We start from the raw sequence: 54,561 nt of genomic DNA, 5'->3' as shown, positions 1-54,561 counted from the left end.
GACAAGTATTTGCCAGGAGCATGAAGTGACGTCGCCAATGTCCGAATAGTCCGCAGAGCGGACATACTTCGCGATTTTGCGGACGTCTGCCTCGAGCCCATTTTGTCCGATGCCGCGCGGCGCATGAATGTTCGGTACTACATATTTAATCGATGGTCAGGCGATAAATCCCAGCTCTTTGTCGGTGGCTGTCGCTACATATTTTTCCCTTGAGGGCATGGGTCTCGATTGCCAAGGCGGTTCGAAGGTGAAACTTGAAACTCTGCAACCGTCAGGTACGGCGCCGTTTCCAGCCCCGAGCGCGTAATAGGATTTCAAATCGGCTGAGTAGCCAAGCATTGCAAACACCATGGACGAATCTTTAAAACCGGCTCCCAACTTCGAGGCGAAGGCCACGGTCGAAGGAAGAACCAGTCTGTCGGGCACGTCCAGTTTGGCTACGTAAGACACCGCGGACATCACCGTCGATGTTGCCCGCTCTATTCGATTTCTATGATGAGGGATCTTATGCCGGTCTGAATGTCGTTCCATTGAGGTGATGGAGGTGTCCTCCCCGCGCGAGCACGATATGGTTCGTTGTTATAGAACGTTGCCCGGTGTTCACGATCAGCATAGTTGTCGAGGTTGTTCGGCATCCAGTTCGTATAATTCAATGGTTCACCCGTCACCCATCTCCACCCGCCTGCCGGTTCTCGGGAACCGGGGGGCTGGTACAAACCGATATGTGGGCCCACTGCCTCCGATAGCCGTGTCCCTACGTTGGTTTGCCTCCAGAATCGGTCATCCTCGGAGATCAGATTGAAGACGAAGCTGTTTTCCGCCGGCGAGGTCAGAGTCACTAAGTGGCCGCCCGCTGCTTCGGACAGGGCGAGCGCATCGTCCCAGCTTATGTTCTCCCAGATCAGGGCGGCGATATAGACCCGTCCATCGAAAAAACCGTAGACGAGGTCTTTGCCGCTCAGTACGCGGACAGCGGCGAGCAGGCGTTCATCGGTCTCGATAAGCGCAAGCTGTTGCAGGTCATATTTGCGCGCGTCTTTGGACGCATAAATGACCCGATCACTCTCTTCAGGGGCTGTCAAGGGGACCCCCAGGGCCTCGGCCGTGCCGCGCGTAACTACTCCGGTCGACGGAAGTTTGGCTGCCGCCTGAAAATCCGCGATCGCCCGCCGCGTCTGCTGGCCGATCACGCCATCCTCCGATCCGGCGTTGTAACCGCGCTCATTCAGCGCCGCCTGCACAATTCGCGCATCCTCGGTCGAGAGCCCCAGAGTGCGCTCGGCCGAGGCTGCTGCCTCGCGCGAGACCGTCACCCGGCCACTATCGGTAACCTCGCTTCCTGGTGCCTGGGCTAGCAACTGGGCCGTCAGTTCTTCGCGCGCCGCCAGCGCCAATTCGCTCAACGATCCTTTCGGGAAGCGCTTCAGGTAAATGTCCCAAGCCCTTTCGGTATTGATAGCCATCGCGGCCTCGAATATCGCCTCCTCCTGCGCCGACGCGATCACCGCGCCCTGACCGTCTTCGCCGAGGTTGAGATAGACCTCCAACGCCAGGTCGTTCGTGACCGTCGGCACTTGGTTGTTCTCAGTGTCGGCCTTGACGTCGCGGATCACACGCTTCATCAATGTCAGGATCTCCACGTTCTCAGTGGGAAGGTGCCGGGCCAAAGCTTCTGTAAATGGTGAGTTGCCCGAGGTGCCGTCATATGCCACTTGTCCGGGCGAAGCTGCGAACATCAGCATCGAGCCCTGGAAGCGGCCTGTCATCGGCGCCAGACCGCGCGTCGTGAGAGCCCGCGTCGGCGAGTAATTCTTTGTGTAAAAGTCGGTTGCGAGTGGGTTGTCGCGACAGGCGTCTATGAAGACGAGCGCAGCTCTGCTTTTTTCTTCAAGCATCTTGACGATCCGGTCTAACGGCAGCGCTTCGCTCTGCACGTCGAAGGCGCTTTGCAGAGCAGCGTCGGTGCCCAAAAGGTAGTTTCGCCCCTCGAACTGCATCCCGTGTCCAGCGTAGTAGAAGAGCGTTAGTTCGGCGCCTTCGGTCTCGTTGAGGAAAGCCGAGAATTCTGCGGCCAGCTCAGACCTTTTGAGGTCAGTCGCGAGTGTGACCTCAAAACCCAACCTGCCCAACGTCTCCGCAACGAGGCGAGCATCGCTCACCGGGTTCGCAAGTGGGAGCGCGTTGGCGTAGTCCGCGTTGCCGACGACAAATGCCGTCCGCTTCTCAGCAAGAGCGGGAAGTGCCCCAAATACCAGAACACAAACAAGAACAAATTTATGAAGCACCGCTACCTCACTTCTATCTGATTGTTGCCACCTGTCTCGGAGCGCTAACCAAGAAAGAACGATACCCCAAGCGTCGGATCTCTATCCGCTGAGAACTTATCATTTCCAAAAGAAGCATGGTTAACCAAACGGCCCCAGTTGACAGGGAGGACATACAAAATCTCGCGCGCTCGCAACTCAACACGAGCACTAACTCTTCTAATAAACCCAATTACATTGATTCTGTCATGTGGGTCAGCGAAGCGGGTCACACAACCAATCTGTCGGCATAGAATTCGTCAGATTTGACAGAGACTAGCTTCTAGCGGACCATGTTCTTGTGAGCGCATGCATTTCGCGCCGCATTTTTTGTTGGAGTTACTATGAGCGTTCTTTACGGTATTTTGTTTTCTCTTTTCACTGCAGCGGTGGTCATCGCGGGCGACCTGCTCATAAAGGTTGCTGCAGATGGCGCGCGGGCGATTACGTCACCACCTATGATTGCGGGCATCCTACTTTATGCCTTTTCAGCCATCCTTTGGTATTTTGCGATGCGCCATGTGTCTCTTGGGCAAGCGGCTGTGGCTTACTCGATGTTGTCGTTGATAGTTCTTTGCGGCCTGGGCTGGGCTTTCTTCGGCGAAACAATCGGATATCGCGAAGTTGCGGGCATAGGATGCGCCTGTCTTGCAATGCTCCTGATGATGCGGGTTGCGTGAAAACGCCTTCGAATTCGCACCAAAGTTTGAGACCGCCATAGAGGCCATGATGGAAATGCACCAAGCAATCGGGTCGGTGCATTTCGCAATCAAATGTGCCTAAGACGGGTTATCCCTCGGTTTCAAAGTCAACGTGGATATGATTGCCGTCAAAGTCGCTCAGATTGACCTGAACAAGCGCTATTCCCGGTACTGGATCAATTGTGTGGGCAATGCCAAGCTTTCTGAGTTTGCTAACAAATTCGTCCAGGCCCGTTGCTTTGAAAGCAAAGTGTTCCAGAGAAGGGTTCCCACCTGCAACAGGATCCTCACTCACCCCAACCAAATGCACGAACGCAGTGTCATTCAAATACAGCCAGGCGCCGGGGAAGTTGAAATCCGGTCGTTTCCCCGGATAGAGACCTAACACTTGTCCATACCAATCAACCATCTCTTCAAGGTTGGCTGTGCGTACATTTACGTGGTCGAAAGCTGTCAGTGTCATTATTAGTTCCTAGAAAGTCGCTCGAACAAAATATACATGAAACCCCTTTCAGGATTTAGCCAATACCAAACAACACAATTGGCAGTGGCATTTTCGCCAATGAATTGTGTGCCTTGGATTGGATGAAAAGCGCTGCGAAACAGCCAGGAATATCGGTTTCGTCAAACAAACACGAACAGCCTACACTCATTGGAACTAGATGACACCTAGGTTTCGGAGCACTATTCAGACGACCAATACTGCGAAGAATACGGACAGGCGTATAACATGATCAGGAGAACCGCCATTACTCGTATTGTACAATCAGAGACAGAAAGTCTTCGTCGCTTGTTACAACTGTGTGGTGACCCTTTCCGTGCTTGTCTTCCATATGCCAAACGTCGCCTGGACCAATATCCTTGAAGTCGCCATCGCTCGCGGTCACTCGTACCGCACCAGAAAGACAAATGAGCTTTTGAGCGACGGGTGTAGGATGAACTGGTTCATCCCAGCCTTTCTTGAGCCTCAAAAACATGGTTTGCGTAACCGCCTCGGGCTTTGAAATTTCGATTGCTTTCGCAGGAGGCGCGAATGTTTGCTCTTCAAGTTCAACTTCAATTTCTTCCCAATGGCTTTCGCCTTGGGCGTCTGAGTACAACTTTTTGAATTTCACTTTTTTGCCCTTCTTATTTGAACAGCCCAAGTCAACATAAGACATTGTGACGAAAAGCAGCAAAACTCAAATTGGGCTCGGAAGCAGACATCGAAACAGTCTAATCGAATAACTGCTTTGTGACATGGCCAGTCGGTTCCCTATCAATAGATTAACTTCTTTAGTTCCTTGTCGGCGCGGATATCGGCTTCGGCCTGTTCAGTGTTTTTTTGGGGTTCCTGCTGTGAACGTTCCAATGTGGCGGCAATCTGAATCTTCACCCTTTCGAAAGATGTCAAAGCGACCCGCTTGAAGTTTCCAGCGCCTAAGAAAGTGCCATTTTTGTAGAATTGAGACATGCTTGCCTTCCTTTTAATCTGAGCAATAGGTTTTCTTTATTCGCGTCTGGGATGTTGGGGGTGTCTCAAATGAGACTGCCTTAAATTGCCTCGCTCACTCTGCCCCGCTTCGGCGGGGCCTTTTCTACGTGGTTCCTTGGTGAAGCGGTTTGCTTCTCCTTGGCATGCCCTTAAGGGATTGATGTCATTCGGGTGCGTGGGCTACCCAATGCTGCCCGTTAGTTGCTTGAGGGCGCGAGCCATGCGAGTTTGCTCATTCACAGCCCTGCGACTATCTTCGGCCTCCCGGCTTCGCATCCCGTGCTTATAGGCAGGGTTAGCGTTCCCTGACCCATGCCCCCCGCCTGCGCCGTGCATTCGACACACCATCCAGCCACGTACAGCAGGGTTATTGCACGGAAGACCGGTGCGCTTGGACTTCGCCGTACATCGGGGGGCCCCATGCGCCCTTTGCATAGGGTTGGTGTCAACTTTCATTTCTTACCTCCCCCTGTTTCAACGTTGCCGACGATTGCCTGACCGCCTTCTTTGACCTCGACGCGTTCGACACGGACGGTTTGATCTGCCTTGGATCTATATCGTTTCAAGGTTTCAACCTGGCTCGTGAAGGTCCGAGCAAGTTTATTGAGCGCTCGTTCCGCCGAATCTTGCTGTTGCAAGGTTTCGACGTGATTGAGCCTGCGTGCCATCATCATCGTCGCCTGATGGATCGCGCCCATTTGTATTGCCAGCATAGCTTCGATCTCGTCCTGTGGCTTAACCCCAGCTACAACGGACATCACAAAGTTGGATGCGGTTTCAGAGACAGAGCTTCCTTGCTTTCCAAGGACTGCAACTTGATCCATAATGCCTTCGAAGAACCGATAATCGACAGTTCCCAATTCGTGCATCGCCAAAGCGCAGGCCGACGTAGGGTTCTTTTCCTTGTGACCAACAGTCAGGCTTCTCGTTTCTTCATCGAAGTCTAACTCGATGTCCGGAGCTCGGACGTGCGATCTCTTTCGTTCCTTCAAATCTGCAATCGCGTTGGTCTCCAACTCTGTGAGCTCGGAGCCCTTTGTCTCCAGATCTTTGCCAGTGTCTTTCTCTGTCTTGATCATGTCCGCCTCGCGTAACAGGGAGTGGTTAGTATTAGTGTTCCGTTTCAGAACCGACGGACCGGCGAGAAACCGGCCTGATCCGCCGACCAATGCGGATGAAGGCCGGACCGCACATGCGGTGACGCCATTGAGCCAGCTTCTCGCGGTTTCCTAGCAATTGCATTTCAGGGTCTTCTGGAAAATAGACCCGGTCGTCATTGAAGACGTTTGCCATCGTTGAAATCCTCTTGGATCAGTTGCGATGGCTCCCAATTATGGGCAGCTTTCCCGAAGTGTCACCAGACGTTTTCTTGCGCTTAAGCGGCTTCCCGAAGTGAGAAAATGCTTAAGCGTTTTTCCTGAACACCGCTTCATACCTTGATTTGAAAGGCTCTTCTGAACGCAACGCCGTTCCATAGTTCGCATGAGTTTTTCGCGATTTTGGGAAGTCCAGTTGATTCTCAACTGACTTTTCCAAGGCTTGCTCGATTATTCGTTCTTCGCTGATCAAACCAACCGCGCCAGATAGTTGCTCGATTTCTTGCATCAGCAGTTCCAAGTTCTGAAGTCTGCGATCTCGGGATGCACGTGCCCCGGCTTCACCAGCCTTTTTTCGGGTGTTTGCCGCCAGAAATGCTGCAGCTTCAGTGCCTCCTGAGATAGCCTCAATTTCCTTGGTTACATAGCCCGCTGTAAAGTCGTCGTTTGTCACGAACTGCGACAAGAATAGTTTCGCTGATAGACTAGCCAGAGACGAGTCAGGGAAGTGATTTAGACAAAACTCAAACTGTGCAACTGCTGACCAATTTTCACCGAAGGTATTTCTCATCCAAGCAACATGATCGTCGCCCAACCAATCGAGGACACTTGGTAGAGTACTGTAGTCCTTTTTTGATATGACCCCCGCTTCGGCTAGCGCTTCGTAACAAACAAAATGAACTGCGTCGTGATCGAAAGATCCAAACATATATGACAGCATAGCGGCGGGGTCTAAGCCTCCAGTTCCAACTATTTCTTTAATTCTCTTAGGAAAGCCAAAGTGGTCTCCGTAGGTCATCCCAACCGGCATAGAAGCTACAGCAGCCTCCGCTGCTTCCTCTGTTGCGAAATAGCTTAAACCCACGACCTCTTTGTCTAGTCCTGTCCTAGACGTTATCCAAACTTTCCAAACGGTGTCTCCGTCCCTTGTTTCGCTGAAATCATCGGTAAAGGTGTTTCGAAGAGAGACTAGAGACGGCCCTGGGACCGCACCCACCACGACGGGGGATGCCTTGTGGCGTATAACCTCTGTAAACCGATTAGGTTTTGTCCATTTGTTATGCGTCATCAAATCATATCCATCTAAATTGCTAACTCGAAACAGACTTGCACCACCGCTCGATCAAATCGCGGCGGCGTTCCAACAAATCCGACCGCGCATAGGCGCGCTCCACGTCAGACCCAACCTGATGGGCCAAGGCCGCCTCTGCCAGCTCGCGCGGTGCCCTTGCAGCCTCCGCCGCCCAATCCCGAAACGAACTGCGAAAGCCATGCACGGTGACGCCATCCTGCCGCATCCGGCGCAGCAACATTAGCATGGACATGTTTGACAGGGGCTGATGCCGCTTTTGCCCCTCGAACACATAGTCAGAGGCCAGCGCACGCAGCGGTTCCAGAATGGCCAGCATTTCGTCGGTGAGAGGCACGCGATGGACCTGCCCGCCTTTCATGCGCTCCGCAGGTATGGTCCACAGGCGCGCATCGACATCGACCTCTGGCCATTTCATCTCCAACACTTCCGAGGTTCGGCAGGCGGTCAAAATGGTGAACTGCAGCGCCTTGGCGGCCATGGCCGAGCGGGTCTGCAAATCGGCATAAAACGCAGGCAACTCTTGCCACGGCATCGCGTCATGGTGCTGAACCTTCGCTTTGACGGTGGGCAGCACCTTGCCTTCGCGGATCGCGGTCACCGGGTTCTCGCCCGAACGAAAACCCTTGGATTTTGCCACATCGAGCACCGTCTTGATCCGCTGAGACAGTCGCTTTGCGGTCTCGTGTTTCTCGGTCCAGATTGGCGACAGGCACATCAGCACTTCGGGCTGATCAATGCTGTCTACGGGCATACGGCCGATCTTGGGGAACGCATAGTCGCGCAAGGTGTTGAGCCACTGCTGTCCATGCTTGGCATTCTTCCATGTGGGCAGGCGTTCAATGTGGACCTGTCGACTAAGTTCTTCGAACGTCGGTATTTCTCGATGTGCGTTGAAACGCGGGTTCAACCCGGCTTTCGCCATTCGCCGGTATTCGAGGGCTCTTTCCCGCGCCTGGTTCAATGTGACCACATCCGCGCCACCCAAACCGAAATCCGTGCGCAGCGGTGCGCCCTTGCGGTTCTTCTGTCCCTTGACTGTTACGCGCACGATCCAGCGCCGTGCACCTGATGGATCAACAACAAGGTACAAGCCAGAACCGTCGCCATGCCGACCTGGGCCGAGATTCTCTACCAGTTTCTTTGTCAGCTTCCCGCTGAGCGCAGCCATGAAAATACCACAAAATATACCACTCAATGAAAGTATACTGGTGTGATCGGGTAAAATCCAACGAAACCCGCCAACGCGGCTACGGCCATAAAACACTGAGGTTTAAGCAAGCTAGTGTGTCGAACCAAAATTTTGGAAAATCACCAAGTGGCGGACCGAGGAGGATTCGAACCCCCGACCCCTTGATTCGTAGTCAAGTACTCTATCCAGCTGAGCTATCGGTCCGCGTTGGTGAGGCGCTATGTAGACCCGGGATTTGATACGTGCAAGTCGATTCTTCAAAAATTGCTCAAAAAGTCCCGTCGCTCTTTGGAAGCTTGATTTCGAAGGTGGTTCCCTCAGACCCCGTCTGTTTCAGGAACAGCTCTCCACCGTGACCGCGCACCAGTTCCTGCGAGATCGCAAGACCAAGACCTGAGCCGCCCTTGCGCACGCTGCCCTGGAATGCCGTAAACAGATTTTCCTGTGCTTTGGGTGGCAGCCCCGGACCTGTATCGCTGATTTCGATGCACCAGCAATTATCAGTCTCAACGGCGCTGATGGTAACTGTGCCTGGCTTGTTCGAAGCAACCAACGCCTGACGGGCATTGCGGACCAGGTTCAAGATCACGCGGTAGAGCTGTTCGGGATCAGCACGGACCACCAGATCACCCGGCACTTGGCTCTCGATCTCAACCTCGGTACCGTCGATGGCCATTTGTTCACTGGCAACCACATCTCCGGTGATAGTTTGCAACTCGATCATGGTCAGGGTTGGTGCCGGTTCTTCGGCACGACCAAAGGCGAGTGTGCTTTCGCACAAGGACACGGCGCGGGTGATCGAGTTGACCAACTTGGGCGCCAGGCGCGCCACCAGCGGATCGTCGCTGGACTCTATTCGGTCTGTAAAGAGCTGCGCGGAGGTCAGGATATTGCGCAGATCGTGGCTGACCTTGGCCACTGCCCCGCCCAGTTGAGCCAGGCGCTCGCGCTGTTTCAGGGCCTGTGTCAGATCCGTTTGCAAGGTCTTCAGCGCCTCTTCGGCTTCGCGCAGTTCAGACACTTTCGAGTTGGGAGAAATGATGCCTCGGGCATCTTCGGGCGCGCTGGCATAGCGCTGCATATACCCGACCACCCCTTTGATGGGTCGTACAAGAAGGATACGAACTGCGAGAAATAACAATGAGGCGGTGATAATCGAGATGACAAAGGACAGCCCCAAAATGCGCAACCCGTAATCTGTCATCGCCATCCGCAGCGGATCGGTTTCCATCGTCACTTCGATCAGCAGGCCGGCATCTTTCACCGGTGCACCGATGACGCGAATGACTTCGTTGCCCGGGGTGAATAGTCGGCTTGTCGCGTCGCGGATCAATACCCAAGGGCTGGCATCGCGTAGGTCATAGGTGTCGGCAACCTGATCCGGGATTGGCGACGACAACATCAGTTGCCGCACCTCGTCCCGGCGGAGCACGACGTTGAAGACGCCCGCGTTCGCCAGCAGTTCCGCTTCGAGGTCATCGGCCAGCATGTCATCGGCCAGCAGCGCTAGCGAGGCGATTTGGGCCCGTTCCAGCCGGTTAAGCAGAAAGTCTTCGCGGAATCGCGCAATTGAAGGCACGAAGATCATGATCTCGGCCAACATGACGAAGACCGTAGTCAGTATCAGGAACCGGCCGGACAGCGAGTTCATTTGCGCTCCTTCATTGGGTCACGGTATCCAGCGTTGGACGAACCTAACCACGCGTTTTACCGTCTCATTTTCGAACAGCCTCGGCGAGAAATAGGCACCCGCTACGCGTTTGTTAAGCTCGCCTATCGTCGGATAAGGCGAAACCATCGCCGCAACCTGCCCCATTTTCAGGCGGTTCGCCAAGGCCAAAGACCACAGATTGATCAATTCACCAGCCTGATGCCCAACGATTGTCGCGCCAACCGGACGACCTTTGACAACCATGACCTTGATGAACCCGGTAGTCTTTCGCTCGGCGATGGCCCGATCGTTGTGGTGATAGTCAAACCGGGCAATCTCGACCGCATCCCCATGCGTTTCGCGCGCCTGAGCTTCGGTCAGTCCGACTTGCGCCAGTTCAGGGGCCGTATAGGTGGCCCAAGGAATATGTGCGGTTTTCGCCTTGGACGGCATACCGAACAGAGCGGATCGGATTATGATCCCCGCATGATACCCTGCGACGTGCGTGAATTGCAGGCCTCCGGCCACGTCACCAATCGCATAGACCTTGCGATTGGTCGTGCGGAGCGCATCGTCTACCTTGATTCCGGTACGTGTGGTTTCGATTCCAGCGGCTTCGAGTTTCAAGCGGTCGGTATTCGACTTGCGACCAACCGCCAGCAACAAATGCGAACCCGCATAGATCTGGCCGTTCTCAGTAACAACTTCCACCGCCCCAGCTTGGCCACGGATCTGCGCCACCATCTGGTTTTCTTCAATAGCCACGCCTTCGCTGCGCAACGCGTCCAGCACTATGGCGGCAGCCTCAGGGTCATCCTTGCCCAGCGCCTTTTGGCCCTCGATGACTGTCACTTTGCAGCCAAGGCGAATGTGGGCCTGCGCCATCTCCATACCGATGGGGCCGCCGCCGATGATCAACAGATGCTCGGGCTTTTCGCGCAGCTCAAATATGTCCTCGTTGGTATAGAACCGCACCTGGTCCAAGCCGGGCATGGGCGGCACCAGAGGAGAAGATCCGGTGGAAATCACAATGCGGCGCGCGGTGATACGTGTATCACCGGCCTCGACCTGTGTCGGGGAGACAAAGCTGCCATATTCGCGGATCACCTTAACGCCGAACCCTTCGAACCGTTCCTGGCTGTCCATAGGCTCGATCTGAGAAATCACGTCATGCACATGGTCCTTCGCCGCGGCATAGTCGATCTGAGGCGTCACACTGGCGATTCCCAAAGGAGCCGAATGTGCCTGCCCATAGGCTGCTTTGGCGCTGGCGATCAGAGCTTTAGACGGGACACAGCCAAAGTTAAGGCAATCGCCACCCATCTTGTGACCTTCAAGCAGGACGACATCCGCGCCCATCTGGCTGGCACCGGCAGCAACAGACAGCCCTCCTGACCCGGCTCCGATCACCAGGATATCTGTTTTCAAATCTTTCATGGATCAGACGTCCTTTTGTCGGCGCAGATATTTGATGGCGATCGGCAAAGCAGCCAATACACACAAACCGATAATCGGACCAATCACAAACGGTTCCCAGAGAAGCGACAAATCAGGCGTATCTCCGCGGTCGAAGACACCGCCAAGCCCTACGCCGATCCAAGTATAGACGATTCCACCGGGGATGATGCCCAGCGCAGTGGTGATCAGGAAATTGCGGAACTTCACTCCGACAAGGGCCGGGACCAGATTGGCGACAAAGAACGGTACGACCGGGACGAGACGCAGCAGGAACAGAACCGAGACTTCGTTCTCGCGCAGACCGTCTTTCAGCTTGCCGACGGTCCCTTCTGATGTCTCCAGCTTGGCGGTCAACGTCTCTCCCAGCCCCCAACGCGCCGCCAAGAATATCGCAGAGGCACCGATAGTGGCCGCCACAACGTTGAACACTGTGCCGAACATCAGGCCGAACAGGAACCCCCCCGTCATCGATGCAACGGCTGCCCCGGGCAGAGAAAAGGCGACGATCACGATGTAGATGCCCACAAAGGCTGCAGCCATGGCCCAGTAATTCGCGTCGCGCCACGCCAACAGCGCCTCGCGATTGTCGCGCAGGGTCTCAAACGACAGGTAATCACCTAGGGTAAAGAACCCCGCCAAGGCGACCGCCAGGATCACCAATAATGGAATATGACGTCCAATCCCGCTGCGGGTTGGCTGAGTAGTTTCGCTCATCTAACAGTCCACAATGTCTGCTTCATCTTGCACCCAAGATGAGTTACATCATGCCGGTACAACAGGTCCCTCACGTTGCCTTGATGATTATCGCACAGAATGTGAGGGTTTCGGGTCTCAAAGCGGGATTTTGAAATCTTTTTTCTGTTTCGGTTACAGAATTGTTGCAAAACGGGCGAATTCGGCGGCCATAGGGTTTGACTTACCCTGCGCTTGTCAGTAGAGGACGGGCTTCGAACACCACGGGCAGGCGAATCCGCGCCGCACCCGACCGCATAGATTGGAGACGGAGCGATGAAACGCACCTATCAGCCTTCGAACCTGGTTCGCAAACGCCGCCACGGTTTCCGCGCGCGCATGGCCACCAAGGCCGGCCGCAAGATCCTGAACGCGCGCCGCGCTCGCGGCCGCAAGTCGCTGAGCGCGTAAACCGCTCACTTCACAGGTTATGAACATGACGCCGCCGGAGGCCCCTGAGGATGGTACGAACCAGCCCGGGGATACGCCCCCGGCGGCGTCCGTTTGCGCGGCTGAATCATTGACCGTTCTGAAAAATCGCTCTGATTTTCTGAAAGCTGCGCGGGCAAAACGACAAGGCACCTCTTCGATGATGGTGCAGGCGCGCAAACGCGCGTCAGACGAAGCCGAAGGCATTCGCGTAGGTTTCACCTGTTCCAAGAAGGTCGGCAATGCCGTTGCCCGTAACCGCGCCAAACGTCGTCTGCGCGAGGCGGCTCGGGCCGTGTTGCCTGTCCACGGCAAAGACGGCTGGGATTATGTTTTGATCGGTCGTGCTCAGGTCACCGCCGCGCGCCCATTCGAGGCTTTGCAGGACGACCTGCGCTACGCCTTACGCAAGCTGCATGGGGGCGGCCAGTGACGCTGTTTGCACGCCTTCTGGCTCTGCCCATTCATGCCTATCGCCTGATCTTCAGCCCCTGGGTAGGCTTCAATTGCCGCTATCAGCCCACGTGCTCTGCCTACGCGTTGGAGGCGTTGGAAAAGAATGGTGCCATCAAGGGCGCATGGCTGGCTGCGCGCCGCATCGGTCGTTGCCACCCTTGGGGTGGGGACGGGTATGATCCTGTTCCCAAAGACGACTAACCCCTGCCCTTGCCCGGTGCGTCCATCTGCGATAGGCCCAGCCCATGTTTGACAATGCTGACGATATCCATCCGCTCTTCGCGGGCGCGCCCTCGACCACCGAGTTCAAGAAACTGCGCAAACGCATTGTGCGCCAGACGCGCGAGGCGATCGAGCAGTATGGGATGATAAAACCGTCCGCGCATGACAAAGACGCCAAACCGCCGAAATGGCTGGTTTGTCTATCGGGTGGGAAAGACAGCTACACCCTGTTGGCGGTGCTCTACGAGTTGAAATGGCGCGGTTTGCTGCCGGTGGACCTGTTGGCCTGCAATCTGGATCAGGGACAGCCCGGCTTTCCGGCGACGGTTCTGCCTGACTTCCTTCAACGCATGCAGGTGCCACACCGGATCGAGTATCAAGACACGTATTCCGTGGTTGTCGACAAAGTCCCGCAAGGCCGAACCTATTGCGCGCTGTGTTCGCGCCTGCGTCGCGGCAACCTGTACAGGATTGCCCGCGAAGAAGGATGTACCGCCGTTGTCCTGGGGCATCATCGCGATGACATCCTCGAGACCTTTTTCATGAACCTGTTTCACGGAGGTCGGCTGGCCACGATGCCGCCCAAACTGGTGAATGAGGAAGGCGATCTGTTTGTTTTCCGCCCACTCGCGCATGTGGCCGAGGCTGATTGTGAAAAATTTGCCAAAGCGATGAATTACCCGATCATCCCATGCGACCTGTGTGGCAGCCAGGACGGGTTGCAGCGCCAACAAGTCAAACAGATTCTCGATCAGTGGGAAAAGAACAGCCCCGGTCGTCGTCAAGTTATGTTCCGAGCGTTAACAAATGCCCGGCCCTCACATCTGTTAGACCCAAAACTGTTCGATTTCGAAAGCCTTTCGTTAAAGTCCGAAGAAAACGACGAAAATTCAGAAGAAATTCCGCGCCTGCGTTAACGACTGACTCAGATTGGCTTTCTAACTTCGGTTTGTGCGATCCCGCAAAAGACGAAGGCCGAGAGAAGAATGCCGAAACGAGTTCCTGTTGAACGTCTAGTTGAAACGCTGCGCGCTGTTATGACAGGGCCACCTGCGCTGGCCTTTGTTCCGGCGATCTGCCTGGCAGCTTTCTGGCTTGGCGGTGAAATGGCGCTGCTGCTGGTCGCATTGGGTGCTCCATGCGTTTTTGTTGCGTTTGGGTCTTTGAAAGAACACTCCATCACCACGACCGCAAAAGGTGCAAAACCCAGTGGTGCAGTGACGAATGATGTCTTCTTTCAAGAGTTGCAGGCGCTTCACGAAGCAACGCGCAAGACCGGGCATTCGGCGGCGTGCATCGCTGTGGCGCTGGACGGTTACGAGGACATTTTGGATCTACACGGCCAGACAGCAGCAGATTTTGTCTCGCTACAGTTTGGCGACCGCATCCACTCGGTCATTCGCAATCAGGATTTTGTCACGCAGGTCCAGCAGAACAAGTTTCTTATCGGGCTGCAGCCTTCGCCACATCTGGATCTTGAGGCCTGTATCCAGATGTCCGGGCGCATCCAAAGCACAATCGAAGAGCCGGTATTGATCAACGGGGCAAGCGTTTATTTGTCGTGTTCCATCGGGTTTTGTCTCGACACCACTCTGTTCGACGGCGAAGCAGAGGCATGGGTTGAGGCTGCCAATGCTGCGTTGAGCGAGGCGCAGCGCAACGGGCCTTCGACCATTAGAGCCTATTCTGCGGATACGCGTCGACGCTCTCTGGTGCGGGCCAATCTGCGCAAGGAATTCGAAGCTGCGCTTGACAACGGACAGATCCGCCCGTGGTTTCAGCCTCAGGTTTCCACAGAAACCGGAGATATTTCAGGATTCGAAGCGCTGGCCCGGTGGGAACACCCAGAAAAGGGCATTATGGGTCCGCAAGTATTTCTGCCCTTTGCCGAGCAAGCTGCACTGATGGAGCGGCTGGGGCAGGTCATGCGCCACCATGCCTTTGCAGCCATGCAAACCTGGGCGCAGGCCGGTTTTGTTGTACCCCGCGTCGCTGTAAACTTCTCGTCCGATGAATTGCGTGACCCTGGTCTGGTTGATCGGCTGAAATGGGAACTGGACCAATTCGACCTGACACCCGACAGGCTGGTGGTCGAAGTGCTGGAAACCGTGTTCTCGCGGCGGCCCGATGACGTCATTACACGCAATGTAACCAGTATGGCCAACTTGGGGTGCTGTATCGATCTTGGTGACTTTGGCACCGGTCATGCGTCCATCGCATCCATCAAACGCTTTGATGTGTCCCGTATCAAAATTGACCGATCTTTTGTCGCCAAGGTTGACCAGGACCCCGGCCAGCAACAATTGGTCAGTGCCATCCTGACCATGGCAGAGCGTCTGAACCTTGAAACACTGGCCGAAGGTGTCGAAACCCCGGGCGAACATGCTCTGATGGCGCAATTGGGCAGTGATCATGTCCAGGGCTTTGGCATCGGCAAACCGATGCCGATCGAAAAGACCCTGGATTGGATCAAAAACCATCGGGCGCGCATGAAAGACGCGCCAAAAATCGGACGGAAAACCGGCTGAGCCGGAAAATCCGTCTGACAGATCCAACCTTCCATGCAAATATGGGCCGATTCCACTTGACCTTTGGGGCTGCACTCTGTTGAACCCTCCGGTGTCTTTCACTGCTCAAGGTGGCTGTCCCAGATGGACGAACAGAATAAGAATCTCATCCTCGCAACCGCGCTCAGCTTTCTGGTGATCCTCGTGTGGTTCGTTCTGTTCCCTCCACCGGAACCGGCAACGACGACCGAGCAAACGGAAATCAGCGCCGTTGACGACACCGGGGTTCAAACGCCCAGCGCAAGCGACACCGTGGCCGAGGCCACAGCCGCGCCGGAAGAAACACTGCCAGAAGAGCAGGCCCCCCGCGTCGAAATTGACACGCCGCGTTTGAAAGGCAGCCTTTCGCTGTCCGGTGGACGCATCGATGAGCTGTTTCTGAAAGACTACAAGGTCTCGATCGAAGAGGGTGCACCAATCGTTGAGCTGCTGTCTCCGGTCGGCTCTGACTCGGCCTATTACGCGCTTTACGGCTGGGCCCCGGGCGCGGGTCTGACAGGCACAGATGTACCAGGCCCCAACACGCTCTGGACGCTGGAACAGGGCGACGCTCTGGGTGTCGACAGCCCGATCACGCTTGTCTGGGCCAACGGCAATGGCCTGACCTTCCGCCGCACCATCTCGGTAGACGAAAACTATATGTTCTCGGTCACGCAATCGGTCGAAAACGCCACCGAAGCCGAGGTAGGCATGGCCCCCTACGGCATTCTGGCGCGCCACGGCATTGGCGAAGATGGCGATCTGCCCGGCCTCAAGAACTTCTTCATCCTGCATGAAGGCGTCATGGTCATGGCTGACGGGGTTCTGGATGAGATCGACTATGGTGATGTCCGCGATTTCGACATCGACCCCAATGAGCGCGCGCAGGCCGAAGTTTACCAGGTCAAAGAAGGCGGCTGGGTCGGCTTTACCGATCACTATTGGATGACAACCTTGATCCCGGCCGAAGGCGCCACGTTCAAGGCCGCAGCGAAATACGATTCCCGCCGCAAGATCTATCAAACCGAAACCGTGCTGCCGACGCTGACCGTTGCACCGGGCACCACCGAAGAGGTGACGACACGGTTGTTCGCCGGAGCCAAGGAATGGGACGCTATCCGCGAATACCAGGCTGAAGGCGTGCAGAAATTCATCGACAGCATCGACTGGGGTTGGTTCTACTTCCTGACCAAGCCGATTTTCTGGCTGCTGCACAATATCAACCTGCTGATCGGCAATATGGGCTGGTCGATCATTGGCCTGACCTTGATCATCAAGGCGATCCTGTTCCCGTTGGCGTTCAAATCCTATGTCTCGATGGCGAAGATGAAAGAGCTTCAGCCTCAGATGGAGGCATTGAAGGAGTCCGCTGGCGACGACCGCCAGAAGATGCAGCAGGGCATGATGGAGCTGTATAAGAAGGAAAAGGTGAACCCCGCCGCCGGGTGTCTGCCAATCCTGCTGCAGATCCCGATCTTCTTCTCGCTCTATAAGGTGATCTTTGTCACGATCGAACTGCGCCAGGCCCCGTGGTTTGGCCCGTTCCAAGACCTCAGCGCACCTGACCCAACGTCGATCTTCAACTTCTTCGGCCTGTTGCCCTGGGCCGCGCCCCAGCCCGAAAGCCTGATGGCGCTGGTCTTTATCGGGATCCTGCCGCTGTTGCTGGGGATTTCGATGTGGCTGCAGCAAAAGCTGAACCCGGCACCAACCGATCCGACTCAGGCGATGATCTTTGCCTGGATGCCTTGGGTCTTCATGTTCATGCTGGGCGGTTTCGCCAGTGGTCTGGTGGTCTACTGGATCGCGAACAACACCATCACATTTACCCAGCAATATTTGATTATGCGCAGCCAGGGTTACAAACCGGATGTGTTCGGCAACATCAAATCCGGGTTCAAGCGAAGCCCGAAAACCGGGGATAAATGAGCAGCACCGCCACCACCTTTAGGCGGCGCGCCGACCATGAGCGTCTCAGCAAGACCCCCGGGCAAACCATGCCCGGGGATCGTGTTTGGGGCACCATGTGTCGTGTTCACGTTTGTGACGGAGTGCACATAGAATGACCCCTCTCCCCTTTCCGCTGGCCGAAGATCCCGACGCTCTTGCGTTGGATCATGGGCGCAAACTGTTCGCGGGACCGTCGGAATTTGTCAAAGGCGTGGTCGCGATGACCGGTTTGCCCGCTCCGGACAGGTTGGAGGTTTGCTTTGCAGGTCGCTCGAACGTGGGCAAATCCAGTCTGATCAATGCGCTGACGGGCACCAAAGGGCTGGCGCGCGCGTCGAACACGCCGGGCCGCACGCAAGAGATCAACTTTTTCACCCAAGGCCCCGAGCTCTATCTGGTGGACCTTCCCGGCTATGGCTATGCCAACGCGCCTGTGAAGGTGGTTGAGAAGTGGCAGCGGCTGCTCAAGCAGTATCTCAGTGGCCGTCAGACGCTACGCCGTGCCTTTGTTTTGATTGATGCGCGCCATGGGGTGAAACCTGTCGACGACGAGATCATGAAGCTGTTGGACACCAGCGCCGTCACCTTTCAATGCGTGATGACCAAGGCCGACAAGGTCAAGGAAAAGGATCGTGCGAAGGTTCTGGATCAAGTGCGTGCCGCGCTGTCCAAACACCCAGCGGCTTATCCTGAAATCGTTTTGACCTCTTCAGAAAAAGGGGATGGCATCCCCACCCTGCGTTCGATCATCGCACATCTGGAATAGCTTGCCCCTTGGCAGCCCGGCCTAAAGGTCCTAACAGGGAGCGCCAAAGGGACAAGCCATGAAGACACGAGACATGAATCGGGACTGGATCGCCACTGCCGCAACTCTGAACAGCGCGTTGCCGTATTTGCAGCGCTATGACGACGCCATCGTTGTCATCAAGCTGGGTGGCCACGCAATGGGCAGCGATGAAGCGATGGAGAGCTTTGCCCGTGACGTGGTTCTGATGCGCCAGGTCGGCGTGAACCCGGTGGTGGTTCATGGCGGCGGGCCCATGATCAACGCGATGCTGGACCAGTTGAACATCCAGTCCGAGTTCGTGAACGGCAAACGCGTGACTGACAAGTCCACTGTTGAGGTGGTCGAGATGGTTCTGTCCGGCCTCGTGAACAAGCGCATCGTGCAAGCGATCAACGATCAAGGTGGCATGGCGGTCGGCCTGTCGGGCAAGGACGCCAATCTGATGATCTGTGATCAGGCGGACCCGTCTTTGGGTTTTGTCGGCGCACCCTCTGAGATGAACCCGAAGGTCCTGCATGACCTGTTCTCGCATGACATGATCCCGGTGATCGCACCTCTGGGTGCAGGTCGCAATGGTGAGACGTTTAACGTCAATGGCGATACGGCGGCGGGGGCAATCGCCTCGGCGCTGAAAGCCGACCGCCTGCTGTTGCTGACAGATGTGTCCGGAGTCAAGAACGCGGGTGGAGAAGTTGTGACCGAGCTGAAAGCGGGTCAGATCCGCGAGATGACCATGGATGGCACCATTGCAGGGGGTATGATCCCCAAGACCGAAACCGCGCTGGATGCGCTGCACAGCGGCGTGCGGGCGGTGGTCATACTGGATGGGCGCGCGCCCAATGCCGTGCTGCTGGAACTGTTTACCGAGCACGGTGCGGGCTCACTGATCCGGCCCGATTGAGCGAACAGCGGAGGAGACATGACCGAGCGCCCCTCTGCCATAACCTATGAGATTGTCGAAGAAACCGCGCGTCAGGCAGGCCTGATCGTAATGGGTGCGCTGCACCCGCGTGTGACAGTCGCCAAGCAGTTGGACAGCGGGACCTTGATTCTTTTGGGTGCGGGGCCGGGCTTCTGGCCGGTTCTGAAGGCTGCACCGGAATGGCGAGGCCGTGACCCGGTGGATCAGTGGTCGCTGCGTGTGATTGGTCAGATGGCGCAGCAATTAGGTGCTCAGGCGCATTTTCCCTTTGGTGGTCCCCCCTATGCGCCCTTCATAGATTGGGCTTTGAAATCCGGGAGGACATTCAGCAGCCCGGTCGGGGCTTTGGTGCACGACACGGTTGGAATGATGATCTCATTCCGCGGAGCGCTGCAATTTGCGGACGAGATTGCGATCCCGCCGGCCTCGGCAGGTTCACCCTGTATCGCATGCCCTGCGCCATGTACCCAAGCCTGCCCGGTCGGTGCGTTAAATGACCAAAGCTTCTATGATGTCGAGGCCTGCCATGCGCATTTATCCACCCCTGAGGGCCAGACCTGCATGACCGGCGGATGTCTCGCCCGCCTTTCCTGCCCGCTCAGCGGGGGCGCAGGGCGCGATCCCGAACAATCCGCGCACCACATGCGGGCGTTTCACCCCTCATGAGCCGCGTTCTGATCCTAACACGGCATGCTAAATCCAGCTGGGATGACCCATTGCTGGACGACCATGACCGCCCTTTGAACAAGCGCGGGCGCAAATCGGCCCCAGCCATCGGCGCATGGCTGCGCGCGCAAGGCTGGCTGCCCGATGAGGTGCTGAGCTCCTCTGCAACCCGTACCCGCGAAACATGGGATCGGATGGGCTTGCAGGCAATCAGCAAGCGGTTCACCCGCGCGCTTTACCTGGCCGAACCCGAGGATATGCTCGCCGAACTGACGACCGCCAGCGGAGGCACCGTGCTGATGCTGGGCCATAACCCCGGCATTTCAGAATTCGCCAGCCGTATAGTGGCCCAAGCGCCGAGACATCCGAGGTTCCACGATTATCCAACCGGTGCCACTACAGTGATCCGCTTTGCTCTAACCGACTGGACGCAGATCAGTTGGCACAGCGGTACCGTGCTGGATTTCGCCGTCCCGCGCGAATTGCTGGAATGAAAAAAGGCGGGGCCAAACCCCGCCTTTTCTCTGAGATCGTCCTGTATCAGTGGCCCAGGATTTGGCTGAGGAACAGCTTGGTGCGTTCGCTCTGTGGATTGTTGAAGAACTCTTCAGGTTCGTTCTGTTCCACGATCTGACCGGCATCCATAAAGATCACGCGGTTGGCAACCTGGCGCGCAAAGCCCATCTCGTGGGTAACACACAGCATGGTCATGCCTTCCTCGGCCAGTTCGATCATGGTGTCGAGCACCTCTTTGATCATCTCGGGGTCAAGCGCCGAGGTCGGCTCATCGAACAACATGATCCGCGGCATCATGCAGAGCGAGCGGGCAATCGCCACACGCTGCTGCTGACCACCCGAAAGCTGGCCGGGATACTTCAACGCCTGATCCGGGATTTTCACCTTTTCCAGGAAATGCATCGCGCGCTCTTCGGCCTCTTTCTTGGGCGTCTTGCGCACCCAGATCGGAGCCAGCGTGCAGTTTTCCAGAATGGTCAGGTGCGGGAACAGGTTGAAGTGCTGGAACACCATGCCAACTTCCGACCGGATCTTGTCGATGTTTTTCAGGTCATTCGACAGCTCGGTTCCGTCCACCACGATGGTGCCCTGCTGGTGCTCTTCCAGCGCGTTCAGGCAGCGGATCAGGGTCGATTTGCCCGACCCCGACGGCCCCGCAATCACGATCCGCTCACCGCGGTTTACAGTCAGATTGATATCCCGCAGCACGTGGAACGATCCGTACCACTTGTTCATGCCGTTGATTTCGATGGCGACCTCGTCGCTCACCTGCATCTTGGAGCGGTCGATTTCGCGTTCTATTGCAAGTTCAGACATGTGTTGAACTCCTTAACGATGATCGGTGGCAAGGCGACGCTCGAGCCACTGTGAATATTGAGAGATGCCATAGCAGACGACGAAGAACAGAAGCGCGGCGAAGCCAAAAAGCTCCCAATAGATGCCCTGCCATTCGGTTGACGCCAGGATGGGTCCACGGATCATGCCCACCAGGTCGAACATCGAGATGACCGAAACCAGTGTGGTATCCTTGAACAGGCCAACGGCCACGTTCACGATACCCGGGATCGAGATCTTCAACGCTTGCGGCAGGATGATCAGACGCATTGCCTGCGGGTAATCAAGCCCAAGACTGTCTGCTGCCTCATACTGACCCCGCGGAAGCGCAGCCAGACCGCCTCGGATCACCTCAGCGATATAGGCGGCCGAGAACATGGTGATCATGATCACAACGCGCAGGAACAGGTCGACCGTGCTGTCGGGCGGGAAGAAGTAGGACAGCATCACCGAAGCCACGAACAACAGCGTGATCAAAGGCACGCCCCGGATGAATTCGATGAAGATCACACAGACCCACTTGATCAACGGCATGTCGGACTGACGGCCCAGCGCGAGGGCGATGCCCAGCGGAACCGACAACGAAACACAGGTGACACCCAGCATCATGTTCAACATGAAGCCACCCAAATCACGGCTGGGCACCGGGGAAAGCACGGCGTTCTCAGATGCGCCTTCGGGGATCAATGCTCCACCAAGGTTCCAGACGACCAAGGCCGCGATGATGGCGCCAAAGAACCCCGCTGCAAAGCTGTTCTTGCCCAGCTTCTGAAAGACAAAACCAGCAGCGACGCAGCCGATCAGCGCGACCAGCGGAACAAGAATTGTCCCACCCCAGATCAGCCAGAAGGCCACAAAGGGATACAGCGCTGTAATGATCAGCAGTTTCCGTGGCAGGTCGAAGAACAGGACCGGTGCAATGGCAACCAACATCAGCACAAAGGCCAAGTTTGGGCGCCAATAGGCGTCAGTTGGATACTTGAAGCCATAGATCAACTGCGGCCAACGCTCGGTTAGAACCGCAAAACAGGCCCCTGTCTTGCCCGCCAGAATCTCGCGGCATTCCGCCAGCGAGTTGGCATTCCAGACCCCATTCAGAATCCACGGCAATGTGTTCTTCAGAACAAAGTAGATCAGGATCAGCGAGATCACTGTCAGGATCGTGTTGCCGACGCCCGAGAACAAGTTCTCGCGCATCCACTTGACCACACCGACCTCATTTGCCGGGGGCGGTGACGGAGGGATAGTGCCTTCGGCCACAAAGGCGATCGGATTTGTTGTTTGATCGGCCATGGCTCAGCGCTCCTTCAACTTGACGGATGCGTTGTAGATATTCATCACCATCGAGATCAGCAGCGAGGCTGTCAGATAGAACAGCATCAGCAGCAGAACACATTCGATCGCACGACCGGTTTGGTTCAGCGTGATACCACCCAATGTCGCGGTGATGTCGGCATAGCCCACGGCAATCGCCAGCGACGAGTTCTTGGTGATGTTAAGATATTGCGAGATCAACGGCGGGATGATGACCCTTAGCGCTTGCGGCAGGATTACAAGGTTCATAATCCGACCTTGGCGCAGGCCCAACGCGGCCGCAGCCTCGGTCTGACCTTTCGAGATTGCCTGGATACCAGCTCGCACGTTTTCCGCAATGAACGCGCCTGTATAGATCGACAAAGCGAACCAAAGCGCGATCAGGGGTGCACCGATTTGAAGACCACCACGCAGATTGAAGCGGTTGGCCAGTGGATCAGGCAGGTCCCATGACAGTCCTAACAAGAATAGAACAACGATTAGCGGTACGAGCCAAATCGCAGCGTTCAACAGCAGCGTATTCGGTCTGATCCCCGTTTTCTCTTGCTTTATTTGGGCGTTTTTATTCACAACCCGCGTCGAGAAATAGGACGCGACCAAGACGCCAATCACAAGCAACCAGTTCGCAATTCCGCCAAATCCACCGGTAAAGTAAGGAAACGGTACGTATATTCCTCGGTTGGTAAAGGCAAACAGTCCGAGTGTCATTCCACGCTCGGCATCCTCACCCAAATAGGCCCTTGGTGCAGGCATCGAAGCGGTAATGATAAAGAAGATGATGAGGATCCAGATCAGAACGGGAATGTTCCGAAAGATCTCAACATAAAACGCCATCAGTTTTGAGATGAGCCAGTTTTTGGACAAGCGCAGAACACCAGCGATCACCCCAAACAAGGTTGCCGTGATACAGGCCAGAAAGGCCACCAACAACGTGTTCAGAATGCCGACAACAGCCGCGCGCCCGTGCGATGCTTGGCTATCATATTCAATCAGGCGCTGGTTGATGTCGTAACCAGACGGGTCGCCAAGAAATGAATAGGAAATGTTCAGGCCAGCGGCCCGGAGGTTCTGGATCAGGTTGTTGCCAAGATACCAGATGCTCAGCGCGATAACGATCGCCGCAATCACCTGAAATGTCAGAGAGCGATAGCGGGTGTCGTTTATGAGCATAGACAACCGAAAGTCAGCTTTCGGTGGGTCAGTCATAGTTGACATGATTTGGAGTCCCCGTGCTTATCGGGTGCGTTTCAACCGGCGAGGTTTTCCTCGCTCTCGAGCGACCCGTAGCATTTGTTATGAAAGAGGGCGCAGGTTACCCTGCGCCCTCTCCTGTCGAAATTTTAGCGGAACGGCGGCGAGTAGAGCAGACCACCTTCGGTCCACTGGGCGTTCAGCCCGCGTGCCAGACCGATCGGAGTTTCTTCACCGATGTTCTTGGCGAACACTTCGCCATAGTTACCGTCCACTTTGATCGCGCGGGCGGCCCAGTCAGCGTCCAGACCCAGCATCTCGCCCAGAGTACCTTCGGTACCCAGCAGGCGGTTGACTTCCGGGTTGTCCGTACCAGCGGCCATCTCGTCGATATTAGCCGAGGTGACACCCAGCTCTTCCGCCGAGATCAGCGCGTTCAGAGTCCAGCGGACAACATCACCCCACTCGTGATCGCCGTGGCGGACCAGCGGGCCCAGAGGCTCTTTCGAGATGATTTCGGGCAGCAGAACGTGATCACCAGGGTTCTCGAACGAGGCGCGAGTCGCGGCCAGGCCCGAAGCGTCTGTGGTGTATACGTCACAAGCGCCAGCCAGGTACTGCTGCTGTGCTTCTGCGTTGGTTTCGATCGGAACCGGCTCGTAGCTAATGTTGTTGGCACGGAAGAAATCGGCCAGGTTCAGCTCGGTGGTGGTACCGGTTTGGATACAAACGGTTGCGCCGTCCAGTTCCTTGGCCGAGCTTACGCCCAGCTCTTTGGGAACCATAAAGCCCTGGCCGTCGTAGTAGTTCACGCCAACGAATTCGAACTTGAGGTCTACGTCGCGGCTGAATGTCCATGTGGTGTTACGCGCCAGCATGTCGATCTCGCCCGAGGCCAGTGCGGTAAAGCGAGTTTTACCGGTGGTCGGAACAAATTCAACTGCACTTGCGTCACCCAAAACGGCTGCTGCAACCGCGCGGCACAGCGATACGTCAAAGCCCTGCCATTCGCCATTCGCGTCGGGCGAAGCAAAGCCGACCAGACCAGTGGTCACACCGCAGTTCAGCTTGCCGCGTGCTTTGACGTCGTCAACAGTTCCCGCCGCAGCTGCACCAGCAGCCAGACCGGCAATTGTCGCCGCGCCCAAGATTACGGATTTTTTCATTTTTACCTCTTCCTGATTTGCCATCCCCTGCAGGGACGTTTCTGTCCGGCACTCCCCTGCCGGAAAGGTTACCCAACGGGTGTCTCCCCTTAAGTGGCCTGAGTTTGGGCGCATTCATCAACAAACGTCAAGTGCCGGAACAGTGAAATCGATGGATCAAAGCCCAACCGGGCGACTCTGGCAGTGAAAAATTAAGCGCAAAGGATCAGTTCGATAGATCAAAGAAGTGTTTTGCATGCAGAAACGCAACGCGCTTCACTTCTGCCGCTGCCGCAGCCTCTTCATCATGACCCCATTGCTCGATCTGCCACAATTCGTCCAGACGCGAGATTTCCCAGATTGCATCGGGACTTCGCCAGTTCATCGCAGTGGCGAACCCCAAAACCAAAGAGCCAGACAGGCTGACCAGATCATGAAACGCGGCCAGTTGGAACGCGTCAAACGCATGTACACGTTGGGTTAACCGGGCAACAGCCTCGGATGGTTGAGGTTGGTGCAAAACACCGTCAACCGGTGAAAGCCGCGCATCCAGAGCCTCGGCTGCCCAATCCAGCGCGGGGTCCCATTGTGAGGCCTGGCGGTGGCGCAGCTCTTGCGGATGCGTCGCACGATAGCAAAGCAGATCCGAATCGCCATAGCCCGCCAACATGTCTGCGACTTCTGCGTGTTGATGAGTCACCTTGTCGATGGCTGCGTTGGCGGATCGCGTGACAGGCATGGTGACCGGATCAATCTCTTTCTCCTGCGCATCCCATTCCAGTGCAACCGCTTTGGCCATGGCTTGGGTCGGCAGGATCAAACCCGCTTTGGCAGGCGTCTTGACCCGCCGCCCATCCAGCTCAACAGTGAAACCACCTTCGGCCTCGACCACGGCGCTTTGCTTCCAAAAGCGTTTTGGTTTCCAGTCGCTCATCTTACTTGTCCCAAAGCTGTGCCAACGCAGGGCTAAGCTGCGCAAAGTCGTCTATTACCGCTGTGGCCGAGTTCAGAGCGGACACGTCGTGATACCCCCAACTGACACCGATAGAAGCAATCCCAGCCGCTGCCGCCATATCCATATCAAAGCGCGTGTCCCCGATCATAACGGCATTTCGTTCCGCGACACCGGTTTCTGAAAGGGCGGTTTGGATCATGGAGGGGTGCGGCTTGGAAGGGTGGTGATCCGCCACCTGCCGGGTGATGAAAAACCGCTCCAACCCGTGCGCTTCGACGAGCGCGTCCAACCCACGTTGCGATTTCCCGGTCGCGACACCCAACAATGTCTCGGGCTGTGCGTGCAACTCTTCCAGAACGTCGCGCGCTCCGGGATAAAGCGGTGAGCTTGCCGCCCCCTTCGCCAAGCGTTGAGTGTGGTACGCTTGCTTGTATTCTTCAACCAACCGAACCTGCGCAGCCTCTGATTGCTGCGGCGCCAAGTTCTGCATCGCTTGTGGCAGAGACAAGCCAACGATGGACAAGATCGCATCACGCGATGGCGCATCAAGCGACAAAGCCGAGAAACTGGCCGTCATGGCCGAAACGATACTGCCCTGGCTATCGACCAGAGTGCCGTCCACATCGAATAGAACCAAACGCAAAGGGTTGCTCATTGCAGCGACTCAAAGGGATCATCTGCGGCCAGATCTTCGGTCCAGCCCAAAGTGTCCCAGCTGTCTTTCATATGCGGCGGCAGGCTGGCCGTGATTGTCACGGCTTTGCGGGTCACCGGATGTTCGAAAGACAGGCGACGCGCGTGCAGATGCAGCTTTTTGCTGATGATTCCGCCCAGTTGCGCACCCCAGCCATCCCCCAGGTTTTCCTGACCTGACCCACCATATTTCCCATCGCCGATAATCGGATGCCCAATTGCGGCCATATGGGCCCGCAACTGGTGGGTACGGCCCGTGATGGGCTCCATCGCGACCCAGGCGGCACGGCCAGCGACACGGTAGAGCGTGGCGTAAAGCGTATGCGCCCGCTTGGCACCTTGGGTCTGATCGACATCGTTCAGATGCACGGCGATCATCTTTTCGCCTTCGCCCTGCGCACCATGGCCTGAGGCCTTGACCAGACCGGTTTTGATCTCACCCAGATAAGGGGTCGGCACGCCGGCAACCAACGCCCAATAAATCTTGCGCGTGTTGCGGTGACGGAAAGCCGCCGTCAGACCTTTGGCCGCATCCCGCGTGCGCGCCATCAGCAAGACGCCCGATGTGTCTTTGTCCAGCCGATGAACAAGGCGCGGGTTTTCGTCATAGCCAAAACGCAAGGCCTCGGACAAGCTATCCACATGACGAGTTTGACCACTGCCGCCCTGCACCGGCAACCCATGCGGTTTGTTCAAGGCCAGAACGTGGTCATCGCGATAGATCACGCAGGATTGGATCATCTTGGCATCCGCATCCGAAATCTGACGCCGCACCTCGGCCGGTTTGTGATCCGCGTCCGGCAAGGGCGGCACCCGTACCGCCTGCCCCACCTCAAGCCGGGTCGAAGCCTTGACCCGCCCGCCATCGACGCGCAGCTCGCCTTTACGGCACATCTTTTCGATGCGGCCCTGGCTCACATGCGGAAACAGACGCCGCAGCCACCGGTCCAACCGCTGGTCGCCGTCGCCCTCTGCCACGGTGATGATCTGTACGCCACTCATGTCGATTTCCTCTGACCCGCGCAGTCGATCCGCACGCGGTTCAAGCCTTTAGCTGCCTTTGAAAACATCCGCGTCTGTCGCGCGCGGGACCGGAAGAGTCAAGGCAGTACGCATCCGGGCCGCCAACTCACCCATTGCGTTGAGTTCTGAGCTTGGAAAAATAGTCCAAACGCTTCTTCAACTCACGCTCGAACCCGCGCTCAACCGGTTGGTACAGGCTGGGCCGCTCCATGTCTTCGGGGAAGTAGTTCTGCCCGGAAAACCCGTCTTCGGCATCATGGTCATAGGCATAGCCCGCCCCATATCCCTGATCTTTCATCAAAGATGTCGGTGCATTCAGGATATGTTTCGGCGGCGGCGCGCTGCCCGATTGCTTGGCCAAACGCATGGCCGCCTTATAGCCCACATAGGCCCCGTTAGATTTCGGCGCCAAAGCCAGATAGACAACCGCCTGCGCCAGTGCCAGCTCGCCTTCGGGGCTGCCCAGTCGCTCATAGGTCTCCCACGCGTGCAGGCAAAGCGATTGGGCTTGAGGATCGGCTAGCCCGATATCCTCGACGGCCATGCGCGTGATCCGCCGCGCCAGGTATCGCGGGTCTTCACCACCTGTCAGCATCCGCGCAAACCAATAAAGCGCCGCGTCCGGGTCTGATCCCCGTACCGATTTATGCAAGGCCGAGATCAGATTGTAATGCTCATCGCCTGACTTGTCGTATTTCGCCGCGCGCCGCATCAGTCGCGTGGCCAGCGCATCAGGGTCCAAGGGTGCCTCGACCGTCCAAGCCGAGACCTGTTCGATCAGGTTCAAAAGCGCACGACCATCTCCGTCAGCCATCTCTTGCAATGCTTCGCGTGCGGGGCCGGTCAGCGGCAGTTCGCGCGACAGTTCTGTTTCGGCGCGCTGGGTCAGGCGTTCCAGATCCGCAAGGCTGAGCCGTTCCAGAACCAGCACCTGCGCCCGGCTCAGAACCGCGGCGTTTAACTCAAAAGACGGGTTCTCGGTCGTGGCGCCCACCAGAAGGATGGTGCCGTCCTCCATATGCGGCAGAAACCCGTCCTGCTGCGCCTTGTTGAAACGGTGGATTTCATCGACGAACAGCAAAGTGCCCTGCCCGTTCTGACGTCGGATTTTGGCGGCCTCAAAGACCTTTTTCAGATCCGGCACACCGGTAAAGATCGCGCTGATCTGCACGAAATGCAGATCGGTTTCGCGAGCCAGCAAGCGCGCGATAGTCGTCTTGCCCACCCCGGGCGGGCCCCAGAAGATCAAGCTGGAGAGGCTGCCCGAGGCCAGCATCACCCCTAAAGGCGCGTCCGGGCCCAAGACCTGTTCCTGCCCGATCACCTCAGCCAGTGTCTGCGGGCGCAACCTGTCGGCCAGTGGGCGATGCGGGTCTGCCGCCGGGGGCGTTTCGCCAGTGTCGAACAGATCGCTCATCGCTCTACAATCGGAACCTCAGGGAAACCGCGCGATTGCCGCGCTGGATGTCCATCTGAACGCGCCGCCCGGGATTGGTAAGCGCATCGACCACATCCACCGGGCGCACAACAATCGTTCCGTTAATCGCGCTCACCACATCACCGGGACGCAAACCTGCCCGCGCCCCGAATGAGCCGGGATCAATGACGGCCACGCCCTCTTGCGACAGTGAAAGGCCCAAACGCGTGATCAGCGCCGGATTGACCCGTGCCACAACCAAACCCGGCAGAACGGTGCCACCGTCTAATGTCGTCTCCTCCGACGCGGGTGTTTCAGGGGCGGGGATCAGGGCCACTTCGATCTCTTGTCGGTCCGCACCTTTCAGCCGGGTCAGAACCGAGGTCCCGCCAACGCCCGCGATGGACATGCGGAACTTCATCTCGGCGGGAGAATTGACCTCTTTGCCGTCCACATGGGTGATCACATCCCCAACGGACAAACCCGCCTCGGCCAGCGGGCTAAGCGCATGCAGATCCGAGATGACAACACCTTCGGGCACAGCCAGACCAAGCGACTCCGCGATATCCGCACTCATGTGCTGGCCTGCCATCCCTGCCCAAGGGCTGATGAACCGCTCGTTCCCGGCGCGGGCCTGATCCAGATACTCGGCCACCAGATTGGCCGGGATAGCAAAACCGATCCCGTTCGAGCCGCCCGAGCGTGTCAGGATCGATGTATTGATCCCGATCAGATCTCCGTTCACATCGATCAACGCCCCACCCGAATTGCCCGGGTTGATCGGCGCGTCGGTCTGGATGAAATAACCACGCGCATTGCCCGTCGCCGTCCCGGTACGTGCCAGACCCGAGATGATCCCCGACGAAACCGTCTGCCCAACGCCAAATGGGTTGCCGATCGCAAGCGCAAGCTCGCCCACCGCAACCTGATCGGAATCGCGCAAGGTCAGAAACGGCAGGTCTTCAGCCTCGGCTAGTCGCAGAATTGCGATATCGCTTTCCCGGTCCCCCAAGACAACCTCGGCCGAATACTCTCGGCGATCTGTGGTCACAACGCGTATCTCAGTCGCCGCGCCGACCACGTGATAGTTGGAAACCACATAGCCATCGTCAGACAGGATCACCCCGGACCCCAGTGAGTTCTGCACACGCGGCTGCGGCGCGCCAAAGCCATCGCCGAAAAAGTCGCGAAAGAACGGATCCGCAAACAGCGGATTGGCCCGCCCCTGCCGGACGATCTTGGCATAGATATTTACCACGGCCGGAGCAGCCTGTTTCACCACTGGGGCAAAGCCAAGACTGATTTCCGTTTGTGACTGCGGAACGCGAGTCTCAGCCCAGATCGGCACGGTTTGGAGAAGGAACAGCCAAATTAGCAAAGTGCGAAACATTTCGCCTCCGGTCGACAACAATAGAGCATATGTAAAGGCTGACAAAATTTGCAAGCTATCGCCATGATAGGCTTGCAAGCTCACAATAGGAAACGAAGGTCATCCCCCGAACATGCGCGATAAGAAGCCTTTCTTTTTCGGTGCAGCTACCCGGAAAACGCGACTAGCATCTTCGGGGTCCAGAAACGCGTCGTGCCTGAAATCGATTTCGCTTGCCGCCAATTCGAGCGGGATCTCGAAGACATGATCAACATCTTCACCGTCCTCATGTTGATTGGCAAAGTGGTGGTCTTTGAGTTCCTCGAAATTCGCGGGAAGAGGACCATCAGTCGTTAGGTCAAATATGTCGTCTCCGTCACCTCGATGAGAAACGCACCAGATTTTCTTACCTTTGCTCCAGAATTCAGCCGAACACCACATCACCGTTTCATTTACATGACAAACATAGGTATCAAAGTTCTGAGAAAGGCTCGAGATTCCTGTTTCTTTTTCGCCAAGAAATTCCTCGTTCTCCGACCAGAAAATCGTCCATCCGCTGTTTTTCAACGTGGCCAACCACCAATCGCCATAGGGTATCTCTGACACGCTTTCAGCAATTGTCACCTCCAGCACGTCTGCGATTTTCTCGGCAGGAGCCTTGCTCGCCAGATAGCAAATTCGGAACCCCATTCGGTTTAGCCCTTTGATAAGTTTTCAGCGAAAATTAGCCATGAAAGGGTTGAGGGGCAATCAGATCAGCATCAACTCAATACACATACCACATTCGACAAAAAAACCCGCCCTGACGGACGGGTTTCGTACTTGCGGAGCCAACCGTCTTATTCGTCAGCAGCCTCTTCGGCGGCAACACGGGCCTTGTCGGCGGCGCCTTTGGCATCCAGGTCGCGGTCCACGAATTCGATGATCGCCATCGGAGCCATATCGCCATAACGGAAGCCAGCTTTCAGGATACGGACATAACCGCCCTGACGCTCGGCATAGCGGGGGCCCAGAACCTCGAACAGCTTCGCGACGTCCTTGTCTTCTTTCAGCTGCGATGCGGCCTGACGACGGGCGTGCAGGTCGCCGCGTTTGCCCAGGGTGATCAGCTTTTCAACGATCGGGCGCAGTTCTTTGGCCTTGGGCAGAGTTGTTTTGATCTGCTCATGTTCAATGAGCGAGCCAGCCATGTTTGCAAACAGAGCTTTGCGGTGCTCGTGCGTGCGGTTCAGGCGGCGGTAACCACGGGCGTGACGCATTTTCTAATTCCTTCTTTCGCGTTTTGCTTTGTCTGGCCGGCGATGCGTGTCACCGGCTCTCCTTGGGGCGGAACTGCCCATATGATCCCCGGCAAGCCCGGGCATTTGGGAAGACGCGTTTAGAACGCGTCTTCGAATTTCTTGGCCAGATCTTCGATGTTGTCAGGCGGCCAATCCTCGACATCCATGCCGAGGTGCAGACCCATTCCGGACAGCACTTCCTTGATCTCGTTCAGCGACTTGCGGCCGAAGTTCGGGGTGCGCAGCATCTCGGCTTCGGTCTTCTGGATCAGATCGCCAATGTATACGATGTTGTCGTTCTTCAGGCAGTTCGCAGAACGAACCGACAGTTCAAGCTCATCCACTTTCTTCAGCAGCAGCGGGTTGAACTCCAGACCATCATCTTCGTCCTGGCGGCCAGCCGCTTCGGGCTCGTCGAAGTTGACGAAGATCGACAGCTGATCCTGCAGGATACGAGCGGCAAAGGCCAGCGCATCTTCGGGCGTGATCGAACCATCGGTTTCGATCTTCAGGGTCAGCTTGTCATAGTCCAGAACCTGACCTTCACGGGTCGGTTGAACGTCATAAGCAACCTTTTTGACCGGCGAATAGATCGCGTCGATCGGGATCAGGCCGATGGGCGCGTCTTCGGGCTTGTTCTTCTCGGCCGAGACATACCCCTTGCCGGTGTTGACGGTCAGTTCCATGAACAGATCAGCACCATCATCCAAGTGGCAGATGACGTGATCGCGGTTCAGAACCTCGATGCCTGCGCTTTCGCTGATGTCACCGGCGGTGACAATCGCCGGACCCTTGGCATTGATCGACAGGCGCTTGGGGCCTTCGACTTCCATGCGCAGGGCAACCTGCTTGAGGTTCAGGATGATGTCGGTGACGTCTTCACGCACACCGGCAACGCTTGAAAACTCGTGCAGCACGTTGTCGATCTGAACGCTGGTGATGGCCGCACCTTGCAGCGAGCTCATCAGAACGCGGCGCAGCGCGTTGCCCAAAGTCAGACCAAAGCCACGTTCCAGCGGTTCAGCGACCAAGGTCGCCTGACGCGCAGGGTCGTTGCCCGGCTTGCCTTCCAACTGGGTCGGCTTGATTAATTCTGCCCAATTCTTGTGGATCATGTAATCCCTCCATTCCTGTCCGCGCCCCATGACCAACAAGGTGCAGACGCCCGAGGTTTAAAATGACGTGCTGGGGCCGTGCGAAAACGCGGGCCCCAGCTCAATTCAAAATCGCTTAGACGCGGCGGCGCTTCGGCGGGCGGCAGCCATTGTGGGCAATCGGCGTCACGTCACGGATCGACGTGATGTTGAAGCCAACAGCAGCCAGCGCACGCAGGGCCGATTCACGACCCGAACCGGGGCCTTGAACTTCGACTTCCAGCGTCTTGACGCCATGTTCCTGCGCCTTCTTGCCTGCGTCTTCTGCAGCCATCTGAGCGGCGTAAGGTGTCGATTTCCGCGACCCTTTGAAGCCCATGGTACCAGCAGACGACCACGAGATCGCGTTGCCCTGTACGTCCGAGATCAGGATCTTGGTGTTGTTGAAGGTCGAGTTCACATGGGCCACGCCCGATGCGATGTTCTTGCGCTCTTTGCGCTTAACGCGAGTCTTGTCACGTGCCATCGGTCAGACCCTCCCTTATTTCTTCTTACCGGCAATGGCCTTTGCGGGGCCTTTGCGGGTACGAGCATTGGTGTGGGTGCGCTGACCGCGAACCGGCAGGTTACGGCGGTGACGCAGACCGCGATAGCAGCCCAGATCCATCAGGCGCTTGACGTTCATCTGAACTTCACGACGCAGATCACCTTCAACGGTGAAGTTTTCGTCGATGTATTCGCGGATTTTCAGTACTTCGGCGTCCGACAGCTCGTTGACGCGACGATGCGCTTCAATGCCCACGGCTTCGCAGATCGCTTTCGCCGAGGTGTTGCCGATACCGGTGATATATGTGAGGGCGATAGGTACCCGCTTTGCAGTCGGGATGTTTACGCCGGCAATACGTGCCACGTGTCACTTTCCTTTTCGTTGCGGTTCCGTAACTCCAGAACCTTTTTTCACAACGCTTTACCGTGGCAGTGTCGCCAGAGGGTTCAGCATTATTCGAGGTGGTCGGGGCAAACGGGGCGAATCCCGCCTGCGGTCTTGATTCCCATTGGGGATGGGGGTCGATATGGGCTTTTGAACGTGTCGTCAAGCCCATATTCAGAACAAGCTGGGTTAGGCGTCCAACACGCCTGCGATCGCGCCCTGAACCTCTTCGATCTCGCCCAAGCCATCAACCCAAGACAGATTGCCCTTGGCGTGGTAGTAGCCGATCAACATCGAGGTCTTTTTATAGTATTCCATCAGACGGGTCTTGAGGCTTTCCTCATTGTCGTCTGCGCGGCGTTTGAAGTCATTCTCTTTGCCGCAGTTGGTGCATTTGCCATCCGCCGGGATCGGTTTGGTGATGTCATTATAGACCTCACCACAACCACCACAGGTCGACCGCGCCGTGATCCGTGCGACCAGCGCATCGTCATTGACCTCCATCGCGATCACGGCATCCAGTTTTTCACCGGTGCTGTCCAGCAGATCACCCAAAGCGTCCGCCTGCGCCAATGTGCGCGGGAAGCCGTCAAAGATGAACCCGCCCTTTGCGCCCTGCTCCAGCTTTTCTCGGATCAGGCCGATGACGATCTCGTCAGTGACCAACTCGCCCTTGGCCATCACTTCGGCCACGCGGTTGCCCATTTCAGTGCCGCTGTCCTTGGCCTCGCGCAACATATCGCCAGTGCTCAGTTGCACCATTCCGCGGGTTTCAACCAGATGACGCGCTTGCGTCCCTTTACCTGCCCCCGGGGGGCCGAGAAGAATGATGTTCATCGACGCGCCGGAGCCTTCTTACCGCGTTTTTTACCCTTGCCGCGCAGTTGGGACTTTTCGATCAGCCCCTCGTATTGGTGCGCCAGCAGGTGGCTTTGGACCTGTTGGATCGTGTCCATGGTGACCGAGACGATAATCAGAACCGAAGTACCGCCGAAATAGAACGGAATGGCAAACTGGCCCCGCAGGATCTCGGGCAACAGACAGACAGCCGCCAGATAAGCCGAGCCCAAAACCAGCACCCGGTTGACCACGTATTCCAGATACTCCGAGGTTTTCTTGCCGGGGCGAATACCGGGGACAAAACCGTTTTGCTTTTTCAGGTTGTCCGCCACGTCATCCGGTTTGAAGGCCACGTTGAACGTATAGAAATACGCAAAGAACACGATCATCGAGGCAAAGAACAGCAGGTAAAGCGGCTGTCCGGGGCCGAAATTGGCGAGCAACCAGGACATCACCGGCCCATTGGTGGCCCCTGATGAAAACGTCGAGATCGTCACAGGCAGCAACAGGAGCGAGCTTGCAAAGATCGCCGGGATCACGCCCGCAGGGTTCACTTTGACCGGCAGATGGCTTGATCCGCCCTCATAGACCTTCATACCGGCCTGACGGCGCGGATACTGAATATGGATCTTGCGCAAGGCGCGCTCCATGAACACCACAAAGGTAATGACGGCGATAACCATGATGATCACGCCCACGATCACGGCGGGGCTGATCGCACCGCTGCGACCGCTTGCAAAGAACTGCGCCAGCGCAGCCGGAACCTCGGCGATGATGCCAACAAAGATGATTAGCGAGATGCCGTTGCCGATACCGCGCGCGGTGATCTGCTCACCAAGCCACATCAGGAACATGGTCCCGCCGACCAGCGTGATCATGGTCGACATACGGAAATACAGGCCCGGATCGGTGGCCAGATCACCCGATTCCAGCGATACCGCAAGCCCATAGGCCTGCACGGTGGCCAATGCCACGGTGCCGAAACGGGTGTATTGGTTGATCTTCTTACGGCCCTGTTCGCCCTCTTTCTTGAGCTGTTCAAGCGCCGGTACCATCGATGTCAGCAGCTGCACGATGATCGAGGCCGAGATATAGGGCATGATCCCAAGGGCGAAGATACCCATCCGCCCCAGCGCCCCACCGGTGAACATCGAAACCATGCCGCCGATGCCTTGCCCCGCTTGTTCCATGAACTCGCGCAGCGCTTGCCCGTCAATCCCCGGCACCGGAATAAAGGTGCCCAGGCGATAGACGATCAGCAAACCCAGCGTGAACAGGATGCGGTTGCGCAGATCGGTGGCTTTGCCCAAAGCAGCCCAGCTTGTGTTGGCTGCCATTTGTTCTGCTGCTGATACCATAAATCGGTCTCTCTTATGAAAACACCGCCCGGAACCGTTTTCCGGCTCGGGCGGCGTCTGGGAAAACTTAGTGCTCTATGTAAGCAGGTCTCGGCCCGCTCACAAGCGCTTACTCTGCCGCAGCAGCTTTTGTGACCGTCAATGATCCGCCCGCTTTTTCGACTGCCTCGACGGCAGATTTCGAAGCACCGGTCACTTCCAGGTTCACTTTGGCGCTGATTTCGCCTTTGGCCAGAACGCGGACACCATCCAGTTTGCGACGCACCAGGCCCGAAGCAACCAAAGCGTCTTCAGTGATCGCTGCTTTGGCGTCGAGCTTGCCGGCGTCGATGAATTTCTGGATCAGGCCCAGGTTGATAACGGCAAATTCCTTGCGGTTCGGCTTGTTAAAGCCACGCTTGGGCAAGCGCTGGTACAAAGGCATCTGGCCGCCTTCATAGCCGTTGATGGCCACACCCGAGCGGGATTTCTGACCTTTGATACCACGGCCACCCATCTTACCCTTGCCGGAACCGGGGCCTCGACCGACGCGAGTGCGTTTGGGTGCGGCGCCAGGATTGTCGCGCAATTCGTTCAGTTTCATTTCGCTTCTCCTAAGCCGGATGTGACCCCCGAAGCGTGATGGGTCAAACACGGCATTTCTTGATTTTGATTCTCGTGGAGCAAAATCCACCGGAGCGCTCTACAGCGTTGCGACTTTCGATGCAAGTTCCGATCTTAGGCTACAGGCAATCGGTCAAGACCCATGCGCAAAAATCGGCGCTTCTCTGGGATCGATCCCATGCTTTGCAACCAACTGTCCGACAAGGCTGTTCGGGTCAGGTATGCCGCCGTACTTGTTGGATAAAATCGACCGCATCCGTCTGCCATAAAAGTGAATGGAAACGGTGTCCTCTTTCATAAACGCTGACAGGTCCGCACCTGGACGCGCCAATGCCCTGCGCCGCGAGAAATTCACAGGATAAAACACGTGTTCGGGCAAAGCGTGTTCGATTTCTTTCGTCTTCGTAAGCGCCCATGTGATCGCCTTGGGACCCCAGGCACCCCAGTAGACCTCAGGCACGTTGATGGGTTCGCCTTTTCCCTGCGCCTCTTGCAGCGGTATCCGGATACGTTTCGGGGTCCAAGGCGGAATAAGATAGGGATCTTGGGTGTAGGTATTAAGCAAACCCAAGGCTTCGCTATCGCGCGGCATCGCAAGCACCCCAATCGCAACCTCACCTTCGAGGTAGCCATAATAGTGACCGTTAGGCGTTGAAAATGGCTTCACGCAATAGGCATCGGTATCCGCCCAGATCAGATCGGGTTCCTGCACCAACATACGATATCGAAACTTGTCAGAATGCGGTGCCGGGCTTCCGGTTCGGCCATGCGTTATAAACTCGCTGTCGGGAAGAATGGTTCTGGCGTCGCGACGCTCAACCCCGTCTGGGATGTGCGTCACATCTCCGTAGGTATAGAGGCATACATGCTGTCCGGCATCCAAGAACGATTTGATGCAAAGCTGCTCAAGAAAGCTAAGGGGGCCATCGACCCATAACATTCCAATCTGGTATTCCCGCACGCTGCCGACTTTCTGCACTTGATCCGCAAAGGAGTTTCGCGGCCTGAACCAGCAGTAAGCAATTTTGCCGTCGCTGCGCAACGATCAGATTGTGAAGCAGGAGACAGGCCGTGCTTTTGATGCTGCAAAACAAAAGAGGCGCCGGGATGCCGACGCCTCTTGGTGAGTGTGTGGTTGGGATGTTACGCGCAGTATGCGTGATCGCGCGCGATATCCGCGATGTCGCAACGACGCACGCCGATATCGTTGAGCTCACGATCGCTCAGGCTCTGCAGTTCGTGGAAGGTGCGGTTGTATTCCGCCGACCGTGCGCGGGCTTCTTTTACGCGCTCGACCAGTGCTGCAAACCGGGCGCTCAGGCCAAATCCGTTATGTGTCAGTGTAGCTGTATGTGCCATATTTCTATTCCTTTCTGTACCGAGGCGTATTCCCCGGGCGTTTCCATTTGTTCCTTTTGGGACAGGGCTCAGATAGGAGTGTTTGGCAGCGCTAACAACACAGGTTTCGGTCTAGCCGTTATGCGTTTTGGGTATGGCACGAGGCCAGTATTGATCAGTCTTCGTTGCTACTTTTGGCAACGGCACGGCCGCCTGAATTATTATGCAAACTCGGCTTTACGTGCGTCACTGCAACAGTGAAAAGCAATTTTTCAATGGGGTTTTCATGAACCAAATGTTCAGAAAAAAGAACTGAATGCGTGTGTCCCGACCATTGCTTAGATCCCTCGTCGGCGATGGTGATTAATTCCATCTATGGGTGCGGTCCGGGAAGCAAACGAACTGTTCACTAGTCGAACATGCGCTCGCCCTGTTCGTCAATCACCTGTTTCGCCTTGGCGATGCTGACGCTTTCGGCCTGATCCCGACTTTCAAAGACATCTGCCCGGATCATTGTATGGGTCTTGCGATCTCCGTCGATGCTCTTTTCAATACGCGCCATCAGGCGGAACTTGTTGCCCTCGGCCATCAAGTCGGGGAAAATCTCGAACTCTTTGTACAAAACCGGCTCGGGCTTGGACTTTTCTGCGCCACCGAAGAGTTTAGACAATAGAGACATCGGGCCGCTCCTTTTAGCGTTGCGTAGGTCAGAGACTAGCGCCGATCGGTGGGTTGGTGAAGCGTGTTGTACACTCTTGTTGAAGGGTTCCTGAACCAAAAAGCGCTTTCATTGATTGGTCAAAACCTTGGTATTGGCAGCGACGATCCAAACCCTTGAAAAAACTATGGTGAACAAGGGCCCTTAACTCAACTCGATCTGACGCCAACACAGGTTCTGCCTCAATCCACCTGAGCTCTATGCAAACAGATAAACAAAAAACGCCCCCGACGTCGTCGAGAGCGTTTCAAGTTCTACAAAGAATTCGCGTTTAGCCGCGTTCTTCGATGATCTCGACCAGATGCGGGATCTTGTTGACCATACCGCGGACCGAAGGGGTGTCCTCCAGTTCGCGGGTTTTGTGCATCTTGTTCAGGCCCAGACCGATCAGGGTTGCGCGCTGTTCGGCGGGGCGGCGGATCGGGGAACCGATCTGCTTGACGACGATGGTTTTAGCCATGGTTCGCTCTCCTTACGCTTCAGCTTCGGCGGCAGCCGGTGCTTCGTCCCGCTTGGGCAGGATGTCAGCAACTTTCTTGCCACGACGCGCGGCGACTGAACGGGGGCTCTGCTCTTTTTGCAGGCCGTTCATGGTGGCGCGGATCATGTTATAGGGGTTCTGTGAGCCCAGCGACTTGGACACAACGTCCTTGACGCCCAGCATTTCGAACACAGCACGCATCGGACCACCGGCGATGATACCAGTACCTTCAGGTGCGGTGCGCATGACCACTTTACCGGCGCCGTGACGGCCCTCGATGTCGTGGTGCAGGGTACGACCTTCGCGCAGCTGCACGCGGATCATCTGACGCTTGGCCTGTTCAGTGGCCTTGCGGATCGCCTCGGGTACTTCTTTCGCTTTACCCTTGCCAAAGCCCACACGGCCTTTCTGATCGCCGACAACCACCAGAGCGGCGAAGCCAAAGCGCTTACCACCTTTTACGGTTTTCGACACACGGTTGATGGCGACCAGACGGTCGGCAAATTCCGGTGCTTCCTCACGGTCGCGGCCACGGCCCCGACGGTTTTCACGTTCTGCCATTTGGCATCCCTTTTCTCATGTGGCGCTCTCGGCGCCGTTTGCTTCAATCCAAGTGAGCCCCGACTGTCGCCGAGGCCCCCGGATCATCGGGGCGGATCGAAACCCGCCCGCAATCTTTGATATCGCGCATCTTGATCCGAAAACCGGTACCCAGTTTTCGGGATGCGCTTGGTCTTAGATCTTAAGACCACCTTCACGCGCGGCGTCGGCGACTGCCTTCACCTTGCCGTGGAACAGGAAGCCCCCACGATCGAAATAGGCCTCTTCGACGCCAGCCTTCTTGGCACGCTCTGCGATGGCCGCGCCCACTTTGGTGGCCGCTTCGATGTTGTTCTTGCCAACAACGCCCAGATCCTTTTCCAGGGTCGAGGCCGAGGCCAGGGTCACACCGCGCACATCGTCGATCAGCTGAACAGAGATGTTCTTGTTCGAGCGGTGGATCGACAGGCGCACTCGGCCTGCATTGACCTTGCGAAGTTTGTTCCGAACGCGCAGGCGGCGCTTCAGAAACAGGGTTCTTTTGCTGTTTGCCATTTTCTGCGTCCTTACTTCTTCTTGCCTTCCTTGCGGAAGATGAACTCGCCCTTATAGCGGATGCCCTTGCCTTTATACGGCTCGGGACGGCGCCACTCGCGGATTTTGGCCGCGGTTTCGCCCACCAGCTGCTGGTCGATGCCTTCCACAACGATTTCGGTCTGCTTCGGCGCGGTGATGGTGACACCTTCCGGAGCAGTGAAATCAACGTCGTGGCTGTAACCCAGGTTCAGCTTCAGGGTATTGCCCTGCATCTGCGCCCGGTAACCAACACCCTGAATCTCCAGCTCTTTTTTGAAGCCAGTCGTCACGCCGGTCACCAGATTGGCAACCATAGTGCGGCTCATGCCCCATTGCTGGCGGGCACGCTTTGACATGCCACGGGGGTCGATCTTGACCACGTTGTCTTCAACCGACAGCGTCACGTCGTCGGTGGCGGTAAAGCTACGGGTGCCTTTCGGACCCTTCACTTCGATGGTCTGACCCGACACAGAGGCGGTAACGCCGCTGGGCAGCTCGACCGGTTTTTTACCAATACGAGACATTGCAGACCTCCTTAGAAGACGGTGCAGAGCACTTCGCCGCCAACATTGTTGGAGCGCGCGTTTGCGTCCGACATCACACCTTTCGGAGTGCTGACAATCGACACGCCCAGACCCTGACGGACCTGCGGGATGTCATTGACGCCCATGTAGACGCGACGACCGGGCTTGGAAACCCGCTTCAGCTCGCGAATAACAGGGGTGCCTTCGTAGTATTTCAGGCTGATTTCAATGGCCGGATGACCGTTTTCACCGGTCGTCTTTTCATAGCCACGGATGTAGCCTTCGTCCGCCAGCACGTCCAGAACCCAACCGCGCAGCTTGGATGCCGGGGTGGATACGGTGGACTTGCCGCGCATTTGCGCGTTGCGGATACGGGTGAGCATATCGCCGATAGGATCATTCATATCTATGTCTCCCTTACCAGCTCGATTTCACCATGCCGGGGATCTGACCAGCAGAACCCAGCTCGCGCAGCGCGATACGGCTGACCTTGAGCTTACGATAGTAAGCGTGGGGACGACCGGTCAGCTGACAACGGTTGTGCAGACGGGTAGCCGAGCTGTTGCGCGGCAGTTTCGCCAGTTTCAGACGCGCTTTGAAACGCTCTTCCATCGGCTTGCTCTCGTCATTCGCGATTTCTTTCAGCTCGGCACGCTTTGCGGCATATTTGGCCACCAGGCGTTCGCGCTTCTTCTCGCGTTCGATCATTGCTTTTTTAGCCATGTCTTAATCCTCCGGGCGCTTACGCGTTGAACGGCATGTTGAACGCTTTCAACAGGCTTTTCGCTTCAGCGTCGGTTTTCGCTGTGGTGGCAATTACGATATCCAGGCCCCAGACCTCATCGACCTTGTCGAAGTCGATCTCGGGGAACACGATGTGCTCTTTCATGCCCATGGCAAAGTTGCCACGACCATCGAACGAGGGTTTCACACCGCGGAAGTCACGCACGCGCGGCAGCGCGATGGTGATCAGACGATCCAGGAATTCATACATCCGGTCACCGCGGAGGGTCACTTTGGCACCCAGCGGCATGTCTTCACGGACGCGGAAACCCGCAATCGATTTCTTCGCCTTGGTTGCAACCGCCTGCTGACCTGCAATCGCGGTCAGATCTTCGACAGCAGCTTTTGCTTTCTTCGAGTCCTTAACGGCCTCGGCACCACAACCGATGTTCAGAACGATTTTCTCCAGCTTGGGCAGCTGCATGTCGTTCTTATAGCCGAACTCTTCTTTCAGAGCGGCGCGGATGGTTTCAGCGTACTGAGCTTTCAGACGCGGGGTATAGTTTGCGGTATCAAGCATCGATCACGTCCCCCGTGGTCTTGGCAAAACGTACCTTCTTGTCACCTTCCATACGGAAGCCAACGCGGGTTGCTTTGCCGTTTGCGTCCAGCAGAGCCAGGTTTGACAAGTCAATCGGGTTTGCCTGAGGCAGACGACCGCCTTGCGAATTCTGGGTCTGGCGGGTGTGGCGGATGGCGATGTTGATGCCATCGACAACAGCTTTACCGGCTTTTGGGTCAACCGAGGAAATGGTTCCCTCTTTGCCCTTGTCCTTGCCAGCCAGTACGACGACCTTGTCGCCTTTGCGGAGTTTAGCAGCCATGATTACAGCACCTCCGGAGCCAGCGAGATGATTTTCATGAAGTTCTTGCCGCGCAGTTCACGCACAACGGGGCCAAAGATACGGGTACCGATCGGCTCGTTGTTGTTGTTCAGGATGACGGCGGCGTTGCGATCGAAACGGATCGCGGTGCCGTCTTCGCGACGGACTTCCTTGGCGGTGCGCACGACGACGGCCTTGCGGACGTCCCCTTTTTTCACGCGGCCGCGCGGGATGGCTTCCTTCACCGAGACGACAATGATGTCGCCAACGGAGGCGTATTTACGCTTGGAACCACCCAGGACCTTGATGCACTGAACTCGGCGAGCGCCAGAGTTGTCAGCGACATCCAGATTGGTCTGCATCTGGATCATTTGGTTTCTCCCGACCTGTGGGGGCTGTTCTGTTTAGATCCCCCAGGGTTTCGACAAATGAAAAGTCCTGGGGGCTTACGCCTCCAGAACTTCCCAACGTTTCGTCTTCGATTTCGGTGCGCATTCGATGATGCGAACGGTGTCACCGACCTTGAAGGCGTTCTTTTCATCGTGAGCCCGGTATTTCTTGGACTTCCGGATGGTTTTCTTCAGAACCGGATGCGTAAAGCGGCGCTCGACGGATACGGTTACGGTCTGTTCGTTGGCGTCGCTGGTCACGGTGCCTTGCAGGATACGCTTGGGCATCTGATTACTCCTCGGATGCCGCAGCAGCGGCCTTTTCGTTCAGAATGGTTTTGACACGGGCAGCATTGCGGCGGGCCGCTTTGATGCCGGCTGTGTTTTCCAGCTGACCGGTTGCCTGTTGAAAGCGCAGGTTAAAGCTTTCTTTCTTCAGGTTGGCCAGTTCCTCGCGGAGCTGGTCCGGGGTCTTGTCACGCAGTTCTTGGGCGTTCATCGCCTTTTTCCTTTGCTCAAAACACCAGAAGGCCCCGTTACAGGGTCACCTTGGACCTGGTGGATGAATGATAGACATACGAATCGCCCGACATAGCCGGGAGACCGCAAGATGCCGCCGTATAAGGGTTAAGAGGGTGGGTGGCAAGAGGAAGTTTGGGGAAACCGAATGTCCTGAAACCCATCTCCGGTTCAAGAAGGCTTACAAGCGTCCAACACCTGCAAGAACACAAAAAATGTGCCGCCGATTGTCCCTGCCCCAACTAACAACTCAAGCGTAGTTACGTTGCCAGAGCCCCGCAGTCCGATAAGTACCATTATGCTCTCACGAAAGTTCCAGCCTGTTCGATGTGAAATCAATACAAACAGCACCAATACCCCAACCCAGAACACCGGTGTCGCAGCTTCCATTGATTGCCTGATACAAGGATTAATCCCACTTGTAGTTAAAGCTGACACTGATCCGCTCGTCCTCGGCCATGTTCATCGGCACCTCATGCCGCAGCCAGCTTTCCCACAGCAAGACGTCGCCGACCTGCGGCTTCATATAGATGAACGACTGCAAATCCCGCCGCCCGCCTTTGATCCGCGTCGGCGCGGCCATCATGCGACCTGAGCGGGGGTCCTCCAGTTTCAATGCACTCGCCCCTTCGGGCATCGCCACATAGGTCGTGCCCGAGATCACGCTGTGCGGGTGGATATGGCTGGAATGCATCCCGCCTTCGGGCAAGATATTGATCCACAGGTCCTCCAGCTTCAGCGCGCCCTCGCCCAGATCGAATTCCAGATCTTTCGCAAAGGCTGCGACATGCTGATCCAGAACTGAAACCAGATCCGCAAAGATCGGAAACCGCCAGGGCAAATCGGTCAACGAGGCATAGCTGGTATAGCCGGGATAGCCGTTTTCCTCGCACCACTCCTGCCCGGCTTCATCGTCCTCGGCAATGACAAGGCACGAATTTTCCAACTCCTCGGCGTCGATCTTCGGATCGAACTCGGACAGGGCTGCACGGTAAAGACGGGTAACGAAGAGCGATTCAATCTGGGCCATGGGCCCGCTTTATATCAGCCGCGCGCCCTTGGCGATGGGTGTTTTGCGAGGCTCTGCCTCGCGCTCCGGGATATTTTTAACCAGATGAAGAACGGATCCTGTCTTCTTCTGTTCAAAAATATCTCGGGGGAGGCGCGGCTTGCCGCGGTGGGGGCAGCGCCCCCCAAAAAGTAGACCCCCGCCGGTTTCCCGACGGGGGTCAATCTTGTCACGAACAAGGCCTGAGCCCCAGATCGCTTACCAGTCTTCGCGGACCACAACGCGGGTCTTGACCGGCAGTTTCATCGCAGCCAGGCGCAGGGCCTCGCGGGCGATGTCGTCATTGACGCCGTCGATCTCGAACATCACGCGACCGGGCTTGACCTTGCAAACCCAGCGGTCAACCGAACCTTTACCTTTACCCATCCGCACTTCGATCGGCTTGGCCGTGACCGGAGTGTCAGGGAAAATGCGGATCCAGACGCGGCCCTGACGCTTCATGTGACGCGTCATGGCACGACGTGCAGCTTCGATCTGACGCGCAGTGACGCGCTCGGGCTGCAGAGCTTTCAGACCGTAAGTGCCAAAGTTCAGATCAGAGCCGCCCTTGGCTTCGCCCTTGATCCGGCCTTTGTGCATCTTGCGGAATTTAGTACGCTTTGGTTGAAGCATATCTTTCCCTCCTTAGCGACGACCGCCACCAGCACCACGAGGTGCAGGGCCGTCCTGGAGTTCCTGTGCTTTACGGTCACGTGCCTGCGGATCGTGCTCCATGATCTCACCTTTGAAGATCCAGACCTTGATCCCGATGATCCCGTAGGGGGTCATCGCTTCGGCATGTGCGTAATCGATGTCAGCACGCAGAGTGTGCAGAGGCACGCGGCCTTCGCGATACCACTCGGTCCGTGCGATTTCGGCGCCGCCCAGACGACCAGCGACGTTCACCCGGATCCCCAGGGCGCCCATGCGCATGGCATTCTGAACCGAACGCTTCATTGCGCGACGGAACGAAACGCGACGCTCCAGCTGCTGAGCGATGGACTCGGCAACCAGCTGCGCGTCAAGCTCGGGCTTGCGCACTTCGACGATGTTCAGGTGCAGCTCGCTGTCGGTCATGCGAGCAAGCTTTTTGCGCAGCACTTCGATGTCTGCACCTTTCTTGCCGATGATGACACCGGGACGCGCTGTGTGAATCGTGACGCGGCACTTCTTGTGCGGACGTTCAATGATCACACGGGCAACACCGGCCTGCTTGCACTCTTTGTTGATGAACTCACGGATCTTGAGGTCTTCCAGCAGAAGATCACCGTAGTCCTTGGTGTCGGCGTACCAGCGGCTATCCCAGGTGCGGTTGACCTGCAGGCGCATGCCGATCGGATTGACTTTATGACCCATTAGGCTTGCTCCTCAACTTGACGCACCTTGATGGTGATCTCCGAGAACGGCTTTTTCAGCGCACCAAAACGGCCACGAGCCCGCGGACGACCGCGTTTCATGACCAGGTTCTTGCCAACCCAGGCTTCGGCGACGATCAGTTCGTCGACATCCAGGTTGTGGTTGTTCTCGGCGTTGGCGATTGCGGATTGCAGGCACTTCTTGACGTCCTGCGCGATACGCTTGTTGCTGAAAGTCAGGTCGGTCAGGGCCTTCTCGACTTTCTTGCCGCGGATCATCTGCGCCACCAGGTTCAGTTTCTGCGGGCTGGTGCGAAGCATGCGGGTTTTCGCCATTGCTTCGTTTTCAGCCACGCGGCGGGGGTTCTTTTCCTTGCCCATGACTTACTTCCGCTTCGCTTTTTTGTCTGCGGCGTGGCCATAATAGGTGCGGGTCGGCGAGTATTCACCGAACTTCTGACCGATCATGTCTTCCGAGACGTTGACGGGAATGTGCTTCTGGCCGTTGTACACACCAAAAGTCAGACCCACGAACTGGGGCAGAATGGTGGAACGACGCGACCAGATTTTGATGACTTCGTTACGGCCCGACTCGCGCGCTGCTTCGGCTTTTTTCAGCACGTAAGCATCGACGAAAGGACCCTTCCAAACAGAGCGAGACATAGATTAACGTCCCTTCTTCTTGGCGTGCCGCGAGCGGATGATCAGCTTCTGGGACGCTTTGTTCTTGTTGCGGGTACGCTTACCCTTGGTGTCCTTACCCCACGGAGTAACCGGCGTACGGCCACCCGAGGTCCGACCTTCACCACCACCGTGCGGGTGATCGATCGGGTTCATTGCAACACCACGAACCGACGGACGCACGCCCTTGTGGCGCATACGACCGGCTTTACCGAGGTTCTGGTTGCTGTTGTCGGGGTTGGACACGGCACCAACGGTGGCCATGCATTCCTGACGGACCATGCGCAGCTCGCCCGAGCTCAGACGGATCTGAGCGTAGCCGCCATCGCGACCAACGAACTGAGCGTAAGTACCTGCCGCACGCGCGATCTGACCGCCTTTGCCAGGCTTCATCTCGATGTTGTGGACGATGGTACCGATGGGCATGCCCGAGAACGGCATTGCGTTGCCCGGCTTGATATCGGCCTTTGCCGACGCGATGACCTTGTCACCAACAGCCAGACGCTGAGGCGCCAGGATATAGGCCTGCTCGCCGTCTTCGTATTTTACCAGTGCGATGAATGCGGTCCGGTTCGGGTCATATTCGATCCGCTCGACGGTTGCCGCGACATCCATTTTGTTCCGTTTGAAGTCAACGATCCGGTAGAGACGCTTTGCGCCACCGCCGCGGCGGCGTGAAGTGATCCGTCCGGTGTTGTTCCGGCCGCCCGATTTGGTCAAACCCTCTGTAAGAGATTTGACCGGACGTCCTTTCCAAAGCTCCGAACGGTCGATCAGCACCAGCCCGCGCTGGCCCGGCGTCGTCGGCTTGTACGACTTGAGTGCCATGCTTTCTGTCTTCCGTTTAGCAAGTGCAGGGGATTTCCCCGCTATGTGATAGGCCCCCGTAGGTGCCCGAAGTGAAGGGCCCCGAAGGTCCCCGGTTACAAATATCAGAGGCCCCGGAACGAATCCGAGGCCGCAAGATTGGGAGCGTTTAGCAGTGTTGGGGGTGGGTGTCTATAGGTGCACTAGGACATTTGACAACAAAGCACGCCGAAACTCACCAACACTAAGCTCTCGGCAACTTTTCTTCAGCAGTCGATATAAAGCTGTCGATCGGACCAGAAATTTTGGAGTTTATTATCTTCTCGGAATTCTCAGCCGCGAACTCTGCTAGCCAGTGTTTTACTTCAAATTTAACACTCTCATTCCAAGGCTTTCCTGCCTCCTTAAACAAACGCTCAATAAAGTTGGACCATTTTTGTTTGACCTTACCCTTCGGCTTCCTTTTAGGATCTACGCCAAATTCAGCCAGGAACGCGCTTGAATAAACAGACTTATCATAAAGATCTTCTAGCTCGGCTTCATCGAGATGTGGAACGGAACATAAATTTACATCTCGCAACTTGAGCACTTTGTCATCAAGCGCTCTTTTAGTGGCAGATTGCCCAGCGCTGTCGTCATCTAAGAAGCACTGTACTAGGCAGGCGCCTGCGCGGTAAAATGATGCCTTCTGGCGTAGTCCGCTCGCACTACCTAGATGATCGAAAGTCACCGTGCCGGCCTCTAGAGCTTTTTGCAGAATTGGGCTCCGGTTGAAAAGAACTTGTTTCAGAACCTTTGCATCGTCGGTACCTTCTACTAAGAGAACCAATCTTGCGTTTTCCAGATTGTCTGAGAATCGAACTCCAAGTGCTTCCCTTATCTCTCCGACGTGAGATGCGGGTGCCGCCTTGCTAGCTTTTACAATAATCGTATTTCTGAGGTCGTGCGGGTTAACAAATAGTGGAGAGTGGCTGGTAAGAACCACTTGGTTTTTCCGAGCAAGAGTTTCAATCACTGATCGAAGTTCATGAACCGCTCTTGGGTGCAAATGAGATTCTGGCTCCTCAATCGCAATTACAGTGCTCACATCCTCTTCGTTTTGTTCCGAACCATGACGCATCAAAGCAAGCGCTACTAGGCTTTGCACACCATCCCCTTTGCGGTGCAACTTGGTCAAATTACCATCGTCGACAATGATTTCAACGTCACGTCGAAGCGATTGGAAACGAGACTCGCTTCTGCTTTTCAACTCGACGGATTTAACGCCCGGAAGAAAGTTTGAAACTGTTGTCTGAATGGTGTTTGCAAGCTCGTCGAAAACTGGCTGCTGCAACTCTTCAATCTTCCTGACAGCGCCTGCGTACTCAGGGTCACTTTCCAATCGATAAAGCTCCCGCTCGACTAGTCGAGAAATGACTTTGGTGGCAGATTGCGCCGTGCGTATTGCAGGAATGTACTCAAACCTGATCCGTTGAGATACAAAGTCCGCTATTCTTGTACTCTTTTTCGTTAGGGTAGCTTGACCTCTACCGGGTTTTCTTACGGATACGTCAAATGTACGCTGACCAAAGGCGATCATTAGCGGAAGCGTTCCATTAAGATTGCTCTTTATTTCATCTTTGAACTCTGCAGTTTCAGCCTCATCGAGTTCAAATTCTAACGTAATGTTCGTGGTGCTTGCAGCAGTCGCTCGACCCTGCTTGCCAACCGGAAAATCCGTCTCCCAATCATATCCAATCCGGCCGTGGCGCCGAATTACCGCTCCTGACGGGCTTTTTATCACCCTTCCGTCGACAGTCCTCCTCACTTGTCGATGCCATTCCACGAGAGCGTTCATAGCAAGCGTTAGTGCATGGAGAATGTTGGACTTCCCTTCATTATTCGCACCGACCAAAAGAGAATAGTCTGAAAGAGGAATTTTTCGTGCCGTTGTAATAGAGCGATAATTTTCGACCGAAAACGAAACTAGCTTCACAAATTTCTTCCTTAGGTTGACTTGATCAGATTCTAAGTCATCGTCGAAAATAAAAAAACCCCCGCTCTCGCGGGGGCCTTTATTTCTCTCCACAAACGTGATCCGATCAGAGACCGGTGCTCACGTCGATGGTGTTGCCCTCTTCCAGGGTCACATATGCTTTCTTGACGTCTTTCCGACGGCCCAGCTGGCCGCGGAACCGCTTGACTTTGCCTTTGGTCACGGTGGTGTTCACCGCTTTGACCTTTACACCAAACAGCGCCTCAACGGCCTCTTTGATCTGCGGCTTGTTGCTGTCGATCGCCACTTCAAAGACAACCGCGCCGTTTTCGGACGCCATGGTCGACTTTTCGGTGATGACCGGCTTGCGGATCACGTCGTAATGTTCTGCCTTCGCGCTCATTTCAGACGAGCCTCCAGTGCTTCGACAGCCGCTTTGGTGAGCACCAGGGTGTCACGCTTGAGGATGTCATAGACGTTTGCGCCCATCGACGGCAGGATATCCAGACCTTCGATGTTCTTGGACGCTTTCAGGAACCCTTCGTTCACGGTCGCGCCGTCGATGACCAGAGCGCGTTTCCAGCCCAGGTTTGCAACCTGTTTGGCCAGAGCGGCGGTCTTGCCTTCGGCTTCGGCGTTCTCGATCACAACCAGCTCACCTGCTTTGGCTTTGGCCGACAGAGCGTGGCGCAGGCCAAGCTTGCGGAACTTTTTCGGCAGGTCGTGGCCGTGCGAACGTGGGGTCGGGCCCTTGTAGATACCACCCTTGCGGAAGATCGGCGCGTTGCGGTCACCATGGCGTGCGCCACCGGTGCCCTTCTGGCGATAGATCTTCTTGGTCGAGTAGCTGGTTTCCGAGCGGGTCTTGACCTTGTGGGTGCCGGCCTGCGCGTTGTTGCGCTGCCAACGGACCACACGGTGCAGGATGTCCGCGCGCGGCTCGAGCCCGAACAGTTCGGCGTTCAGCTCGATGTTGCCGGCTTTGCCGCCGTCCAGTTTGATTACATCAAGTTTCATGCTTCACCACCTTCCGCGGGTGCTTCTTCCGCAGGAGCTTCGGTTGCCTCAGATACGGCCGACTTCACAGCAGCCGGGAAAGGCAAGCCTTCCGGTGCTTTCTTCTTGACGGCGTCCTTGACGGTGACCCAGCCCGATTTCGGTCCGGGAACGGCGCCTTTGATGAAGACCAGACCACGGTCGGCGTCGGTTTTTACGACCTCGAGGTTCTGGGTGGTGACACGGGCGGCACCCATGTGACCGGCCATCTTCTTGCCTTTGAACACCTTGCCCGGGTCCTGACACTGACCGGTCGAACCGTGCGAACGGTGGCTGATCGAAACACCGTGCGAGGCGCGCAGACCACCAAAGTTCCAGCGCTTCATCGCACCGGCAAAGCCTTTACCGATCGAGGTGCCCGAAACGTCAACCTTCTGACCTTCCAGGAAGTGTTCTGCCGAAATCTCGGCGCCCACATCGATCAGGCCATCTTCGGAGACGCGGAACTCGGCCAGCTTACGCTTGGGCTCGACCTTGGCAGCGGCATAGTGACCGCGCATGGCTTTCGAGGTGCGTTTTGCCTTGGCAGCACCAGCGCCCAGCTGAACGGCGGTGTAGCCGTCTTTGTCAGCGGTCCGCTGTGCAACAACCTGCAGGTTGTCCAGGTGAAGAACGGTCACAGGGATCTGCTTGCCGTCTTCCATGAACAGGCGGGTCATGCCAACTTTTTTTGCGATAATACCAGAGCGCATAATCTATACCCTCCGATCTTACGACTGCAGCTTGATCTCGACATCCACACCAGCAGCGAGGTCGAGCTTCATCAGCGCGTCAACGGTCTGGGGGGTCGGATCAACGATGTCGAGCAGACGCTTGTGCGTACGGATCTCGAACTGGTCGCGGGATTTCTTGTCAACGTGAGGGCCACGGAGAACCGTGAACTTCTCAATCTTGTTCGGCAGCGGGATTGGGCCGCGCACGTTCGCGCCGGTCCGCTTGGCAGTGTTGACGATCTCTTGCGTGCTGGCATCCAGAACGCGATAGTCAAATGCCTTCAGCCGAATACGGATATTTTGGCTTTGCATAGATACAGCCTTTTATCAGGCGTTGAGGTTGAGAGGAGGACAGACGCGCATCGCCAACCCTCATCGAACCCAAAAGGCGGGAATCACCCCGCCTTGACGTTCTTATTGAGAACTCGCGCGTATTAGTGGGGTTGGTGGGGTTTGGCAAGGGGTTTAACGAGTTTTCGCAGAGTATGAACCTCAGTCGATAACTTAGTGCTCAAATCTGTCGTTAGCTTCGATGCAGAAATCGCCTGAATCGCCCGAACAATCCTCCGGTAGTGTCACTTTTGTCATGGACTTCCTTTGCAAGCTGTTCCCAATTTGACGTTTCACCGGGCAATCGTTTCACCGAGGTAATCTCATTCCCGGCATCGTCATATCGTTTCATCTGGCGTGAAACTTCTTGTTTCAAAAATTCAGCCATGCTTGACCATCGGGCCCCAATCAAATCGTGGTCCTTATTGATGAGTTCGACTTCGCCAGCGCTGGTTAAATAGAGTTGGCCTTGAGAATACCATTCACCATTCATGGACCCTATTCCAAAATGACCTTCCGGGACGTAATCCGGCCTTAGGTAATACGCATTCTGATACCTTAAGCTAATCGGTTGCCCGATAACGTCGTCTAACGCTCTTGCATATTGACCTCCGGTTGCACCAAAAAGAGTGATTCCCATAATGCTCGCACCATTATATTCTCTTAGGAAGTCTGCGTATTGGGTTGGCAGATGTCTGTCACTTTCTTCTTCTGCCTGTGCAAGCTGATCGCCAATCAATCCAGCATAGAAGCGGCAAAGATATGCCTGCGGGGCGACCGTAGGTGTATGGCCAGTCGCAAACGAACCATGCTCGCCTTCAAAAAAACCCAGTTTGTCCCAACGCCCACGAATTGCCGCAGTAAGGTGCGCGAGCGCTTCCGAAATGTTTGGTTCTTTAGTCATTTACACACCTCAATCCGGTCGTGGAGGAACAATCTTCACAAGGAAGCGCTACTCACAGAACTATTAGGTTTCAATACACAAGAAGGTTGCATCTTAGAAACATAAGAAAAGGCCGCCCCCTTTCTGGGACGGCCTTCTTTAGTTCAACGGTGTGGGCTCTCATTGCTCTTTCAGAGCAACTGCCGCCCACCAGTCGGCAGAGCCGCCTTACTCGATAATCTTCGACACGACGCCCGCGCCGACGGTGCGGCCGCCTTCGCGGATGGCGAAGCGGAGGCCGTTTTTCATTGCGATGGCCGCGATCATCTCGACGGTGTAGCCAACGTTATCGCCCGGCCTAACCATTACTGCGTCGTTTCGCTTCCCTGACACCAACAGGCTAGTTCTCAACAAGCCACGGCTCTTCGACCTTCATGCCCTGATATACCGCGTGCAGGAAAAGATGAGCGATCACAGGGTCATTTGAAAATGGCGAGAATTGCAGATTTCCTTCTCTGATATCGCCTTCAGCTTCATAGATCACTTCGTCGCCCTTGATGGTCACACGTACTTCAAGTTCCGCCAACGTCTCTGGATCGACCGCCGTGGGATCGTCTGACAGGATCACAAAATCCGCGACCTTTCCAACTTCGATAGAACCCTTCGCATCTTCCTCGAAATGCTGCCAGGCGGGCCAGATTGTCATGGCTTTCAAGGCAGTCATGACATCAACCCTTTGATGCGGGCCCAAAATGTCGCCGGACCGGGTGCGCCGGGTGACCGTCGCGGCAAGGACACGCATGCTGTCTGGAAAAGCCACCGGAGCATCATGGTGCGTGCCGAAGATCATATCGCGCTCGCGCAGCCAACCGGTCGGCGAGATGTTGTCGGCATTCACTGGCCCAACCGTGTGATCCCGATGCCAGTCGCCCCAATAAAACGTATGCATTGGGAAAAGCGATGGAAAAACCCCGAGCCGTTTGAAGCTAGCGACCTGATCCTCTCTTAGAAACTGCCCGTGAACCAGAACCGGACGGTTGCCGGGGTCGCCATACTTGATCTGCGCTTCTTCGAGGGCTGCGATAAGCATATCAGACGCACCCTCACCGTTGGAATGAACAATAATTTGGAACCCGTTTTCGTAGCACCAGTTCACTGCGTCCTGGAGTTGTTCCATAGTGATGGCAGCGTATCCCGCATACCCGGCAGCATAGTTCCCGACCGGGTCGTAATAGGGTCGGTCCCGTAACGCTGTGAACCCCTGTGGCGAACCGTCAATTGTAAGCTTACAGCCACCGACCCGAACCCGGTTGTCATAGTTCATGGAAGTGTTGGCACCAATATATTCCCTGGCTTCGAGAACATCCGGGAACGCTACGACGTCGATGGGAAGCCCGTCTTCGGCAGCGACTTTCCTTAGAACCTCGACAATTTCACCAGAGGATCGACCTTCTTGCCCGGTTGTGTATCCAAATTTCGCCCAAAGCTTTGTGCCCGCTTTGGCAAATTCTGCCAGTCCATCCTCACCCAAATTTCCTAACATGGGCACAAGGACGGAAAAGAATGCGTATTCTTCCAGAACGCCGTTTGGCTCACCGCTTTCGTCCCGCTGAATCACGCCCCCCGCGGGAGCCTCTGAAGCAGCTGTGATGCCCGCCAGTTCCAAGGCTTTTGAGTTTGCAACACCCAAGTGCCCGGACTGGTGAACGATTACGACAGGCAAATCCTCAGACACTTTGTCCAGTTCTTCCCGTGTCGGGTGGCGCAGTTCCTTTAGTTGAGCATTGTCATAGCCAAACCCAATGATCATTTTCACTTGTTCAACAGCCTGCGCATTCTCTTCGGCCCATGCTGAAAGAGTGGATTGCAGACTGGCTATATCAACAACCTCGCCATCGGGCGGTGAAAGAAGGTTCGCAGAGAGAGCCTGCAAGCCTCCCATGACGACATGACCGTGGCTGTCGACGAAACCCGGAAGCATCGCGCGGCCATCCAAATCATAGGTTTCGGTCTTGTCCCCTTGGTGGGTCGACACATCAGAAAGTGACCCCACCGCTAGAATGCGCCCATCCTTGACGGCAACTGCTTCGGCTGAAGGTGCCGTGTCATTCATCGTAACGATTGGACCCCCGAGATAGATCCTGTCCGCGATTTGTTGTGATGACACTGGGGAAGAAAAGCTAATAATTGCGGTGACTGCGGTGACAAAACAAAGTGAACGAGCCGAGAAACACATCTTGTGACCTCTTTCTAATTGCTACGTCTAAATACGGAAGAGGTTAGCATCTCAGTCGGCTTGAGCAAAAAAGAAAAAGGCCGCCCCGGTTTGGGACGGCCTTCTTTAGTTTAACCGAGTTGCTCCCGGCAGATTTTCCTATGGAAAATCGCCTGCCGCAACCAGGCGCGGCAAGCGCGCCTTACTCGATGATTTTCGACACAACGCCGGCGCCGACGGTGCGGCCGCCTTCGCGGATGGCGAAGCGGAGGCCGTTTTCCATTGCGATGGGCGCGATCAGCTCAACGCCGAACGACACGTTGTCGCCGGGCATGACCATCTCGGTGC

At 56.2% G+C, this 54,561-nt stretch carries 67 protein-coding genes, 1 tRNA gene and 2 pseudogenes; 11 read left to right on the top strand and 59 right to left on the bottom strand.

Annotated elements, in window-relative coordinates; genetic code table 11:
• Positions 1-479: 479 nt before the first annotated feature.
• On the bottom strand, positions 480-2,285 hold the full coding sequence (locus GOV38_RS21650; protein WP_171208760.1) for a caspase family protein: 1,806 nt from the start codon (positions 2,283-2,285) through the stop codon (positions 480-482).
• A gap of 362 nt (positions 2,286-2,647) precedes the next feature.
• Here GOV38_RS21650 and GOV38_RS21645 point away from each other — a divergent pair, with 362 nt between their 5' ends.
• Positions 2,648-2,983, top strand: a complete 336-nt coding sequence (locus GOV38_RS21645) for a hypothetical protein (protein WP_171208761.1) — start codon at positions 2,648-2,650, stop codon at positions 2,981-2,983.
• 109 nt (positions 2,984-3,092) lie between these two features.
• Here GOV38_RS21645 and GOV38_RS21640 read toward each other — a convergent pair whose 3' ends face one another.
• The 11 genes from GOV38_RS21640 to GOV38_RS21590 form a co-directional block, all read right to left on the bottom strand.
• A complete protein-coding gene (locus GOV38_RS21640; RefSeq protein WP_171208762.1) occupies positions 3,093-3,467 on the bottom strand; it encodes a VOC family protein in 375 nt (124 codons plus the stop codon).
• A 286-nt stretch (positions 3,468-3,753) separates the two neighbouring features.
• The gene (locus tag GOV38_RS21635) at positions 3,754-4,119 is read right to left on the bottom strand and encodes a cupin (protein WP_171104010.1); all 366 of its coding nucleotides are present in this window, start codon (positions 4,117-4,119) and stop codon (positions 3,754-3,756) included.
• Positions 4,120-4,262: 143 nt separating this feature from the next.
• Entirely contained in the window at positions 4,263-4,457 is a 195-nt protein-coding gene (locus GOV38_RS21630) for a hypothetical protein (RefSeq protein ID WP_171208763.1), read from the bottom strand.
• A 473-nt stretch (positions 4,458-4,930) separates the two neighbouring features.
• Positions 4,931-5,557 (bottom strand): hypothetical protein, encoded by a 627-nt coding sequence (locus GOV38_RS21625; protein WP_171208764.1) that lies wholly within the window; start codon positions 5,555-5,557, stop codon positions 4,931-4,933.
• A 31-nt stretch (positions 5,558-5,588) separates the two neighbouring features.
• Positions 5,589-5,771, bottom strand: a complete 183-nt coding sequence (locus GOV38_RS21620) for a MerR family transcriptional regulator (protein ID WP_171208765.1) — start codon at positions 5,769-5,771, stop codon at positions 5,589-5,591.
• A gap of 111 nt (positions 5,772-5,882) precedes the next feature.
• Complete coding sequence (locus GOV38_RS21615) at positions 5,883-6,863, bottom strand: hypothetical protein (protein WP_171208766.1); 981 nt, start codon at positions 6,861-6,863, stop codon at positions 5,883-5,885.
• 22 nt (positions 6,864-6,885) lie between these two features.
• Positions 6,886-8,055 carry a site-specific integrase gene (locus GOV38_RS21610; protein ID WP_171208767.1) on the bottom strand — a complete coding sequence of 390 codons (1,170 nt, stop codon included), beginning with the start codon at positions 8,053-8,055 and terminating at the stop codon, positions 6,886-6,888.
• Positions 8,056-8,203: 148 nt separating this feature from the next.
• Positions 8,204-8,280: transfer RNA gene (locus tag GOV38_RS21605), tRNA-Arg, on the bottom strand.
• A gap of 64 nt (positions 8,281-8,344) precedes the next feature.
• On the bottom strand, positions 8,345-9,727 hold the full coding sequence (locus tag GOV38_RS21600) for a HAMP domain-containing sensor histidine kinase (RefSeq protein WP_171208768.1): 1,383 nt from the start codon (positions 9,725-9,727) through the stop codon (positions 8,345-8,347).
• Positions 9,728-9,745: 18 nt separating this feature from the next.
• Complete coding sequence (locus GOV38_RS21595; protein WP_171208769.1) at positions 9,746-11,164, bottom strand: NAD(P)/FAD-dependent oxidoreductase; 1,419 nt, start codon at positions 11,162-11,164, stop codon at positions 9,746-9,748.
• A 3-nt stretch (positions 11,165-11,167) separates the two neighbouring features.
• Positions 11,168-11,899: a TVP38/TMEM64 family protein gene (locus tag GOV38_RS21590; RefSeq protein WP_171208770.1), complete on the bottom strand. Its 732-nt coding sequence runs from the start codon at positions 11,897-11,899 to the stop codon at positions 11,168-11,170.
• A 294-nt stretch (positions 11,900-12,193) separates the two neighbouring features.
• Here GOV38_RS21590 and rpmH point away from each other — a divergent pair, with 294 nt between their 5' ends.
• The 10 genes from rpmH (at position 12,194) to GOV38_RS21540 (ending at position 20,389) form a co-directional block, all read left to right on the top strand.
• Positions 12,194-12,328 carry a 50S ribosomal protein L34 gene (rpmH, locus tag GOV38_RS21585; protein WP_005980833.1) on the top strand — a complete coding sequence of 45 codons (135 nt, stop codon included), beginning with the start codon at positions 12,194-12,196 and terminating at the stop codon, positions 12,326-12,328.
• 25 nt (positions 12,329-12,353) lie between these two features.
• Entirely contained in the window at positions 12,354-12,779 is a 426-nt protein-coding gene (gene rnpA, locus GOV38_RS21580; RefSeq protein WP_171102916.1) for a ribonuclease P protein component, read from the top strand.
• Positions 12,776-13,003 (top strand): membrane protein insertion efficiency factor YidD, encoded by a 228-nt coding sequence (gene yidD, locus GOV38_RS21575; RefSeq protein WP_171208771.1) that lies wholly within the window; start codon positions 12,776-12,778, stop codon positions 13,001-13,003. Before rnpA ends, yidD begins: the two co-directional genes overlap by 4 nt.
• Positions 13,004-13,047: 44 nt before the next feature.
• Complete coding sequence (gene ttcA, locus GOV38_RS21570) at positions 13,048-13,941, top strand: tRNA 2-thiocytidine(32) synthetase TtcA (RefSeq protein ID WP_171208772.1); 894 nt, start codon at positions 13,048-13,050, stop codon at positions 13,939-13,941.
• Between the two features lie 69 nt (positions 13,942-14,010).
• Entirely contained in the window at positions 14,011-15,552 is a 1,542-nt protein-coding gene (locus GOV38_RS21565) for a bifunctional diguanylate cyclase/phosphodiesterase (protein WP_171208773.1), read from the top strand.
• 123 nt (positions 15,553-15,675) lie between these two features.
• Positions 15,676-17,499: a membrane protein insertase YidC gene (yidC, locus tag GOV38_RS21560; protein ID WP_171102909.1), complete on the top strand. Its 1,824-nt coding sequence runs from the start codon at positions 15,676-15,678 to the stop codon at positions 17,497-17,499.
• 133 nt (positions 17,500-17,632) lie between these two features.
• Complete coding sequence (gene yihA, locus GOV38_RS21555) at positions 17,633-18,286, top strand: ribosome biogenesis GTP-binding protein YihA/YsxC (protein WP_171208774.1); 654 nt, start codon at positions 17,633-17,635, stop codon at positions 18,284-18,286.
• Positions 18,287-18,344: 58 nt separating this feature from the next.
• Positions 18,345-19,208, top strand: a complete 864-nt coding sequence (gene argB, locus GOV38_RS21550; RefSeq protein WP_171208775.1) for an acetylglutamate kinase — start codon at positions 18,345-18,347, stop codon at positions 19,206-19,208.
• Between the two features lie 18 nt (positions 19,209-19,226).
• Complete coding sequence (locus GOV38_RS21545; RefSeq protein WP_171208776.1) at positions 19,227-19,895, top strand: ferredoxin; 669 nt, start codon at positions 19,227-19,229, stop codon at positions 19,893-19,895.
• Positions 19,892-20,389 carry a histidine phosphatase family protein gene (locus GOV38_RS21540; protein ID WP_171208777.1) on the top strand — a complete coding sequence of 166 codons (498 nt, stop codon included), beginning with the start codon at positions 19,892-19,894 and terminating at the stop codon, positions 20,387-20,389. Before GOV38_RS21545 ends, GOV38_RS21540 begins: the two co-directional genes overlap by 4 nt.
• Positions 20,390-20,435: 46 nt before the next feature.
• Here the strand turns inward: GOV38_RS21540 and GOV38_RS21535 are convergent, their stop codons facing one another.
• From GOV38_RS21535 to tuf (GOV38_RS21305), 47 genes and pseudogenes are all read right to left on the bottom strand, one after another.
• The gene (locus tag GOV38_RS21535) at positions 20,436-21,227 is read right to left on the bottom strand and encodes an amino acid ABC transporter ATP-binding protein (RefSeq protein WP_305848767.1); all 792 of its coding nucleotides are present in this window, start codon (positions 21,225-21,227) and stop codon (positions 20,436-20,438) included.
• Between the two features lie 12 nt (positions 21,228-21,239).
• Positions 21,240-22,538 carry an amino acid ABC transporter permease gene (locus tag GOV38_RS21530; protein WP_171208778.1) on the bottom strand — a complete coding sequence of 433 codons (1,299 nt, stop codon included), beginning with the start codon at positions 22,536-22,538 and terminating at the stop codon, positions 21,240-21,242.
• Positions 22,539-22,541: 3 nt separating this feature from the next.
• The gene (locus GOV38_RS21525) at positions 22,542-23,774 is read right to left on the bottom strand and encodes an amino acid ABC transporter permease (protein WP_171208779.1); all 1,233 of its coding nucleotides are present in this window, start codon (positions 23,772-23,774) and stop codon (positions 22,542-22,544) included.
• 125 nt (positions 23,775-23,899) lie between these two features.
• Positions 23,900-24,916: an amino acid ABC transporter substrate-binding protein gene (locus GOV38_RS21520; protein ID WP_171102895.1), complete on the bottom strand. Its 1,017-nt coding sequence runs from the start codon at positions 24,914-24,916 to the stop codon at positions 23,900-23,902.
• Between the two features lie 205 nt (positions 24,917-25,121).
• Positions 25,122-25,829: an ATP12 family chaperone protein gene (locus GOV38_RS21515; protein ID WP_171208780.1), complete on the bottom strand. Its 708-nt coding sequence runs from the start codon at positions 25,827-25,829 to the stop codon at positions 25,122-25,124.
• A 1-nt stretch (position 25,830) separates the two neighbouring features.
• On the bottom strand, positions 25,831-26,505 hold the full coding sequence (locus tag GOV38_RS21510; protein ID WP_171208781.1) for an HAD-IA family hydrolase: 675 nt from the start codon (positions 26,503-26,505) through the stop codon (positions 25,831-25,833).
• The gene (locus tag GOV38_RS21505) at positions 26,502-27,545 is read right to left on the bottom strand and encodes an RluA family pseudouridine synthase (RefSeq protein WP_171208782.1); all 1,044 of its coding nucleotides are present in this window, start codon (positions 27,543-27,545) and stop codon (positions 26,502-26,504) included. The genes GOV38_RS21510 and GOV38_RS21505 overlap by 4 nt, the downstream gene beginning before the upstream one ends.
• 127 nt (positions 27,546-27,672) lie before the next feature.
• The gene (locus GOV38_RS21500) at positions 27,673-28,983 is read right to left on the bottom strand and encodes a replication-associated recombination protein A (RefSeq protein ID WP_171208783.1); all 1,311 of its coding nucleotides are present in this window, start codon (positions 28,981-28,983) and stop codon (positions 27,673-27,675) included.
• A gap of 4 nt (positions 28,984-28,987) precedes the next feature.
• Positions 28,988-30,373 (bottom strand): trypsin-like peptidase domain-containing protein, encoded by a 1,386-nt coding sequence (locus tag GOV38_RS21495; protein WP_171208784.1) that lies wholly within the window; start codon positions 30,371-30,373, stop codon positions 28,988-28,990.
• Positions 30,374-30,472: 99 nt separating this feature from the next.
• On the bottom strand, positions 30,473-31,042 hold the full coding sequence (locus tag GOV38_RS21490) for a hypothetical protein (RefSeq protein WP_171208785.1): 570 nt from the start codon (positions 31,040-31,042) through the stop codon (positions 30,473-30,475).
• Positions 31,043-31,191: 149 nt separating this feature from the next.
• Complete coding sequence (gene rplQ, locus GOV38_RS21485; protein ID WP_171208786.1) at positions 31,192-31,611, bottom strand: 50S ribosomal protein L17; 420 nt, start codon at positions 31,609-31,611, stop codon at positions 31,192-31,194.
• Positions 31,612-31,730: 119 nt separating this feature from the next.
• A complete protein-coding gene (locus tag GOV38_RS21480; protein WP_171102885.1) occupies positions 31,731-32,747 on the bottom strand; it encodes a DNA-directed RNA polymerase subunit alpha in 1,017 nt (338 codons plus the stop codon).
• 115 nt (positions 32,748-32,862) lie between these two features.
• Positions 32,863-33,252 carry a 30S ribosomal protein S11 gene (rpsK, locus tag GOV38_RS21475; protein WP_008757289.1) on the bottom strand — a complete coding sequence of 130 codons (390 nt, stop codon included), beginning with the start codon at positions 33,250-33,252 and terminating at the stop codon, positions 32,863-32,865.
• 15 nt (positions 33,253-33,267) lie between these two features.
• The gene (rpsM, locus tag GOV38_RS21470; RefSeq protein WP_171102884.1) at positions 33,268-33,636 is read right to left on the bottom strand and encodes a 30S ribosomal protein S13; all 369 of its coding nucleotides are present in this window, start codon (positions 33,634-33,636) and stop codon (positions 33,268-33,270) included.
• A 210-nt stretch (positions 33,637-33,846) separates the two neighbouring features.
• Positions 33,847-34,494: an adenylate kinase gene (locus GOV38_RS21465; protein WP_171102883.1), complete on the bottom strand. Its 648-nt coding sequence runs from the start codon at positions 34,492-34,494 to the stop codon at positions 33,847-33,849.
• Positions 34,491-35,855: a preprotein translocase subunit SecY gene (gene secY, locus GOV38_RS21460; RefSeq protein WP_171102882.1), complete on the bottom strand. Its 1,365-nt coding sequence runs from the start codon at positions 35,853-35,855 to the stop codon at positions 34,491-34,493. Before secY ends, GOV38_RS21465 begins: the two co-directional genes overlap by 4 nt.
• Before the next feature lie 109 nt (positions 35,856-35,964).
• A complete protein-coding gene (rplO, locus tag GOV38_RS21455) occupies positions 35,965-36,438 on the bottom strand; it encodes a 50S ribosomal protein L15 (RefSeq protein WP_171133749.1) in 474 nt (157 codons plus the stop codon).
• Positions 36,439-36,591: 153 nt separating this feature from the next.
• Positions 36,592-37,500, bottom strand: coding sequence for a hypothetical protein (locus GOV38_RS21450; protein ID WP_254453177.1), 909 nt, complete (start codon positions 37,498-37,500; stop codon positions 36,592-36,594).
• Positions 37,501-37,601: 101 nt separating this feature from the next.
• A complete protein-coding gene (locus GOV38_RS21445; protein ID WP_171102879.1) occupies positions 37,602-37,817 on the bottom strand; it encodes a DUF1127 domain-containing protein in 216 nt (71 codons plus the stop codon).
• Between the two features lie 154 nt (positions 37,818-37,971).
• On the bottom strand, positions 37,972-38,169 hold the full coding sequence (locus GOV38_RS21440; RefSeq protein WP_171208788.1) for a hypothetical protein: 198 nt from the start codon (positions 38,167-38,169) through the stop codon (positions 37,972-37,974).
• 36 nt (positions 38,170-38,205) lie between these two features.
• Complete coding sequence (locus tag GOV38_RS21435; protein ID WP_171208789.1) at positions 38,206-38,475, bottom strand: HlyU family transcriptional regulator; 270 nt, start codon at positions 38,473-38,475, stop codon at positions 38,206-38,208.
• Between the two features lie 310 nt (positions 38,476-38,785).
• Positions 38,786-38,974, bottom strand: a complete 189-nt coding sequence (gene rpmD / locus GOV38_RS21430) for a 50S ribosomal protein L30 (protein ID WP_008757946.1) — start codon at positions 38,972-38,974, stop codon at positions 38,786-38,788.
• A 12-nt stretch (positions 38,975-38,986) separates the two neighbouring features.
• On the bottom strand, positions 38,987-39,556 hold the full coding sequence (gene rpsE / locus GOV38_RS21425) for a 30S ribosomal protein S5 (protein ID WP_171102877.1): 570 nt from the start codon (positions 39,554-39,556) through the stop codon (positions 38,987-38,989).
• Between the two features lie 174 nt (positions 39,557-39,730).
• Complete coding sequence (gene rplR / locus GOV38_RS21420; protein WP_171102875.1) at positions 39,731-40,090, bottom strand: 50S ribosomal protein L18; 360 nt, start codon at positions 40,088-40,090, stop codon at positions 39,731-39,733.
• Positions 40,091-40,101: 11 nt separating this feature from the next.
• The gene (gene rplF, locus GOV38_RS21415) at positions 40,102-40,635 is read right to left on the bottom strand and encodes a 50S ribosomal protein L6 (RefSeq protein WP_170467582.1); all 534 of its coding nucleotides are present in this window, start codon (positions 40,633-40,635) and stop codon (positions 40,102-40,104) included.
• Positions 40,636-40,646: 11 nt separating this feature from the next.
• Positions 40,647-41,039 (bottom strand): 30S ribosomal protein S8, encoded by a 393-nt coding sequence (gene rpsH, locus GOV38_RS21410; RefSeq protein ID WP_068340741.1) that lies wholly within the window; start codon positions 41,037-41,039, stop codon positions 40,647-40,649.
• A 13-nt stretch (positions 41,040-41,052) separates the two neighbouring features.
• Positions 41,053-41,358, bottom strand: coding sequence for a 30S ribosomal protein S14 (gene rpsN / locus GOV38_RS21405; RefSeq protein WP_010437098.1), 306 nt, complete (start codon positions 41,356-41,358; stop codon positions 41,053-41,055).
• Between the two features lie 19 nt (positions 41,359-41,377).
• Positions 41,378-41,938 carry a 50S ribosomal protein L5 gene (rplE, locus tag GOV38_RS21400; RefSeq protein ID WP_171102872.1) on the bottom strand — a complete coding sequence of 187 codons (561 nt, stop codon included), beginning with the start codon at positions 41,936-41,938 and terminating at the stop codon, positions 41,378-41,380.
• The gene (gene rplX, locus GOV38_RS21395; RefSeq protein WP_170576057.1) at positions 41,931-42,242 is read right to left on the bottom strand and encodes a 50S ribosomal protein L24; all 312 of its coding nucleotides are present in this window, start codon (positions 42,240-42,242) and stop codon (positions 41,931-41,933) included. The genes rplE and rplX overlap by 8 nt, the downstream gene beginning before the upstream one ends.
• Before the next feature lie 2 nt (positions 42,243-42,244).
• A complete protein-coding gene (gene rplN, locus GOV38_RS21390; protein ID WP_039523372.1) occupies positions 42,245-42,613 on the bottom strand; it encodes a 50S ribosomal protein L14 in 369 nt (122 codons plus the stop codon).
• A 75-nt stretch (positions 42,614-42,688) separates the two neighbouring features.
• The gene (gene rpsQ / locus GOV38_RS21385; RefSeq protein ID WP_068340771.1) at positions 42,689-42,919 is read right to left on the bottom strand and encodes a 30S ribosomal protein S17; all 231 of its coding nucleotides are present in this window, start codon (positions 42,917-42,919) and stop codon (positions 42,689-42,691) included.
• A 4-nt stretch (positions 42,920-42,923) separates the two neighbouring features.
• A complete protein-coding gene (rpmC, locus tag GOV38_RS21380) occupies positions 42,924-43,130 on the bottom strand; it encodes a 50S ribosomal protein L29 (RefSeq protein ID WP_010437082.1) in 207 nt (68 codons plus the stop codon).
• Positions 43,131-43,559: 429 nt separating this feature from the next.
• A complete protein-coding gene (locus GOV38_RS21375; protein ID WP_171133750.1) occupies positions 43,560-44,180 on the bottom strand; it encodes a 2OG-Fe(II) oxygenase family protein in 621 nt (206 codons plus the stop codon).
• Positions 44,181-44,417: 237 nt separating this feature from the next.
• Positions 44,418-44,831, bottom strand: coding sequence for a 50S ribosomal protein L16 (gene rplP, locus GOV38_RS21370; RefSeq protein WP_171102868.1), 414 nt, complete (start codon positions 44,829-44,831; stop codon positions 44,418-44,420).
• 12 nt (positions 44,832-44,843) lie between these two features.
• Positions 44,844-45,554 (bottom strand): 30S ribosomal protein S3, encoded by a 711-nt coding sequence (gene rpsC / locus GOV38_RS21365; RefSeq protein ID WP_008758042.1) that lies wholly within the window; start codon positions 45,552-45,554, stop codon positions 44,844-44,846.
• On the bottom strand, positions 45,554-45,934 hold the full coding sequence (gene rplV / locus GOV38_RS21360) for a 50S ribosomal protein L22 (protein ID WP_171102866.1): 381 nt from the start codon (positions 45,932-45,934) through the stop codon (positions 45,554-45,556). Before rplV ends, rpsC begins: the two co-directional genes overlap by 1 nt.
• 3 nt (positions 45,935-45,937) lie before the next feature.
• Positions 45,938-46,216: a 30S ribosomal protein S19 gene (gene rpsS, locus GOV38_RS21355; RefSeq protein ID WP_005980699.1), complete on the bottom strand. Its 279-nt coding sequence runs from the start codon at positions 46,214-46,216 to the stop codon at positions 45,938-45,940.
• 3 nt (positions 46,217-46,219) lie between these two features.
• Entirely contained in the window at positions 46,220-47,062 is an 843-nt protein-coding gene (gene rplB / locus GOV38_RS21350; RefSeq protein WP_171133751.1) for a 50S ribosomal protein L2, read from the bottom strand.
• A 223-nt stretch (positions 47,063-47,285) separates the two neighbouring features.
• Positions 47,286-49,016, bottom strand: a complete 1,731-nt coding sequence (locus GOV38_RS21345; protein ID WP_171208790.1) for an AAA family ATPase — start codon at positions 49,014-49,016, stop codon at positions 47,286-47,288.
• A gap of 106 nt (positions 49,017-49,122) precedes the next feature.
• Complete coding sequence (locus GOV38_RS21340) at positions 49,123-49,419, bottom strand: 50S ribosomal protein L23 (protein ID WP_010437040.1); 297 nt, start codon at positions 49,417-49,419, stop codon at positions 49,123-49,125.
• A complete protein-coding gene (gene rplD, locus GOV38_RS21335; RefSeq protein WP_171102852.1) occupies positions 49,416-50,033 on the bottom strand; it encodes a 50S ribosomal protein L4 in 618 nt (205 codons plus the stop codon). Before rplD ends, GOV38_RS21340 begins: the two co-directional genes overlap by 4 nt.
• The gene (gene rplC, locus GOV38_RS21330) at positions 50,030-50,764 is read right to left on the bottom strand and encodes a 50S ribosomal protein L3 (protein WP_171133753.1); all 735 of its coding nucleotides are present in this window, start codon (positions 50,762-50,764) and stop codon (positions 50,030-50,032) included. The genes rplD and rplC overlap by 4 nt, the downstream gene beginning before the upstream one ends.
• 18 nt (positions 50,765-50,782) lie before the next feature.
• Positions 50,783-51,097: a 30S ribosomal protein S10 gene (rpsJ, locus tag GOV38_RS21325; RefSeq protein WP_008756422.1), complete on the bottom strand. Its 315-nt coding sequence runs from the start codon at positions 51,095-51,097 to the stop codon at positions 50,783-50,785.
• Positions 51,098-51,308: 211 nt separating this feature from the next.
• On the bottom strand, positions 51,309-52,019 hold the full coding sequence (locus GOV38_RS21320; protein WP_171208791.1) for an SMI1/KNR4 family protein: 711 nt from the start codon (positions 52,017-52,019) through the stop codon (positions 51,309-51,311).
• A gap of 207 nt (positions 52,020-52,226) precedes the next feature.
• A pseudogene (tuf, locus tag GOV38_RS21315) lies at positions 52,227-52,373 on the bottom strand (elongation factor Tu); the annotation flags it as partial.
• Between the two features lie 25 nt (positions 52,374-52,398).
• Entirely contained in the window at positions 52,399-54,111 is a 1,713-nt protein-coding gene (locus GOV38_RS21310) for an amidohydrolase (RefSeq protein ID WP_254430543.1), read from the bottom strand.
• Positions 54,112-54,415: 304 nt separating this feature from the next.
• Positions 54,416-54,561: pseudogene (gene tuf, locus GOV38_RS21305) on the bottom strand (elongation factor Tu); the annotation flags it as partial.

This window comes from Ruegeria sp. HKCCA5839 (assembly GCF_013035585.1).
Lineage (GTDB): Bacteria > Pseudomonadota > Alphaproteobacteria > Rhodobacterales > Rhodobacteraceae > Ruegeria.
The sequence above is the reverse complement of the archived record's forward strand: the minus strand, read 5'-3'. Positions and strand labels throughout refer to the sequence as shown.

Excerpts from the sequence above, each read along its gene's own strand:
- GOV38_RS21625 (WP_171208764.1), bottom strand. The coding sequence starts at position 5,557 with ATGATCAAGACAGAGAAAGACACTGGCAAAGATCTGGAGACAAAGGGC.
- GOV38_RS21515 (WP_171208780.1), bottom strand. The coding sequence starts at position 25,829 with ATGAGCGACTGGAAACCAAAACGCTTTTGGAAGCAAAGCGCCGTGGTC.
- GOV38_RS21510 (WP_171208781.1), bottom strand. The coding sequence starts at position 26,505 with ATGAGCAACCCTTTGCGTTTGGTTCTATTCGATGTGGACGGCACTCTG.
- rpmH (WP_005980833.1), top strand. The coding sequence starts at position 12,194 with ATGAAACGCACCTATCAGCCTTCGAACCTGGTTCGCAAACGCCGCCAC.
- GOV38_RS21615 (WP_171208766.1), bottom strand. The coding sequence starts at position 6,863 with ATGACGCATAACAAATGGACAAAACCTAATCGGTTTACAGAGGTTATA.
- GOV38_RS21525 (WP_171208779.1), bottom strand. The coding sequence starts at position 23,774 with ATGTCAACTATGACTGACCCACCGAAAGCTGACTTTCGGTTGTCTATG.
- yihA (WP_171208774.1), top strand. The coding sequence starts at position 17,633 with ATGACCCCTCTCCCCTTTCCGCTGGCCGAAGATCCCGACGCTCTTGCG.
- GOV38_RS21540 (WP_171208777.1), top strand. The coding sequence starts at position 19,892 with ATGAGCCGCGTTCTGATCCTAACACGGCATGCTAAATCCAGCTGGGAT.
- GOV38_RS21445 (WP_171102879.1), bottom strand. The coding sequence starts at position 37,817 with ATGGCACATACAGCTACACTGACACATAACGGATTTGGCCTGAGCGCC.
- GOV38_RS21340 (WP_010437040.1), bottom strand. The coding sequence starts at position 49,419 with ATGAGCGCGAAGGCAGAACATTACGACGTGATCCGCAAGCCGGTCATC.
- rplD (WP_171102852.1), bottom strand. The coding sequence starts at position 50,033 with ATGAAACTTGATGTAATCAAACTGGACGGCGGCAAAGCCGGCAACATC.
- GOV38_RS21375 (WP_171133750.1), bottom strand. The coding sequence starts at position 44,180 with ATGGCCCAGATTGAATCGCTCTTCGTTACCCGTCTTTACCGTGCAGCC.
- GOV38_RS21490 (WP_171208785.1), bottom strand. The coding sequence starts at position 31,042 with ATGGGGTTCCGAATTTGCTATCTGGCGAGCAAGGCTCCTGCCGAGAAA.
- argB (WP_171208775.1), top strand. The coding sequence starts at position 18,345 with ATGAAGACACGAGACATGAATCGGGACTGGATCGCCACTGCCGCAACT.
- GOV38_RS21505 (WP_171208782.1), bottom strand. The coding sequence starts at position 27,545 with ATGAGTGGCGTACAGATCATCACCGTGGCAGAGGGCGACGGCGACCAG.
- GOV38_RS21465 (WP_171102883.1), bottom strand. The coding sequence starts at position 34,494 with ATGAACATCATTCTTCTCGGCCCCCCGGGGGCAGGTAAAGGGACGCAA.
- GOV38_RS21495 (WP_171208784.1), bottom strand. The coding sequence starts at position 30,373 with ATGTTTCGCACTTTGCTAATTTGGCTGTTCCTTCTCCAAACCGTGCCG.
- rnpA (WP_171102916.1), top strand. The coding sequence starts at position 12,354 with ATGACGCCGCCGGAGGCCCCTGAGGATGGTACGAACCAGCCCGGGGAT.
- rplV (WP_171102866.1), bottom strand. The coding sequence starts at position 45,934 with ATGGGCAAGGAAAAGAACCCCCGCCGCGTGGCTGAAAACGAAGCAATG.
- rplN (WP_039523372.1), bottom strand. The coding sequence starts at position 42,613 with ATGATCCAGATGCAGACCAATCTGGATGTCGCTGACAACTCTGGCGCT.
- GOV38_RS21640 (WP_171208762.1), bottom strand. The coding sequence starts at position 3,467 with ATGACACTGACAGCTTTCGACCACGTAAATGTACGCACAGCCAACCTT.
- GOV38_RS21610 (WP_171208767.1), bottom strand. The coding sequence starts at position 8,055 with ATGGCTGCGCTCAGCGGGAAGCTGACAAAGAAACTGGTAGAGAATCTC.
- ttcA (WP_171208772.1), top strand. The coding sequence starts at position 13,048 with ATGTTTGACAATGCTGACGATATCCATCCGCTCTTCGCGGGCGCGCCC.
- rplX (WP_170576057.1), bottom strand. The coding sequence starts at position 42,242 with ATGGCTGCTAAACTCCGCAAAGGCGACAAGGTCGTCGTACTGGCTGGC.
- rplP (WP_171102868.1), bottom strand. The coding sequence starts at position 44,831 with ATGCTTCAACCAAAGCGTACTAAATTCCGCAAGATGCACAAAGGCCGG.
- GOV38_RS21320 (WP_171208791.1), bottom strand. The coding sequence starts at position 52,019 with ATGACTAAAGAACCAAACATTTCGGAAGCGCTCGCGCACCTTACTGCG.
- rplQ (WP_171208786.1), bottom strand. The coding sequence starts at position 31,611 with ATGCGTCACGCCCGTGGTTACCGCCGCCTGAACCGCACGCACGAGCAC.
- rpmD (WP_008757946.1), bottom strand. The coding sequence starts at position 38,974 with ATGGCTAAAACCATCGTCGTCAAGCAGATCGGTTCCCCGATCCGCCGC.
- GOV38_RS21440 (WP_171208788.1), bottom strand. The coding sequence starts at position 38,169 with ATGGAATTAATCACCATCGCCGACGAGGGATCTAAGCAATGGTCGGGA.
- GOV38_RS21630 (WP_171208763.1), bottom strand. The coding sequence starts at position 4,457 with ATGTCTCAATTCTACAAAAATGGCACTTTCTTAGGCGCTGGAAACTTC.
- GOV38_RS21535 (WP_305848767.1), bottom strand. The coding sequence starts at position 21,227 with ATGTCTGAACTTGCAATAGAACGCGAAATCGACCGCTCCAAGATGCAG.
- rpsH (WP_068340741.1), bottom strand. The coding sequence starts at position 41,039 with ATGAATGATCCTATCGGCGATATGCTCACCCGTATCCGCAACGCGCAA.
- GOV38_RS21435 (WP_171208789.1), bottom strand. The coding sequence starts at position 38,475 with ATGTCTCTATTGTCTAAACTCTTCGGTGGCGCAGAAAAGTCCAAGCCC.
- GOV38_RS21565 (WP_171208773.1), top strand. The coding sequence starts at position 14,011 with ATGCCGAAACGAGTTCCTGTTGAACGTCTAGTTGAAACGCTGCGCGCT.
- GOV38_RS21645 (WP_171208761.1), top strand. The coding sequence starts at position 2,648 with ATGAGCGTTCTTTACGGTATTTTGTTTTCTCTTTTCACTGCAGCGGTG.
- rplF (WP_170467582.1), bottom strand. The coding sequence starts at position 40,635 with ATGTCTCGTATTGGTAAAAAACCGGTCGAGCTGCCCAGCGGCGTTACC.
- GOV38_RS21600 (WP_171208768.1), bottom strand. The coding sequence starts at position 9,727 with ATGAACTCGCTGTCCGGCCGGTTCCTGATACTGACTACGGTCTTCGTC.
- rpsJ (WP_008756422.1), bottom strand. The coding sequence starts at position 51,097 with ATGCAAAGCCAAAATATCCGTATTCGGCTGAAGGCATTTGACTATCGC.
- rplC (WP_171133753.1), bottom strand. The coding sequence starts at position 50,764 with ATGCGCTCTGGTATTATCGCAAAAAAAGTTGGCATGACCCGCCTGTTC.
- GOV38_RS21480 (WP_171102885.1), bottom strand. The coding sequence starts at position 32,747 with ATGATCCACAAGAATTGGGCAGAATTAATCAAGCCGACCCAGTTGGAA.
- yidC (WP_171102909.1), top strand. The coding sequence starts at position 15,676 with ATGGACGAACAGAATAAGAATCTCATCCTCGCAACCGCGCTCAGCTTT.
- GOV38_RS21520 (WP_171102895.1), bottom strand. The coding sequence starts at position 24,916 with ATGAAAAAATCCGTAATCTTGGGCGCGGCGACAATTGCCGGTCTGGCT.
- GOV38_RS21530 (WP_171208778.1), bottom strand. The coding sequence starts at position 22,538 with ATGGCCGATCAAACAACAAATCCGATCGCCTTTGTGGCCGAAGGCACT.
- rplB (WP_171133751.1), bottom strand. The coding sequence starts at position 47,062 with ATGGCACTCAAGTCGTACAAGCCGACGACGCCGGGCCAGCGCGGGCTG.
- GOV38_RS21595 (WP_171208769.1), bottom strand. The coding sequence starts at position 11,164 with ATGAAAGATTTGAAAACAGATATCCTGGTGATCGGAGCCGGGTCAGGA.
- rpmC (WP_010437082.1), bottom strand. The coding sequence starts at position 43,130 with ATGAACGCCCAAGAACTGCGTGACAAGACCCCGGACCAGCTCCGCGAG.
- rpsN (WP_010437098.1), bottom strand. The coding sequence starts at position 41,358 with ATGGCTAAAAAAGCAATGATCGAACGCGAGAAGAAGCGCGAACGCCTG.
- GOV38_RS21310 (WP_254430543.1), bottom strand. The coding sequence starts at position 54,111 with ATGAATGACACGGCACCTTCAGCCGAAGCAGTTGCCGTCAAGGATGGG.
- rpsS (WP_005980699.1), bottom strand. The coding sequence starts at position 46,216 with ATGTCTCGCTCTGTTTGGAAGGGTCCTTTCGTCGATGCTTACGTGCTG.
- rplO (WP_171133749.1), bottom strand. The coding sequence starts at position 36,438 with ATGAAACTGAACGAATTGCGCGACAATCCTGGCGCCGCACCCAAACGC.
- rpsE (WP_171102877.1), bottom strand. The coding sequence starts at position 39,556 with ATGGCAGAACGTGAAAACCGTCGGGGCCGTGGCCGCGACCGTGAGGAA.
- secY (WP_171102882.1), bottom strand. The coding sequence starts at position 35,855 with ATGGTATCAGCAGCAGAACAAATGGCAGCCAACACAAGCTGGGCTGCT.
- GOV38_RS21500 (WP_171208783.1), bottom strand. The coding sequence starts at position 28,983 with ATGAGCGATCTGTTCGACACTGGCGAAACGCCCCCGGCGGCAGACCCG.
- GOV38_RS21620 (WP_171208765.1), bottom strand. The coding sequence starts at position 5,771 with ATGGCAAACGTCTTCAATGACGACCGGGTCTATTTTCCAGAAGACCCT.
- rpsC (WP_008758042.1), bottom strand. The coding sequence starts at position 45,554 with ATGGGTCATAAAGTCAATCCGATCGGCATGCGCCTGCAGGTCAACCGC.
- rpsK (WP_008757289.1), bottom strand. The coding sequence starts at position 33,252 with ATGGCACGTGACAAGACTCGCGTTAAGCGCAAAGAGCGCAAGAACATC.
- rplR (WP_171102875.1), bottom strand. The coding sequence starts at position 40,090 with ATGGCAAACAGCAAAAGAACCCTGTTTCTGAAGCGCCGCCTGCGCGTT.
- rpsQ (WP_068340771.1), bottom strand. The coding sequence starts at position 42,919 with ATGCCCAAGCGTATCCTGCAAGGCACCGTGACCAGCGACGCCAACGAA.
- GOV38_RS21545 (WP_171208776.1), top strand. The coding sequence starts at position 19,227 with ATGACCGAGCGCCCCTCTGCCATAACCTATGAGATTGTCGAAGAAACC.
- GOV38_RS21590 (WP_171208770.1), bottom strand. The coding sequence starts at position 11,899 with ATGAGCGAAACTACTCAGCCAACCCGCAGCGGGATTGGACGTCATATT.
- rplE (WP_171102872.1), bottom strand. The coding sequence starts at position 41,938 with ATGCTTGATACCGCAAACTATACCCCGCGTCTGAAAGCTCAGTACGCT.